43 protein-coding genes are annotated in these 52,002 nt (G+C 44.3%); 25 read left to right on the top strand and 18 right to left on the bottom strand.

The features are described from left to right. Window positions 1-138 precede the first annotated feature (138 nt). Window positions 139-720, bottom strand: a complete 582-nt coding sequence (locus tag AB4512_RS15650) for a nucleoside triphosphate pyrophosphatase (RefSeq protein WP_017067204.1) — start codon at window positions 718-720, stop codon at window positions 139-141. A gap of 149 nt (window positions 721-869) precedes the next feature. Here AB4512_RS15650 and yceD point away from each other — a divergent pair, with 149 nt between their 5' ends. The 15 genes from yceD to AB4512_RS15575 all read left to right on the top strand — a co-directional run bounded on the left by yceD (window position 870) and on the right by AB4512_RS15575 (window position 13,975). Beyond that, window positions 870-1,397 carry a 23S rRNA accumulation protein YceD gene (gene yceD / locus AB4512_RS15645; RefSeq protein WP_017062153.1) on the top strand — a complete coding sequence of 176 codons (528 nt, stop codon included), beginning with the start codon at window positions 870-872 and terminating at the stop codon, window positions 1,395-1,397. A gap of 35 nt (window positions 1,398-1,432) precedes the next feature. Then, a complete protein-coding gene (rpmF, locus tag AB4512_RS15640) occupies window positions 1,433-1,603 on the top strand; it encodes a 50S ribosomal protein L32 (RefSeq protein ID WP_004737376.1) in 171 nt (56 codons plus the stop codon). Between the two features lie 9 nt (window positions 1,604-1,612). Continuing rightward, window positions 1,613-2,638: a phosphate acyltransferase PlsX gene (gene plsX / locus AB4512_RS15635; RefSeq protein WP_372175157.1), complete on the top strand. Its 1,026-nt coding sequence runs from the start codon at window positions 1,613-1,615 to the stop codon at window positions 2,636-2,638. Window positions 2,639-2,643: 5 nt separating this feature from the next. Then, entirely contained in the window at window positions 2,644-3,594 is a 951-nt protein-coding gene (locus AB4512_RS15630; protein WP_017054985.1) for a beta-ketoacyl-ACP synthase III, read from the top strand. A gap of 80 nt (window positions 3,595-3,674) precedes the next feature. Continuing rightward, window positions 3,675-4,598 (top strand): ACP S-malonyltransferase, encoded by a 924-nt coding sequence (gene fabD / locus AB4512_RS15625; RefSeq protein ID WP_017063479.1) that lies wholly within the window; start codon window positions 3,675-3,677, stop codon window positions 4,596-4,598. Window positions 4,599-4,623: 25 nt separating this feature from the next. Beyond that, on the top strand, window positions 4,624-5,358 hold the full coding sequence (gene fabG, locus AB4512_RS15620; protein ID WP_029235138.1) for a 3-oxoacyl-ACP reductase FabG: 735 nt from the start codon (window positions 4,624-4,626) through the stop codon (window positions 5,356-5,358). 166 nt (window positions 5,359-5,524) lie between these two features. Then, window positions 5,525-5,758 carry an acyl carrier protein gene (gene acpP, locus AB4512_RS15615; RefSeq protein ID WP_004737381.1) on the top strand — a complete coding sequence of 78 codons (234 nt, stop codon included), beginning with the start codon at window positions 5,525-5,527 and terminating at the stop codon, window positions 5,756-5,758. Window positions 5,759-5,851: 93 nt separating this feature from the next. Then, window positions 5,852-7,096 carry a beta-ketoacyl-ACP synthase II gene (gene fabF / locus AB4512_RS15610; protein WP_010437291.1) on the top strand — a complete coding sequence of 415 codons (1,245 nt, stop codon included), beginning with the start codon at window positions 5,852-5,854 and terminating at the stop codon, window positions 7,094-7,096. A gap of 104 nt (window positions 7,097-7,200) precedes the next feature. Further along, complete coding sequence (pabC, locus tag AB4512_RS15605; protein WP_372175156.1) at window positions 7,201-8,079, top strand: aminodeoxychorismate lyase; 879 nt, start codon at window positions 7,201-7,203, stop codon at window positions 8,077-8,079. Next, window positions 8,076-9,092, top strand: a complete 1,017-nt coding sequence (gene mltG, locus AB4512_RS15600) for an endolytic transglycosylase MltG (protein ID WP_017062149.1) — start codon at window positions 8,076-8,078, stop codon at window positions 9,090-9,092. The genes pabC and mltG overlap by 4 nt, the downstream gene beginning before the upstream one ends. 10 nt (window positions 9,093-9,102) lie before the next feature. Continuing rightward, entirely contained in the window at window positions 9,103-9,735 is a 633-nt protein-coding gene (tmk, locus tag AB4512_RS15595) for a dTMP kinase (RefSeq protein ID WP_017062148.1), read from the top strand. A gap of 6 nt (window positions 9,736-9,741) precedes the next feature. Beyond that, window positions 9,742-10,707 carry a DNA polymerase III subunit delta' gene (locus AB4512_RS15590; protein WP_017062147.1) on the top strand — a complete coding sequence of 322 codons (966 nt, stop codon included), beginning with the start codon at window positions 9,742-9,744 and terminating at the stop codon, window positions 10,705-10,707. Beyond that, window positions 10,698-11,465, top strand: coding sequence for a TatD family hydrolase (locus AB4512_RS15585; RefSeq protein WP_136978354.1), 768 nt, complete (start codon window positions 10,698-10,700; stop codon window positions 11,463-11,465). Before AB4512_RS15590 ends, AB4512_RS15585 begins: the two co-directional genes overlap by 10 nt. Window positions 11,466-11,910: 445 nt before the next feature. Continuing rightward, entirely contained in the window at window positions 11,911-13,341 is a 1,431-nt protein-coding gene (gene ptsG, locus AB4512_RS15580) for a PTS glucose transporter subunit IIBC (RefSeq protein WP_017062145.1), read from the top strand. 229 nt (window positions 13,342-13,570) lie between these two features. Then, window positions 13,571-13,975 (top strand): hypothetical protein, encoded by a 405-nt coding sequence (locus AB4512_RS15575; RefSeq protein ID WP_017062144.1) that lies wholly within the window; start codon window positions 13,571-13,573, stop codon window positions 13,973-13,975. Between the two features lie 92 nt (window positions 13,976-14,067). Here the strand turns inward: AB4512_RS15575 and AB4512_RS15570 are convergent, their stop codons facing one another. Next, window positions 14,068-14,661, bottom strand: coding sequence for an outer membrane beta-barrel protein (locus AB4512_RS15570; protein WP_017067207.1), 594 nt, complete (start codon window positions 14,659-14,661; stop codon window positions 14,068-14,070). A gap of 145 nt (window positions 14,662-14,806) precedes the next feature. Between AB4512_RS15570 and AB4512_RS15565 the strand changes: the two genes are divergently transcribed. Both AB4512_RS15565 and AB4512_RS15560 read left to right on the top strand, forming a co-directional pair. After that, window positions 14,807-14,896: a YnhF family membrane protein gene (locus tag AB4512_RS15565; protein WP_100214626.1), complete on the top strand. Its 90-nt coding sequence runs from the start codon at window positions 14,807-14,809 to the stop codon at window positions 14,894-14,896. A gap of 41 nt (window positions 14,897-14,937) precedes the next feature. Next, entirely contained in the window at window positions 14,938-16,152 is a 1,215-nt protein-coding gene (locus AB4512_RS15560; protein ID WP_017063485.1) for a patatin family protein, read from the top strand. A gap of 159 nt (window positions 16,153-16,311) precedes the next feature. Here AB4512_RS15560 and pyk read toward each other — a convergent pair whose 3' ends face one another. Continuing rightward, window positions 16,312-17,760, bottom strand: coding sequence for a pyruvate kinase (gene pyk / locus AB4512_RS15555; protein ID WP_017062141.1), 1,449 nt, complete (start codon window positions 17,758-17,760; stop codon window positions 16,312-16,314). 319 nt (window positions 17,761-18,079) lie between these two features. Between pyk and AB4512_RS15550 the strand changes: the two genes are divergently transcribed. Beyond that, on the top strand, window positions 18,080-19,297 hold the full coding sequence (locus AB4512_RS15550) for an ROK family protein (RefSeq protein WP_017062140.1): 1,218 nt from the start codon (window positions 18,080-18,082) through the stop codon (window positions 19,295-19,297). 168 nt (window positions 19,298-19,465) lie between these two features. Then, complete coding sequence (locus AB4512_RS15545; protein WP_372175155.1) at window positions 19,466-20,407, top strand: chemotaxis protein CheV; 942 nt, start codon at window positions 19,466-19,468, stop codon at window positions 20,405-20,407. 333 nt (window positions 20,408-20,740) lie between these two features. On the opposite strand, the gene AB4512_RS15540 is transcribed toward AB4512_RS15545, so the two are convergent. The 4 genes from AB4512_RS15540 to AB4512_RS15525 form a co-directional block, all read right to left on the bottom strand. Further along, window positions 20,741-23,833, bottom strand: coding sequence for an error-prone DNA polymerase (locus AB4512_RS15540; RefSeq protein ID WP_372175154.1), 3,093 nt, complete (start codon window positions 23,831-23,833; stop codon window positions 20,741-20,743). A 113-nt stretch (window positions 23,834-23,946) separates the two neighbouring features. Continuing rightward, window positions 23,947-25,416 (bottom strand): DNA polymerase Y family protein, encoded by a 1,470-nt coding sequence (locus AB4512_RS15535; RefSeq protein ID WP_372175153.1) that lies wholly within the window; start codon window positions 25,414-25,416, stop codon window positions 23,947-23,949. 3 nt (window positions 25,417-25,419) lie between these two features. Continuing rightward, window positions 25,420-26,127, bottom strand: a complete 708-nt coding sequence (imuA, locus tag AB4512_RS15530; RefSeq protein WP_017063488.1) for a translesion DNA synthesis-associated protein ImuA — start codon at window positions 26,125-26,127, stop codon at window positions 25,420-25,422. 151 nt (window positions 26,128-26,278) lie between these two features. After that, a complete protein-coding gene (locus AB4512_RS15525; protein WP_017062135.1) occupies window positions 26,279-27,019 on the bottom strand; it encodes a YciK family oxidoreductase in 741 nt (246 codons plus the stop codon). 143 nt (window positions 27,020-27,162) lie between these two features. On the opposite strand from AB4512_RS15525, the gene sohB reads away from it, so the two are divergent. Continuing rightward, window positions 27,163-28,224, top strand: coding sequence for a protease SohB (sohB, locus tag AB4512_RS15520; RefSeq protein ID WP_004737399.1), 1,062 nt, complete (start codon window positions 27,163-27,165; stop codon window positions 28,222-28,224). A gap of 143 nt (window positions 28,225-28,367) precedes the next feature. On the opposite strand, the gene AB4512_RS15515 is transcribed toward sohB, so the two are convergent. The 8 genes from AB4512_RS15515 to AB4512_RS15480 form a co-directional block, all read right to left on the bottom strand. Next, window positions 28,368-29,930, bottom strand: coding sequence for a SpoVR family protein (locus tag AB4512_RS15515; protein ID WP_017062134.1), 1,563 nt, complete (start codon window positions 29,928-29,930; stop codon window positions 28,368-28,370). Window positions 29,931-29,941: 11 nt separating this feature from the next. Continuing rightward, window positions 29,942-31,213 (bottom strand): YeaH/YhbH family protein, encoded by a 1,272-nt coding sequence (locus AB4512_RS15510; protein ID WP_017062133.1) that lies wholly within the window; start codon window positions 31,211-31,213, stop codon window positions 29,942-29,944. Between the two features lie 127 nt (window positions 31,214-31,340). Beyond that, window positions 31,341-33,275: a PrkA family serine protein kinase gene (locus AB4512_RS15505; protein ID WP_016788844.1), complete on the bottom strand. Its 1,935-nt coding sequence runs from the start codon at window positions 33,273-33,275 to the stop codon at window positions 31,341-31,343. Between the two features lie 543 nt (window positions 33,276-33,818). Continuing rightward, complete coding sequence (locus AB4512_RS15500) at window positions 33,819-34,319, bottom strand: YfbU family protein (RefSeq protein WP_017066932.1); 501 nt, start codon at window positions 34,317-34,319, stop codon at window positions 33,819-33,821. Between the two features lie 397 nt (window positions 34,320-34,716). Beyond that, complete coding sequence (gene pflA, locus AB4512_RS15495; RefSeq protein WP_010437353.1) at window positions 34,717-35,457, bottom strand: pyruvate formate lyase 1-activating protein; 741 nt, start codon at window positions 35,455-35,457, stop codon at window positions 34,717-34,719. A gap of 164 nt (window positions 35,458-35,621) precedes the next feature. Next, window positions 35,622-36,623, bottom strand: a complete 1,002-nt coding sequence (locus tag AB4512_RS15490; protein WP_017062129.1) for a lipid A deacylase LpxR family protein — start codon at window positions 36,621-36,623, stop codon at window positions 35,622-35,624. 200 nt (window positions 36,624-36,823) lie between these two features. Beyond that, entirely contained in the window at window positions 36,824-39,100 is a 2,277-nt protein-coding gene (pflB, locus tag AB4512_RS15485) for a formate C-acetyltransferase (RefSeq protein WP_017062127.1), read from the bottom strand. Between the two features lie 307 nt (window positions 39,101-39,407). Beyond that, complete coding sequence (locus tag AB4512_RS15480) at window positions 39,408-40,949, bottom strand: DUF3360 family protein (protein WP_017062126.1); 1,542 nt, start codon at window positions 40,947-40,949, stop codon at window positions 39,408-39,410. Window positions 40,950-41,740: 791 nt separating this feature from the next. On the opposite strand from AB4512_RS15480, the gene AB4512_RS15475 reads away from it, so the two are divergent. The 4 genes from AB4512_RS15475 to AB4512_RS15460 all read left to right on the top strand — a co-directional run bounded on the left by AB4512_RS15475 (window position 41,741) and on the right by AB4512_RS15460 (window position 44,919). Beyond that, on the top strand, window positions 41,741-42,511 hold the full coding sequence (locus tag AB4512_RS15475; RefSeq protein ID WP_004736532.1) for an ABC transporter ATP-binding protein: 771 nt from the start codon (window positions 41,741-41,743) through the stop codon (window positions 42,509-42,511). Between the two features lie 137 nt (window positions 42,512-42,648). Continuing rightward, window positions 42,649-43,419 carry an ABC transporter substrate-binding protein gene (locus AB4512_RS15470; RefSeq protein WP_010437364.1) on the top strand — a complete coding sequence of 257 codons (771 nt, stop codon included), beginning with the start codon at window positions 42,649-42,651 and terminating at the stop codon, window positions 43,417-43,419. A 79-nt stretch (window positions 43,420-43,498) separates the two neighbouring features. Further along, window positions 43,499-44,239: an ABC transporter permease gene (locus AB4512_RS15465; protein ID WP_017063493.1), complete on the top strand. Its 741-nt coding sequence runs from the start codon at window positions 43,499-43,501 to the stop codon at window positions 44,237-44,239. 2 nt (window positions 44,240-44,241) lie between these two features. Next, window positions 44,242-44,919 (top strand): ABC transporter permease, encoded by a 678-nt coding sequence (locus tag AB4512_RS15460; RefSeq protein WP_017062123.1) that lies wholly within the window; start codon window positions 44,242-44,244, stop codon window positions 44,917-44,919. 71 nt (window positions 44,920-44,990) lie between these two features. Here the strand turns inward: AB4512_RS15460 and xthA are convergent, their stop codons facing one another. The 3 genes from xthA to emrD form a co-directional block, all read right to left on the bottom strand. Further along, a complete protein-coding gene (xthA, locus tag AB4512_RS15455) occupies window positions 44,991-45,797 on the bottom strand; it encodes an exodeoxyribonuclease III (RefSeq protein WP_010437369.1) in 807 nt (268 codons plus the stop codon). Window positions 45,798-45,966: 169 nt separating this feature from the next. Continuing rightward, window positions 45,967-48,057: a S9 family peptidase gene (locus AB4512_RS15450; RefSeq protein ID WP_017065926.1), complete on the bottom strand. Its 2,091-nt coding sequence runs from the start codon at window positions 48,055-48,057 to the stop codon at window positions 45,967-45,969. A 348-nt stretch (window positions 48,058-48,405) separates the two neighbouring features. Next, complete coding sequence (gene emrD / locus AB4512_RS15445; RefSeq protein ID WP_372175152.1) at window positions 48,406-49,611, bottom strand: multidrug efflux MFS transporter EmrD; 1,206 nt, start codon at window positions 49,609-49,611, stop codon at window positions 48,406-48,408. Window positions 49,612-50,110: 499 nt separating this feature from the next. Between emrD and AB4512_RS15440 the strand changes: the two genes are divergently transcribed. Further along, a partial coding sequence (locus AB4512_RS15440; RefSeq protein WP_372175151.1) for a methyl-accepting chemotaxis protein occupies window positions 50,111-52,002 on the top strand: 1,892 nt, incomplete at its 3' end.

Genomic DNA, 52,002 nt, shown 5'->3' with positions numbered 1-52,002 from the left:
GTTCCTCGCTCTTGAGGATGACGACTTTTTAAAATCACGCTCTATATCATTAGTTGGTTAGATAAAATTGCGTGTTCCGCCATTCCCTAGACTGACGAAGGAAGGAGTAGGGAATCTCTAACAAAGAGAGCGTATCCGTTATAGTACACCCATTCCTTGCGCTTCTAACATATCGACTAGATCGATCAGCGGTAAGCCGATCAAAGTATTTGGGTCTTTCCCTTCCATCTGTTTAAACAACGCGATGCCTAACCCTTCACACATAAAGCTACCTGCGCAGTAATAAGGCTGCTCTTTTTCAACATAACTAATGATCTGTTGCTTAGTTAAATCGCGGAAATGCACTACAAAGGTGTCGAGACGTGTGTCAGCTTCATTGGTTTCGTTGTTCCAAACCGAAAGCCCAGTATAAAAAGTAATGCTCTTGCCGCTTTGACGAGATAACTGCTCGATCGCTTTTTCTCGAGTGTGAGGCTTACCAATGATCTCTCCATCAATTACGCAAACCTGATCAGAACCAATGACTAAGCTAGGTTGCTCCACAACACAAGACTTAGCTTTGGTCTCAGCAAGGCGCATCACCAACTGTTGTGGTGTCTCTTCTGGAAGCGGCGTTTCATCGCAGTCTGGCTTGGCTGTAATGAAGCTTAACTGTAGTTTTTTGAGGATCTCTTGCCTAAATGGTGATGTAGAGGCTAAAACTAGTTGGTAATTTCTCATTTTAATTTACAATTCAAGGAAGCATTTATCTCAGGATAACGTAACTTGTCCTGCTATTCATAATGCTCTGAATAGGAAAGGCAGGAAAGTACATTTTTTTTGCCATTTCCTTTGACTAAACACGATTTGGAAGATAAGATTCGCGCCCTATGCAAAAGGAAAAAATACCGCGTACAGTTGATCCGGCAAGAACGGCTCAAAAACGACTCGATATGGATGGTATCATCCAGGTCAGTCTTTTGAAGCGTTTAACTGAAGCAACTGAAGGCGTAAAACGTGACGCGCAAGTCTCAATGTCATTTGGGCTTGATGAACAACGATTAGTCGTTATCTCTGGTAAAGCTAACGTCGAAGTCGATTTAGAGTGTCAACGTTGTAATGAGGTTTTCGCACATGAGTGCGATGTCCAATTTACTTATACTCCTGTTTACAGTGAGAAAAGTGAAGAGGAAGCACCGGAAGAGTACGATTTGGTAGATCTGAACGAGTACGGTGAGTTAGACCTGATTCAATTAGTTGAAGACGAGTTCATCCTTGGATTGCCACAAATAGCAATGCACGACGATGCGAAATGTAGCGTTAACTCAAATAACTTGGTGTTTGGTGAACTTCCTGAAGAAATTGAGGAAGACAAAAAGCCGAATCCATTTGATGTTTTAAAAAGCTTAAAGAAGTAATTGCTTCTTTAAGAATTTACATAGGAGTAGGGTCAATGGCCGTACAAAAGAGCAAGAAATCACGTTCAATGCGTGGCATGCGTCGTTCACACGATGCGCTAACTACAGCTGCACTTTCTGTAGACGCAACTTCAGGTGAAACTCACCTACGTCACAACGTGACTGCCGAAGGTTTCTACCGCGGCAAAAAGGTTATCAACAAGTAAGGTTGACCTTTGCAAAATCTAACCGTTGCGCTTGATGCAATGGGCGGGGACTTCGGTCCTCGTGTAACAGTGCCTGCCGCCGTGCAGGCACTGTCGTATTTCCCAGAGCTAAAAGTCATTCTAATAGGTGATCGAAACGCGATCACATCTCAATTATCTTCATTAGGTCGAATGCCTGATTCTCGTTTGAGTATCCAGCATTGTGATCGAGTCATTTCCAATTCTGAAAAACCTTCACTAGCCTTACGTAATAGTCAGGGTAGCTCTATGCGTGCCGCTATCGATCTGGTTGCCGAATCACAGGCTGATGCTTGTGTGAGTGGTGGTAACACTGGCGCACTGATGGCTTTATCCCGTTTCAGACTCAAGCTTCTTCCCGGTATTGATAGGCCTGCATTGGTTTCAGCTTTGCCTACTGCATCCGGAAATCGCACATGGATGCTTGATTTAGGGGCGAACGTTTCTAGTGACGCAGATTCACTGTTTCAGTTTGCTGTCATGGGCAGTGCATTAGCAGGACAACATTTAGGTCGCGCACCACGTGTCGCTATCTTGAATATCGGTGCAGAAGAAATTAAAGGCAATGACCTTGTAAAACGATGCGCTGAAATGTTGTCTAATACCCAGTCTGTGAACTTCATAGGCTATATTGAAGGTAATCAATTACTTCAAGATGCTGCTGATGTCGTCGTATGTGATGGTTTTGTGGGCAATGTCTGCTTAAAAACGTGCGAAGGTACGGCTCAGCTCTTTATTGATAAGCTAAAAACGCGCATGATGGCTTCAACAATAAAGGGTTGGATAGCCAGAATGCTGTTTTCTGAGCTATTTACTGAATTAAAAACCTTGAACCCCGACCAGTATAACGGCGCAAGTTTGTTAGGATTGCGCGGCATTGTCATTAAAAGTCATGGAAGTGCTGATGTGTCTGCAGTCGTCAACGCGATTGGTGAAGCAGTACACGAGGTCAAACGACAAGTCCCCAGCCGCATTAGCGATCGTTTGGAAGCGGTTTTACTCGAGAGGCATTATTAGTCTTCATGTATAGCAAAATTTTAGGTACTGGCAGCTACTTGCCATCTCAGGTGCGTACTAACGCAGACTTAGAGAAAATGGTAGAGACTAGCGATGAGTGGATCGTTGCTAGAACGGGTATTAAAGAGCGTCGTATTTCAGCGGAAAACGAAACCGTTGCTGATATGGCGTTTTACGCTGCTGAAAATGCCATTGAAATGGCAGGTATCGACAAAGAAGAGATTGATTTAATCATCGTTGCGACAACCAGCAGTAGCCACACATTCCCGTCTTCGGCATGTCAGGTACAAGGCAAGCTTGGTATCAAAGGCTGCCCTGCGTTTGATTTGGCTGCAGCGTGTTCTGGTTTTGTCTACGCACTGTCTGTTGCTGATCAACACATCAAGACTGGCATGTGTAAGAACGTTTTGGTAATTGGTGCTGATGCACTGTCAAAAACCTGTGATCCGACTGACCGCTCTACTATCATCCTATTTGGTGATGCAGCAGGCGCGGTGGTTGTAGGCGCAAGCGAAGAGCCAGGTATTTTGTCTACTCATATTTACTCTGATGGTAAATACGGTGAGCTTCTAAGCCTAGAAGTACCAGAGCGCGGCGGTGATGCAGACAAATGGCTGCACATGGCGGGCAACGAAGTATTTAAAGTGGCGGTAACTCAGCTTTCTAAGCTAGTTAAAGACACCTTAGCGGCGAACAATATGGATAAGTCAGAGCTTGATTGGTTAGTTCCACACCAAGCGAACTACCGTATTATCTCGGCAACCGCTAAAAAGCTGACGATGTCGCTTGATCAAGTAGTGATTACTCTTGATAAGCACGGCAACACGTCAGCAGCTACCGTACCAACGGCCCTAGATGAGGCTGTTCGCGACGGGCGAATTAAACGTGGTCAAACGCTTCTACTTGAAGCATTTGGCGGCGGCTTCACTTGGGGTTCTGCGTTAGTTAAATTCTAACCCTAAGCGATAATCAACAAACAAGGCACATAACTTATGTGCCTTATTCAATTTTTTGCTTTGCTTAAAGGAAAATTACAATGAGCAAATTTGCTATCGTATTCCCAGGCCAAGGCTCTCAAGCTATCGGTATGCTTGCTGACCTAGGCGAACAGTATGATGTTGTTAAAAAGACATTTGCTGAAGCTTCAGAAGCACTTGGTTACGATCTATGGGCATTGGTTCAAGATGGTCCTGTAGAAAATCTAAATGAAACTTTTCGCACTCAACCGGCTCTATTAACAGCGTCTGTTGCAATTTGGCGTGTATGGCAAGAGCTTGGCCTAGAGCAACCTGTAAATCTAGCAGGTCACAGCCTAGGTGAATATTCTGCTCTTGTATGTGCTGGCGTTATCGACTTTAAAGAAGCGATCAAGCTGGTTGAACTACGTGGTCAACTGATGCAAGAAGCGGTTCCTGCAGGTGTTGGTGCAATGTACGCAATCATCGGTCTAGACGATGAAGCGATTGCTAAAGCGTGTGAAGAAGCTGCGCAAGACGAAGTTGTGTCTCCAGTTAACTTTAACTCTCCTGGCCAAGTTGTTATCGCGGGTAACAAAGCTGCAGTAGAGCGTGCTGGTGCACTTTGTAAAGAAGCGGGCGCTAAGCGTGCACTTCCGTTACCTGTTTCTGTGCCGTCTCACTGTGCACTGATGAAGCCAGCAGCAGATAAGCTAGCAGTGGCTCTAGAAGCTCTAGAGTTCAACACGCCAGCATTGCCTGTCATCAATAACGTTGATGTTATTGCTGAAACAGACCCTGCAAAAATTAAAGACGCACTTGTTCGTCAGCTATACAGCCCAGTTCGTTGGACTGAAGGTGTACAAGCGATGAATGAGCAAGGCGTTGAGAAGCTACTTGAATTAGGCCCTGGTAAAGTTCTTACTGGTCTAACAAAACGAATCGTAAAAACTATGACAGCTGCTGCAGTTAATGACACTGCATCACTAGAAGCTGCTAAGTAAATAACCACTTAATAGAGAAGTTATGATGAATTTAGAAGGCAAAGTTGCACTAGTTACAGGCGCAAGCCGTGGCATCGGTCGTGCAATCGCTGAACTTTTAGTTGAGCGTGGTGCTAAAGTTATCGGTACTGCGACATCTGAAGGCGGCGCAGCTGCAATCAGCGAGTACCTTGGTGAGAACGGTAAAGGTCTTGCTCTTAATGTAACGGATACAGACTCAATTGCTGCTACACTGAAAACCATCAACGATGAATTCGGTGCGATTGACATTCTAGTTAACAACGCAGGTATCACTCGTGATAACCTACTGATGCGTATGAAAGACGACGAATGGAATGACATCATCGATACTAACCTAACTCCTATCTTCCGCATGTCTAAAGCTGTATTGCGTGGCATGATGAAGAAGCGTCAAGGTCGTATAGTAAACGTTGGTTCTGTAGTAGGTACAATGGGTAACGCTGGTCAAGCTAACTACGCAGCTGCAAAAGCAGGCGTAATTGGTTTTACTAAATCAATGGCTCGTGAAGTTGCGTCTCGTGGCGTTACAGTGAACACTGTAGCTCCTGGTTTCATCGAAACTGACATGACTAAAGCGCTAAATGATGACCAACGTGCAGCAACTTTGGCGAATGTACCAGCAGGTCGACTAGGTGATCCTCGCGAAATCGCTGAAGCTGTGGTATTTTTGGCGTCACCTGCGGCAGCTTATATCACAGGTGAAACACTTCACGTCAATGGCGGTATGTACATGGTGTAAATTATGTGCAACATTTGTGCATGATTTAAGTCAAGATCATACGTAATTTCGGTTAAAATCGTGAAAATTGTGGTTTGACCAGAAAAGTTGACCTTGCAACTTTCAATAGATTGAATAAACTACGGAAAACATCGCATAAAGCGAACTCTGTAAAGGAAAAGAAAAAATGAGCAACCTCGAAGAACGCGTAAAGAAAATCATTGTTGAACAGCTAGGTGTAGACGAAGCTGAAGTTAAAAACGAAGCTTCTTTCGTTGATGACCTAGGTGCAGATTCTCTAGACACAGTAGAGCTAGTAATGGCTCTAGAAGAAGAATTTGACACTGAAATCCCAGATGAAGAAGCTGAGAAAATTACTACTGTTCAAGCAGCTATCGATTACGTAACTAGCGCTCAGTAATAATCTCTCCCAGGCGGTCACCTCGACCGCCTGTGTTTTATCTAACTCATCTATCCTCATCTTAAATCACCTCAATCCCCGGAGTGTAAAATCGTGTCCAAGCGTCGTGTAGTTGTCACTGGCATGGGTATGTTGTCACCGGTAGGCAACACTGTAGAATCTTCTTGGAAAGCCCTGCTAGCTGGTCAAAGTGGTATCGTTAATATCGATCATTTTGATGCAACCAATTTCTCAACTCGTTTTGCAGGTCTAGTTAAAGACTTTAACTGCGAAGAGTATATGACTAAAAAAGATGCTCGTAAGATGGACTTGTTCATCCAGTACGGCGTCGCAGCAGGTATTCAAGCTTTAGATGATTCAGCCCTAACTATTACTGAAGAAAACGCTCCACGTGTGGGTGTTGCTATCGGTTCTGGTATTGGTGGTCTTGGTTTGATCGAAGCCGGTCACCAAGCTCTAACTGAAAAAGGCCCTCGTAAGATCAGCCCGTTCTTCGTACCGTCGACGATCGTGAATATGATTGCTGGTCACATGTCTATCATGCGTGGCCTACGCGGTCCAAACATCGCGATTTCTACTGCATGTACGACTGGCCTACATAACATTGGTCACGCGGCTCGTATGATTGCATACGGCGATGCAGACGCAATGCTAGCGGGTGGTGCTGAAAAAGCATCAACTCCACTAGGTATGGGCGGTTTTGGTGCGGCTAAAGCACTTTCTACTCGTAACGATGAGCCTCAAAAAGCTTCTCGTCCATGGGACAAAGGCCGTGATGGCTTCGTTCTTGGCGACGGTGCAGGCATGATGGTTCTTGAAGAGTACGAACATGCGAAAGCTCGTGGCGCTAAGATTTACTGTGAGCTAGTTGGCTTCGGTATGTCGGGTGACGCTTACCACATGACATCTCCAAGTGAAGATGGCTCAGGTGGCGCACTAGCAATGGAAGCGGCTATGCGTGATGCTGGCATTACTGGTGAACAAATCGGTTATGTAAACGCACACGGTACTTCGACTCCTGCAGGTGACGTAGCGGAAGTTAAGGGCATCAAGCGTGCTCTTGGCGAAGCAGGCAGCAAGCAAGTATTGGTTTCTTCTACGAAATCAATGACAGGCCACCTTCTAGGTGCTGCTGGTTCTGCTGAAGCTATCATCACGGCTATGTCTCTGGTTGACCAAATTGTTCCACCAACAATCAACCTAGATGATCCTGAAGAAGGCTTAGATATTGACTTAGTACCTCACACTGCGCGTGAAGTTAGCAACATGGAATATGCTGCATGTAACTCATTCGGTTTCGGTGGTACAAACGGCTGTTTGATCTTCAAAAAGATTTAATCATCTTATTAAAGACGTAAACACTCGTAGATAGTCACAATTAGACTTGTTTTTAAACGGCTTGATGCTTTAGCATTGAGCCGTTTCTTTTTATGGGGAAAAACATGTTTTGGGTTGATGGAGAAAGCCAGCAAACTATCGATATTTTGGATCGCTCGTTTCAGTACGGAGACGGCTGTTTTACGACAATGCTCGTGAGTGATGGTGAGATACAACATCTTCACGATCATCAGCACCGTGTCGACGAGTGCCTTAAAGCACTACGCATTTCTGCTCTTGATTGGGATGTTGTTAGTCTTTGGCTCGATACTGCGCTTCAACACATCCAACATAACGCTCTTCATGGCACAAAGAGCCTTGATGGTTCAAAGAAGCTCCATAACGCCAACAAGCCTCATAATCAAAAAGCAGGGATCAAGCTGCACGTTAGTCGTGGAGCGGGTGGGCGTGGCTACAGTACCAAGAATATCGCCAAGCCGACAATCACCATCAGTACCTTTGATTACCCAAGCCATTATTCAGCGTGGCAAGACTCCGGTGTTGAACTCGGTATCTGCCATCAAGCGCTAGGTTTGAGCCCACTACTGGCTGGCCATAAGCACAATAATCGCCTTGAGCAGATTTTGATGAAAGATGAAATGGATCAAGCTAATGAATTGGATGGTGTGGTTCTTGATATATCGGGCAATGTGATTGAAACCACCATGGCCAATCTGTTCTGGCGCAAAGGTCAGTCGATATACACACCTCAACTCACTCAAAGTGGTGTCGCGGGGGTTATGCGTAAGCAAGTGTTAACCGCGCTGAATCAGGCTGAACTTTCCGTTACAATTAGTGACTACTGCTTATCTCAACTCATGCAAGCTGATGAGGTTTTCATGACAAACTCCATTTTAGGGGTTGCCCCAGTTACCCGTATTAGTGATACCCAATTTAACATTGGAACCGTTACTCGTAGCCTTCAAGGACAACTAAACTCGTGATCAAAAAGTTATTTATTTTTATTATCTTGTGCTTAATTGCAGCCGGTGCTGCTGGTTTTTATGTTTACAACCAAGCGCAAGATAACCTGAAACAAGTTATTCAATTAGAAAAACCACAAGTCGTGACTGTTGCTTCAGGTAGCAGCTTTAACCGCGTTCTAGCCCAGTTGATTAACGAGGGGCTGTTTGAGGCTTCTCCTTACGAGAAATTAATCCGTAAGTTACATCCTGAGCTTGTAGACGTAAAAGCGGGTACTTTCCTGCTTGAACCGGGTTTAACCTTAGAGCAAGCGCTACAGGTGCTTGTAGAAGGGAAAGAACACCAGTTTACTATTACCTTTGTTGAAGGCAGTCGTTTTGACGAATGGCTTGTTCAGCTAAAAGACAACGAATTCATTCAACAGACATTGGATGGCGTTTCTGAAAAAGAGATCGCTGAAAAGTTGGGTATTGAAAACGAAAAGCTAGAAGGTCTCTTCTTAGCAGAAACGTATCACTACACCTACGGCACCACTGATTTAGATTTGTTGAAGCGCGCGCATCGAGACCTAATGAGCGTGGTGAATGAAGAGTGGGAAAATCGAGCGGATAAGCTGCCTCTTAAATCGCCATACGAAGCGTTAATTCTTGCATCTATCATTGAGAAAGAGACCGCTGTTGCGTCAGAACGTGAGCGTGTTTCTTCTGTGTTTGTTAACCGTCTAAACAAGCGTATGCGTTTGCAAACTGACCCAACGGTTATCTATGGCATGGGTGACAGCTACGATGGCAACATCCGTAAGAAAGACTTACGCACGCCAACGCCTTACAACACCTATACAATGAGTGGCTTGCCACCGACACCTATCGCTATGGCAGGCAAAGCGTCTATCAACGCGGCGTTGAATCCAGAGAAGAGCAACTACTTGTATTTCGTTGCGAGTGGAACAGGTGGTCACGTATTTTCAAAGAGTTTGACTGAGCATAACCGTGCAGTGCGAGCTTACTTAAAGCAATTAAGAAAAAACAGATAAAGAAATAATTATGAATCAGTCGAAATTTATCGTGGTTGAAGGCCTTGAAGGCGCTGGCAAAAGCACAGCAATCAATGCCATCGTTGAGACATTAAAAGCATCGGGTGTTGAAGATATTGTTAATACTCGCGAGCCGGGTGGTACTGTCTTAGCTGAAAAGATGCGTTCATTGGTTAAAGAAGAGCACGAAGGCGAGAAGCTTCAAGACATGACTGAATTGCTGTTGATGTATGCAGCACGTGTTCAATTAGTCGAGAACGTCATCAAGCCGGCACTCGCCAATGGTCAATGGGTATTGGGTGATCGTCATGATATGTCTTCACAGGCATACCAAGGTGGTGGTCGCCAGATCGCGCGCACGACTATGGAATCACTGAAAGCAACCACGCTAGGCGGCTTTAAACCCGATCTAACGCTATATTTGGACCTAGACCCTAGAGTAGGGCTAGAGCGTGCTAGAGGCCGTGGTGAGCTTGATAGAATTGAAAAGATGGACATCTCATTTTTCGACCGCACGCGTGAGCGCTATCTAGAAATTGCAGAACAAGATGATTCTGTACTTGTGATTAACGCGCAGCAAGAAATTGAGCAAGTAGCCGCTGATATTAAAGTCGCGCTAACTGCTTGGCTCGACAAACAGTAGGTAGTCATGGCTGAAGTGTATTCTTGGCTCACACCGGTATGGAGTGAGTGGAAAAAAAGTCTCGATGCGGAGCGTTTTCCTAACTCTGTGATTGTTAATGCACCGGAAGGGCTCGGCGTTGATGCTTTGATTAGCCAACTTACCGACGCATTGATGTGCACGAACTATGAAAGCGAGTCGTGCGGGTTTTGCCACAGCTGTGAGTTAATGAAGTCGGGCAGTCATCCTGATTTTCATGTGATCTCACCCGAGAAAGAAGGTAAGTCGATCACGGTTGATCAAGTGCGTGCCAGTAACCGCTGGGCTCAAGAGTCTTCTCAGTTAGGTGGTTTGCGCGTTATTTTGCTTAACCCTGCTGAAGCAATGAACGAATCGGCTTCCAACGCACTATTGAAAACTCTGGAAGAGCCATCAAGCAAGTGCATCTTCATTCTGTCTACTCGTAACAGTAATCGCTTAATGCCGACTATTATTAGCCGTTGTCAGCAATTTAATGTGGTTAGTCCGCAGTTAGAGACAGCATCAGCGTGGTTAGATGGTGAAGTGGGCAAAGCGGTACCGCAGTATATTTTAGCACTCAATGACAACGCGCCTTTAAAAGCAAAAGCGATGTTTGAGCAAGGTGGCGTTGAAGCTTCAACAAAAGCGCTCGATGGCTTTGTGAATGTGATAAAAGGCACTCAACCTGACATGCTAAAGTTCTCTACAGAGCTTAGCAAAGACCCTTTGATTCAACTTGGCTGGCTTTGGCATCTATTGTCAGATGTACAGAAGCTGCATTTTGGTTTGGCGAATCAGGCTTTCACTCCGAGTGCGAAAGCACTGTGTGAGGCGATGTCTTATCAAAGTGCTTATGCAGCATCGAATAAACTGCTGACATTGATTGAGCAGTTAAAGCAACACCCTGGGCTCAATACGGAGCTACTCATAATGAATTGGCTGATAGCCACTTGCGAGGAAACATGTTCGTAGATTCCCACTGTCATTTAGACAAACTGGATTACCAAGATTTACACACCAGCGTAGAAGATGTGGTTAACAAGGCGAAGGCTGCTAATGTAGACCAATTGCTTTCTGTCGGTGTGACACTCGATTCGTTTGAAAATATGCTCGAGATGATCTCGCCGTTTGATAACGTTAAAGCCTCTTGTGGCGTTCACCCTCTCGATGTTGAAAGTGATTTCAGCCTAGAGACAATGCGTGAATACGCGAGCAACCCTAAGGTTGTGGCGATTGGAGAGACAGGTTTAGATTATCACTACCAACCAGAGACGGCAGAACTACAACAGATCAGGTTCAAGCAGCACGTTGAGTTGGCTGTTGAGCTTAATAAACCTTTGATCATCCACACGCGTAACGCGCGTGAAGATACGTTAGCTATTTTACGCGATGGTGGAGCAGAGAAGTGCGGTGGTGTGATTCATTGCTTTACTGAAGATCAAGCGTTCGCCGAAGCGGCAATGGAGTTAGGTTTTTATATCTCGATCTCAGGTATTGTGACCTTTAAACAAGCCACAGAACTTAAAGATGTTGTGAAAAACCTACCCCTAGATAGGTTGCTGATCGAGACGGATTCGCCATACTTGGCTCCGATTCCATATCGAGGTAAACAGAATCAGCCTGCATATGTCGTCGAAGTGGCGGCTTATATCGCGCAGCTGAAAGGGCTGTCAATGAAAGAGGTTGCTGAACAAACAACCAAAAATTACCGAAAACTTTTTTTGCGATAAAAAACTAACTAAACAAATAAAAGGGAGCAAAAGCTCCCTTTTTGTGTTTTTGATCACCAAAAATACGTTTTTTTTTAATGTTTACGAATTATGTTGAACTTGAGAGCGCTAATTATAACATTTGTAATTTTGTTACTAAAAATAACATTCGCTCCTATTTTATTTACCCAGTAAAATAATAGGGCTCTTGAAAAATACTTATATATTTCAATGCATTAAACACTTGTAAAGCATTGCATTTCTAGATTTGACATGTGATCCAAGACGTGTTTTGGAACTAAATTTCGTAAGTGACTAGAAAGTTAGTTCCCCATCAATATATATTTAGCGGCAGAAAATATAATGCAATACATGGTTACATTTTCGCAGGGTGCTAACATATAGGCTACGGGGGTGTGCCGTTAGAACCCAATATAATTATTTTATCTTTATCAGGAGCATAAACATGTTTAAGAACCTTTTTGCTAGCCTGCAGAAAGTTGGTAAGTCTCTGATGCTTCCAGTATCAGTTTTACCAGTTGCGGGTATTTTGCTAGGTGTCGGTGCAGCAGATCTTCCTTTCATTCCAGAAATCGTTTCAAACTTAATGGAACAAGCTGGTGGTTCAGTATTCGGTCAAATGGCACTACTGTTCGCAGTAGGTGTTGCACTTGGCTTTACTAACAACGATGGTGTAGCGGGTCTAGCTGCTATCGTTGGTTATGGCATCATGACTGCTACACTTGGCGTAATGGCTGGTGTAATGGGCGTTGATAAAATCGATACTGGTGTACTAGGTGGTATCCTAGTCGGTGGTGTTGCTGCTTGGGCATTCAACCGTTTCTTCCGTATTCAACTACCAGAGTACCTTGGCTTCTTCGCTGGTAAGCGTGCTGTGCCAATCATCACAGGTTTCTCTGCGATTGGTCTAGCAATCCTACTATCTGTAGTATGGCCACCAGTTGGCGGCGCTATCTCTGCGTTCTCTGATTGGGCTGCTCACCAAAACCCACAAGTGGCGTTTGGTATCTACGGTATCGTTGAGCGTTCTCTAATTCCATTTGGTCTTCACCACGTTTGGAACGTACCTTTTTTCTTTGAAGCTGGTACTTGTGTAAACGCTGCTGGTGAAACTCAAAACGGTGTTCTTACTTGTTACTTAGTTGCTGATGACGCATCTCGTGCAGCGGGCAATGGCTTCGGTCAGCTAGCTGGTGGTTACATGTTCAAGATGTTCGGTCTACCTGCTGCTGCAATCGCGATTGCACACTCAGCTAAGCCTGAAAACCGCGCTAAAGTAATGGGCATCATGGCTTCTGCTGCGTTGACTTCATTCCTAACGGGTATCACTGAACCAATCGAATTCTCTTTCCTATTCGTTGCTCCAGTACTGTACGCAATCCACGCTCTACTAGCTGGTTCTGCATACGTTCTTGCGAACACTCTAGGTTTTGTACACGGTACATCTTTCTCACACGGTCTAATCGACTTCCTAGTTCTATCTGGCAACGCGTCTAAGATGGGCCTAATGGTTGTATGTGGTATTGCTTACGCTGCAATTTACTACATCGTATTCCGCACTGTGATTAAAGCTCTAGACCTTAAAACTCCAGGCCGTGAAGACGAGACTGAAGAAGAGTCAGTTGCGACTGGTTCTGAACTTGCTGGTGAGCTAGTTGCTGCATTCGGTGGCAAAGCGAACATCACTGGTCTTGACGCTTGTATTACTCGTCTACGTGTTGCAGTAGCTGATACAGCTCTTGTTGACCAAGACAAGCTGAAGAAACTAGGCGCTGCAGGTGTTGTAGTAGTAGCGGGTGGCGTACAAGCTATCTTCGGTACTAAGTCTGACAACCTTAAGACAGACATGGATGAGTGGATCCGTAACAACGGTTAATTCTCTGATTCAATAAATTGAAAGGAGGCCGAAAGGCCTCCTTTTTTGTTTTCTGCTCTATGAAAGATCTATTGTGCTTAATCTCCATTAACTCAGGTACTTATCATTCAACTCGATCATTTGATGGTCGTTCCCAAATTTTTCGTGTCTTTTATCTTTTACCCAGCGATGACACCTTTTGCTGAGATTCCAGTAGACTTCCGTTTTTTAAGTACAGTCTGAGAATATTATGAAACATCGTTACTTGATCGGCCTTATGTGCTGCAGCGGAGCCTCGTTTGCTCAAGCTTCTGAAGCTCCAGCTTTGGAAGTTGGACTCGCCATTGACCAAGACCTGAGTGTCGTTGTGGAATTTGATCAGAAATACCGTGCTACGATTGGCAATGACGGCGCTGCCTTTGATTACATTTTGAAGCGTGGTCAGTTCGAGACTGAAGCTCCGTTGAGCTGGTACGTCGGTGCTGGTGCTTGGGCTGAATGGAATGACGACTTTGGCTTACGCTTGCCGTTAGGCGTGAAAGTGAATTTCTACGAAGGTTGGAATGCTTACGCTCAAGTTCACCCTGAACTCGATATGTATAAAGGTGTTGAGTTGCAAGTGGGCGGCGCTTTAGGTGTTACCTATAAGTTCTAACCTGAACTAAAACCGTTTTAATAATGAAAAAACCAGCATTTAGCTGGTTTTTTAGTTTGGGCCGATCTTATATTTTTGCTTCATTGAGCCGCTTAGAAAGTAAAACTCAGTCCGACATTGGCTTGGAATTGGTTCATCCAGTCGGTATCAAAGCGAATGATGCACTCTTGCCCGTTATTTGGGATATTACAAACACCGGAGGTATCGTTGTCGACAACCGTGCCTAACCAACGTACTTGTGTGTTCAACGCTAGTCGGTCACTAAATTTGTACTCTAAGCCACCAAAGATAGAAGTTGAGAATCCATACTTATCTTTTGCCCAGTCTACATCGACGTAAGAAGCACCCAGGCCTAGCCCTAGATAACCCGACAACACAGGCGAAGCAGGGTAGTAGATGCTGCTTTGAAGGTGCAGGTATTGGATGGAGGAGCTTAGGTTAAGCGTTTCTAATTCCGAGCTCTGATTGGAGTAGAAGAAGCCGATGCGTCCTTTTTCAAGTGGCGTTTCAATGGCAAAGGTGTAATTTTCAGAGCCTTTCATGTCATAGGTTTTACCGTCCTGGTCTTCGACACTGCCACCGCCGGTATAACCTACCATAGGTGTAATGATGATCTCCGGCGAAGCATACGCGCTTGAAACGGAGAGAAGCGTAATCAGTGCCATCATATTTGCTTTGTTATTCATGAGTATATCCTTATCCATACACTTACTAATTGTGATGGTTACATCAATATTGTGCGACTAATTTCGACGATTCTTGAAGATACTTCACACACCTGATAGTACTTAAATAGAGACTCGACAAATTAATAATAAACCAGAGGTGTCTATGGACCATAATCTGAAAAATGCCCTACAAATTACCGTGTTTATCTACATGATCATTCTTTCATTTGGCTTTATTGCGATTGGTAGTTAATACCATCTATTGCGAGGCTGAGTTTTGATACTCAGGGAATAATGAATAGTGGGATTATAACCAATATTGATACAGCAATAGACTTGGATTATTACGCTAAGTTTATTGCTGGAAAAACAGCACTGGTCGCTCAAGGTGGCGGACAGAGAAGTATTTTTACTTCTGGAGTGCTGGATGCCTTTCTTCTCTCAAATTTTGACCCCTTCGACGAATTTTTTGGTACCTCAGCAGGTGCTCTCAACTTATGTGCTTATCTGTGCCGTGATAAAGGCCTTGGACGTTCTTTTGTTCTCGACCTCACAACCTCACCAGAGTTCTTCAATCTCTTTTCCTATATACGACACAGAAAGAACCTAGGATTAGAATGGGCGCTAGAACAAATCATGGCTTACCCATATAAGCTCGATCTGGATTTAGGGCGACAAACGCTAGGCGATCGCCACTTCTATGCGGCTGTAACGGATTCCAAAGACTTACGAGACCACTACTTCCCATTATTGGGCGAAGATTGGTACAAGGTGATGATTGCGACCTGTGCTATTCCTCGCTTGTACAATGACGAAGTCTTTATTGGTGACAGTGCTTATGTGGACGGTGGTGTATCGGCGTGTATCCCAGTTCAGGAAGCGTGGCGAAGACAAGCTCGTTCTATTGTGGTGATTCGTACTGAGCCAGTGGTGGAGGAAGGTAATACCCATTTGGTTGAAGCACCAGTTAAGGGATCTTCAGTCAAAGCGCCTAAACCTATATCTGCAGAAGAACTGGAGTGGTTCCGCGAATCTTTCGACAGTGTTCAAGGCCATTGGCAACAGAAAGTGGAACAGTGGAAAACCGACTGGACCTCTTTCTTCCAACAACAAATTATGCGCTCAAAAGAGCAGAAGCGTGACCGTGGGCATTTAGACCTGCTGAACGGTGGTCGCTGGCTATTTGGTGCAGATGATATTTATCGCTTAAGTCATTTAATCGGAGATAAGTTTGATTCAGGGTTGGCTGACATGCTGATGGTGCATTATCAGACCTACTCATTGACTCAGGATTTTTTGAATTCGCCACCAGACGACGCGTTTGTGGTTCAGATAGCACCTAGTCAAACGCTTAAATCGAGCTCATTAATGAGTCATAAAGATGATTTACTGCATGATTACGAATTGGGTTTAGAAGCCGGTTACCGATTTGTGGAGACCTATACCTCAACGGAAAACGCTCGCAACTCGCATATGCCACAGTTAGCCACCATTGCTGCGGGTAACTAATTCCCGAAGTTGATGAGCTAGCATGCTGTGAGCTCGTTATGCTGTTTAAGCAGATTTTAGTGAGTCGTGTTCTGAAATGAAAAAGGGTTATTGAACTTGGTTCGATAACCCTTTTAAGTTTTTGAGATTAGGCGAATCGTTTCGCCTTAAGGTCAAATATTAGGTGACAGGCAAGATTCTCATACAGTTGGTTGACCCTGCTACATCCATAATGTCGCCTTGAGTGACGATCACTAGGTCACCAAACTTAAGGTGTCCTTTCTCTTTCAAGCAAGTGAGTGTAGATAGTGCAATGTCAAAGCTGTCTTCGGCTTCTGTCTCGAAGTAGATTGGTGTCACACCTCGGTATAAGGTACAGCGATTAAGCGTTCCTTCGTTACGAGACAGCGCGTAGATCGGCATGTCGGCACTCAGGCGAGACATCATCAGTGCGGTGCGGCCTGACTCGGTGAGAGTGACAACGCCTTTAATGCCTTCCATATGGTTTGCAGAGTAGATGGTCGCCATCGAAACGGTTTCTTCGGCAGTAACAAAGGTGCGGTCAATACGGTAATTGGATTGGTTATTAATGCCTGCCATTTTTTCCGCACCAATACAGACTTCAGCCATCGATTTTACGGTCTCGACTGGGTAGTCACCAGCTGCAGTTTCACCAGACAGCATCACAGCATCGGTGCCATCGAGTACGGCGTTGGCAACATCCATAACTTCGGCACGGGTTGGCATTGGCGCAGAAATCATTGATTCCATCATCTGAGTTGCGGTGATGACAGTTCGGTTAAGCGCTCTGGCACGGCGTATAAGCTGTTTTTGTACTCCGACTAACTCAGGGTCGCCAATTTCCACTCCGAGGTCACCACGAGCCACCATGACCACATCTGAGGCCATTATGATGTCATCCATGTTCTCAACTGTAGCTACTGTCTCTGCTCGCTCCACTTTTGCGACGAGGTGAGCTTCTAAGCCGGCTTCTCGTGCAAGCTGACGAGCATAGTGCATGTCTTCACCATTACGAGGGAAAGACACCGCTAGGTAATCCACTTTGATTTGTGCGGCGGTGACGATGTCGCGCTTGTCTTTTTCTGTTAGCGCTTCTGCGGAAAGGCCACCCCCTTTTTTGTTGATGCCTTTGTTATTTGAGAGTGGGCCGCCAATGATGACTTCGGTATGAACGCGACAGCCTTCCACTTTGGTTACTTTGAGTTGAACACGACCATCGTCAAGCAACAGTATATCGCCGGCGGATACGTCGTTAGGCAGTTCTTTGTAATCAAGGCCAACGGCTTCTTGATTGCCTTCACCTAAACCTAGGCTGCTATCGAGAGTGAACAGGTCGCCTACGGCAAGTTGGATTTTGCCATCTTTGAATGTCGACACACGAATCTTGGGACCTTGTAAGTCTCCGAGAATGGCGATTTGAGTACCGTGTCTTTTTGCTATTGCTCTGACTTTTTCTGCGCGTTGTATATGGTCGTCGCTGGTGCCGTGAGAGAAGTTCATACGAACAATATTGGCACCGGCTTTGATGATCTCTTCAAGCACGTTACCTTTATCAGTAGAAGGGCCTAGCGTTGTGACGATTTTCGTTTTTCTTAATTCGGCTGTCATGAATACTCCTAGAGTGAGGCCAAGTAATCTTTTAAAAGACTGAATTAAGTATATGCATTAATTGATAATTTATTGGGAGCTAGGAGGATATTTCTTGATTTGCCTTTAATTATTGAATTCAGGGCTCAAATACGATGTTTTATTCTGAAAATTAAGTCGCAAATTATCGATGTGGGTGTTAATTTTCCTCGAACTATTTGACTCGATACACAAAGATTCATGTATATACGTGATACTGGTCACGGCGATATACCAAGTGACTTCACAATTACTTCGCAAAGTAAAAAAATTACCTCGTTGATGATTTCTGGAGCGTAAAATGTACATGGCTCAACCGGGCCATATTGATCATATCAAACAGGTCAATGCTGGTCGTGTATATAAACTAATTGACCTTAAAGGTCCTATTTCTCGTATCGATCTGTCCAAGCAAAGTGAGTTGGCTCCGGCGAGTATTACTAAAATTACCCGTGAACTCATTGAAGCTCACCTTATTCACGAAACGACGGTTCAAGAAGCCACGACTCGTGGGCGTCCTGCTGTCGGTCTGCAAACCAATAACGAAGGTTGGCAATTTTTGTCGATGCGTCTTGGTCGCGGATACTTGACGATCGCGCTCCATGAATTGGGCGGCGACGTGCTTATCGATACCAAGATTGATATCCATGAACGTGATCAAGACGATGTGCTTGCGCGTCTTCTCCATGAAATCGATGAGTTCTTCCAAACCTATGCCGAGCAACTCGACAGGGTGACGAGTATCGCTATCACACTGCCAGGTCTGGTGAATTCAGAGCAAGGTATTGTGTTGCAGATGCCGCACTATAACGTTGAAAACTTAGCGTTGGGGCCGGAGATCTACAAAGAAACCGGTTTGCCAGTTTTTATTGCCAATGATACCCGAGCGTGGGCATTAGCAGAAAAGCTGTTTGGTAACTCACAAGACAACGACAACTCTGTTCTTATCTCGATTCACCACGGTTTAGGTGCCGGGATCATTCTTGATGGTCGCGTTCTGCAAGGACGTCACGGTAACATCGGTGAGTTGGGGCATATCCAGATCGATAAAGAAGGCAAGCTTTGCCACTGTGGTAATCGAGGCTGTTTAGAAACGGTGGCGAGTTCTCAGGCAATCCGTGAGCAAGTCAAAGAGCGATTGGTAAATGGTGAAGAATCAACGCTAACGGTGTTTGAAGACGTCACTATTGAACAGATCTGTGCTGCCGCTGCTAATGGGGATCCGCTGGCTGTCGAAGTGATTGAACAGTTAGGCCGTTATCTAGGTTCTGCGATTGCGATTGTGATTAACCTGTTCAACCCAGAGAAAATCTTGGTGGGTGGTGTTATCAATCAGGCGAAGAGCGTGTTATACCCGGCGATTCAAAAGTGTATCGAAGAGCAGAGTCTATCGGTTTACCATAAAGACTTAGAGCTGGTGGAATCTCGTTTTTATAAGCAGGCAACCATGCCAGGTGCTGCGCTCATCAAGCAGGCCTTATACGATGGCCAACTGTTAATGAAAGTTATTGAAGGTTAACCCCTTTTTCTCGTCTTGTAGCCTTACCTTGAACCTTTCCATGTACTTAAGCTTTGTATAACATCATTTGTTGTACTTAGTTTAAGCATTCTGTGCATTGGCGCTTTGCTTTAACCTATTGAAGTAGGCTATTGTAGCCACAGTTATTATTTGTCACTAAGGTGTTGTATGTCTGGCGTTTTACATTCGGTTGATCAGAGAACCAAACTGGTCGGTGAAAACCGTCTGGAACTCTTGTTATTCAGCTTAAATAGTCGTCAACTATTTGCGATTAACGTATTTAAAGTGAAAGAAGTCCTCAAAGTGCCAGTACTCACTCGCTTACCGGGCTCTCATCATCATATTACGGGTGTTGCGTCTTTACGTGGTGAATCGGTGCCTGTTATTGATTTGCGTAGTGCCATTGGCTTTCCGCCATCTCGTGCGGAATCTCAAGAGAGCAACTTGATCATTACGGAATACAACCGAACCGTACAAGGTTTCTTGGTTGGGCAAGTTCGTAATATCGTGAACACGACATGGACAGAAATCCAGCCGCCGCCAAAGACAACAGGCCGTGCAAACTACCTAACCGCTATTACGCATATTCAAGAAGAAGAGCAGCACAAGATCGTCGAGATCATCGATGTTGAGAAAGTGTTGGCTGAGATCATTGATTACGATGTCTCGATCTCTGAAGGCGTTTTAGATGAACAATTAGCTCAGGAGATGATAGGACGTAACGTGCTTATCGTTGATGACTCTTCAACAGCGCGTAACCAAATTAAAGGCACCTTGTCGCAGTTGGGTTTGAACATTATTGAGTGTTGTGATGGCTTAGAAGCACTGACCTTACTTAAGGGCTGGTGTGATGAAGGCAAAGACATCAATCAAGAAATATTGTTGATGATCACCGATGCTGAAATGCCTGAAATGGACGGTTATAAACTGACACATGAAGTACGTACTGACCTAAGAATGCATGACCTATTCATAACGCTAAACACTTCATTAAGTGGAAGTTTTAATGAAGCTATGGTTGAGAAAGTAGGGTGTAACCGCTTTATTTCTAAGTTCCAGCCAGACCTCTTGGTTGAAGTGACTCAAGAGCGAATGCGTCAGATTTTATAATTAACGCTGCTGTACGGTTTGTTTTGAGTGACCTGATAGAAAACGTTTGCTAATATTCACGCAGCATATTTTTCTTAACGAAATATGCTCAACTGCTAGCGTAACTTTTCACACACAATTTAAGGTAGTTCCTCTTAATGATATGGTTAACGTCTAAAGTCGTTATGACTTTGAGCTTATTACTGTATAGGGAATTTAAGAAAAGACGTACGGAAGCTGAAGTTGAGTCATAACTCAACAACTGGAATTGAAGGGAAGCGGATGCTTCCCTTTTTCGTTGCTCTTTCTTTCGTTTCTTTAGCCAAGGACCGATTGAGGACAATTGCTACTTCGCTAATGAAAATCCCGAGATTTGGTTTTCAAGCCAACAATTTCATCGGTAATATCGATAAGTTTCCCCGCGATAACATGCACAACTTCTCCTTCTTTTTCTAATATCCCTTGTACTTTTAACGCCTTGGCTGTGAGATAAGCTTGTTGTTGAGCGCGCGCGGTTGCTCCCCATACCACGACATTAATATTGCCAGTGCTATCTTCTAGCGTGACAAAGGTGACACCTGCCGCGGTGCCGGGAGATTGTTTACCTGTGACTAATCCGACAACGGTGACCATAGATTTGTGTCTTTGCTGTATTAAATCTTTCATGTGTGTGAATCGACCTAATCGTCCTGCTTCTTCGAGCAAAGTGATGGGGTGCTTGTTCAATGAAATTCCGACACTGGTGAAGTCTTCGAGTAGATCTTGCATCTCATTGGGCTTGTGCAGTACATGTTCGTCATGTCCTGCCTCAGCATCGTCATAGGCTTGGCTAAACAGAGGTAAATCCGACGCCGAGTCCATGATCGCCCAGCGAGTCTGGAAGCGGTCTCCAGAAACGTTATGTAGCGCATTGGCCGATGCCAGTAGCTCGATATCTTTCTTATTCATCGATAACTGTTTCACCTGACTAGGGTGGCGATAACCGGATGGTGGACGATTGGCGAGCACGCTTTGAATTCCATGCTCGCTGAATCCTTTGATTTGTCGCAGCCCTAAGCGAATCGCTAGACCATTCTGATGAGGGGCAACCGTGTGGTCGTTTTGAGAAGCGTTCACACATACCGGAAGTATCACCACATTGTGTCGTTGTGCGTCTTGTACCAACTGTGAAGGGCTATAAAACCCCATCGGTTGGCTATTCAACAGAGAAGCGTAGAAGCACTCTGGGTAGTAGCATTTCAACCAAGCGGAGCAATACGCTAACACCGCAAACGAAGCGGAGTGGCTTTCAGGAAAACCGTACTCGCCAAAGCCGCATATCTGTTTAAAGATCTGCTCAGCAAACTCTGTCTCATAGCCGCGCTTTTGCATTCCTTCGATGAGTTTGTTTTTAAACTTAAAGACGTTGCCATTTTTCTTCCAAGCGGCCATTGCCCGTCTGAGTTGATCTGCTTCTCCGCCTGTGAACCCTGCAGCGACCATCGCGAGTTTGATCACTTGCTCTTGGAATATCGGTACACCTAAGGTGCGCGACAGTACTGATTCCACGTCTTTAGATGGATAACTGATTGGCTCAATGCCATCTCGACGCTTGAGAAACGGATGCACCATATCACCCTGAATAGGGCCTGGGCGTACGATAGCGATTTGAATCACCAAGTCGTAATAAGTCTTCGGTTTAAGCCTTGGCAGCATGCTCATTTGTGCGCGTGACTCAATTTGGAATATCCCGACTGTGTCTGCTCGCTGAATCATGCCGTAAACCTGAGGATCGTCCTTAAGGCGAGTGATCTCAGCAATGGTCAGTGATCGCCCGTGAATACGTTTGATCAGGTCGAAACATTTACGAATCGCAGAGAGCATACCCAACGCGAGCACATCAACTTTCAGCAAGCCTAAGGTTTCTAGATCATCCTTATCCCATTGGATAATGGTTCGATCGTGCATCGCTGCATTTTCGACGGGAACCAGCTCATACAAAGGCCCTGAGGATATGACAAAGCCACCGACATGTTGAGATAAGTGACGTGGGAAGCCGATAATCTCATTAACCAAGTGGATAAACTGCTGCCCCTTCAAAGAATCAGGTTGTAGCCCTAATTGAGTGAGCTGAGCCTGCCAACCTAAGCTTTTGTCCCTGCGATTGGTGTTCTTGATGAAGTAGTCGAGCTGAGTTTCTTGTAGCCCTAATGCTTTCCCCACATCTCTCACCGCACTTTTGAAGCGATAAGAGATGACTGTTGCAGCAAGTGCAGCCCGTTCTCTACCGTATTTTTTATAGATGTATTGGATGACTTCTTCACGACGTTCGTGTTCAAAATCGACATCAATATCAGGCGGCTCATCGCGCTCTTTACTGATGAAACGCTCAAACAGCACCGAGATATGTCTTGGGTCGACAGAGGTGATTTCTAAGCAGTAACAGACCACGGAATTGGCCGCTGAACCTCGACCTTGGTAAAGAATGCCTTGGCTTTTGGCAAACATCACGATGTCGTGAATGGTGAGAAAAAAGAAAGGGTAGTCAAGCTCGTCAATTAATCCCAATTCTTTCTCTATGATCTGTTGGATGTCGTCAGGTACACCTTGTGGGAAGCGAGCTCGTTTTCCTTTTTCGACCAACATGCGCAGATAACTCATGGGTGTCTCCCCTTGAGGAATCAGCTCACTGGGATATTCGTATCGCAAGCTATTTAAATCAAATTCACACAGCTCAGCGATACGGTTGCTCTCTTCTAGCCACTCCGCTTTGAAGATATGAGAGAGCTTATTGATACTCCGTAAACAGCGCTCGGCATTAGCGAGTAAGTGACTGCCCACTTCGGTAATGGGCTTTTGGTACTTTATCGCAGTGAGTGAGTGCTGTAAGGGTAAGCGGTTAGCATTGTGCATTAGCACGCCACCACAAGCTGTTATCGGCAGTTGATGATGTTGTGACAGCTCAACGCAGTAATCTGTGTACTGCTGGTCGGTTTGCTTTAGGTGTCTTTGTAAGCCGATCCAAAGCCGACCTGAATGGTGCTGGGAGAGCCATTTCCCCCAATGCGCGTCTTCATTTTTCTGTTGAGGAAGCCAAAGAATAAAGCAGTGCTTAGCCGACATGATATCCCACTCAGAGAGCTGATAATGTCCCTTACTGCTACGACGTCTCGCGTTGGTAATTATACGGCACAGCTCGGCGTAGGCTTGTCTGTTTGGGCATATCAAGATCACTTGGCACTCTTCATTTAACCAAAACATGCTCCCGACAATTTGCTTGAGTGACAGTTTATGTTGCTTGATTGCAGAGTGAACCTTAACGATGCCCGCGACTGAGCACTCATCAGTAACCGCGAGTGCTTTGTAACGTAAGAAGTCGGCCTGTAAAACAAGCTCTTCCGCATGCGAAGCTCCCTCTAGAAAGGAGTAATTACTTTGACAGAAAAGCTCTGAGTATTGCTGAGACATAACGTAATCTCACTTAACCATTGCGAGTGAACATGATTGAAAAGGGACGCTGAAATTGAATAAGTAGAACGGAGGAGCTAACAAAGTTTCTTGCTGACTTACGTTCTTACCGACTAGCTAAATAAGCCGTGCAAAAACCACTGTTTATCTGGCGTTTTAAATATCCAGAGCCACCGACCGTTTTCGCTGTGAGCAATAAAGTAGTCACGAATGACCTTCTCTCCGTCCCACCAGCCAGACACAATGCGCTCTGGGCCTTGAGATAAGGTGACGCTTTCGGTTAAGGCTTCGGGCTCTGGCAGTAAAATACTGGGCCTGAGCCGCTGTTGAACGACGCTGAGAGCTATGGTTTGTTGCTCGCTCTCTGGGGGTGTTTGCCTTTTTGTCACAGACTTACTCAGTGTTGGGAGCGAATACTGATTGGCCTTTTCTGGCCTTGGGTCGTGCTGTATTTTTGGTGTTTGAATACAGGCTTGTCCAAGCTTTGCTTGCAGTAGTGAGAGCAAATCTAACGCGGCAAGTGTTCCGGTATTACCATCAAAAAGATCATGGTAGGCCATTTGGGGTTCTCCATGACGAACCAAGCTGAGGGTCAGTCCTTGAACCGGTGCGGTGAGCTTGAGTGACTCTAAGGTGAGATGAGTAAGGTTCGCCCATTTTTCAGCAAGGTAATCACCTTGTGCCGAATAAAAAGAGACAGGGTGATCGTCTTTATCTCTTAGGTGTAAAGTCAGAGTTAACTCGAAAGCCACTCGATCGCGTAGCTTCAAAAAACATTCGAGTTGATTCAGTAATTTCAGCAACGGCTTTTCGATAAATAGGATGTTTTCAATATCAAACAATAGCTCCAAATATTGCTGGAAATTCTCTGGTGGATGATAGAAATCAATCGGGTGCTTGAACTGGCCGTTAAGGCGACCGACATAATTCACCAAGTCGATATCAAAGCGGCGTGCGACCTCTTGCAAAGGCAGCTTTAATAAGTCTTCAACGGTATTGATACCGACACGGTTCAGGCGTTCCACTTGCTTGGTCGGTAGCTCACTGGAAATTAATGCTTGTTGATTGACCCAAGTTTTCATCTGCTCAATATTGTTTGTTGCTTGGTTGATCGCTTGCTTACCCAAAAGGATCGCAGAAAGCGGCGAATAACCCGTAGCGAAGCTGAACTGGATATTGAGCGTTTCTAAGTGGCTTTTGAGCTCATGCCAGTAGTTATCTAGCCCGTCGTAAAGTGACAGCATGTTAGAGGCTTTAATCAACAAACCATTAGGTGGCAATAACGCCATGTCGGAAGTGACCAGATACGCCCATTGAGCGATCTCTTTAAGCTTACTTTTCTCCAGTTCAATACTGTAAGGGTGGACGTGTAAGTTGTGGCACAAAGCTGCTGCAGACCCTAAGCCCATACCAAGCGAAATTCCCGATTGCAGCGCAGCTGGGTTTGCTTGCAGTACATGGTGATCTTTTTCATCCACGATGATAATAGGTTGTTCGCGTGAGTCTTCGCTCGAACCCAATTCATTAGAGTTAAACAAGGTATCCAACTGCAGAGATGGAAAGTGCAGATAAAGCCACAACATACGTTAGCCTTGCTTCGCAATAGGAAAAGCCAGCACAGTGTTACCAGACAAAGCGCGGTCTGAATTGTCTTCATAAACGACTTTCTCTGTGAGTAACGGCCAGTAGTGTGTCATGTCTAGAATAAAGCTGCCATACGACCAGCTGCCTTTTCTCTTAGTCACTTCAACCTTTAATCCCTGCGCGTGAGAAGAGAGTTTCATGCTTAAGGAAACGGGCAGGGATAATTGATTATGGCTGGTGGCTTTAAAGTGAAACTGCAGGCACTTACCGGTTTCACTGGCTGCTTGTAGGCGCTTTGTTTGGTGTATTTCTAGATCGGCTCCCCATAGCAATACAGAGTGACAAGCGCCGCTTTTGAGGCACTGCTCAGCTGCCCACAACGCATCGAGATCGCGTTGAGGCTGGATAACGAGAATGTTTTCTAATTCAATGCCTTGGCTGTTAAAAAACTCAGCACAGATCTTCCCTGGCGGGTTAATGAATATGGCCAGTTTTTGCGAGTTTTGTTGAGATAAATAGGGCGTCAGTAGGCGAAGCTCGCCGATCCCTTGTTGTGATTCAACTTCAATAACGCCGTGCGTCGGGAAGCCGCCATCAAGCTGTTTATCCAGTTGAGGATAGCCTGTTGAAGTGGTGCTTCCTTGCGTTGTTGATTGTAACCCTTTCCAGATTAGCTGGCGGTCTTGTAAGTTTTTTATTAGTTCATGCATAATTAAATACCTGTATATTTATACAGTATATTTAACAATGAAAAAGATGCAAAGAGAAATGATGAAAATTAGCGGCAGTAATAGTTGATTGATTTAGATACAAAAAAAGCCGCTATGGAAGCGACTTTTTACTATTGGTCAATGATATCAGTTACTTAGGTTGAGCATCGATACATTGGCCATTAATGTCTGTCACACTTGGGTTCATTAAGTGTAGGTACAGTGGGATGATGTCGAGTGGCGTTTTTAGCTTATTCGCATCTTCTCCTGGGTACGCTTTTGCACGCATACGTGTTTGAGTACCACCTGGGTTGATCGCATTAACACGGATGTTTGTGTCTTCAAGCTCATCCGCTAAGATCTGCATCATCCCTTCGGTAGCAAACTTAGAAATCGCGTAAGTGCCCCAGAATGCACGGCCAGAGTGACCAACGGTAGAAGAGGTGAATACGATACGACCTGCTTCTGCTTTTTTAAGTGCAGGTAGCAGAGCTTGAGTCATCAAGAACTCAGACTTCACATTGATCTGCATAACATCATCAAAGGTTTCTTCATCAATCTGCTCAAACGGGCTCAGAGTGCCAAGAACGCCAGCATTATGAAGTAGGCCGTCTAAACGACCGAACTGTGATTGAATGGTTTCAGCCATATCAACGTAGTTCTGCTTTGTCGCACCTTTTAAATCCAATGGGATAATTGCAGGCTGCGGGTAACCAGCGCTTTCGATTTCATCGTAAATGAATTCTAGGTTTTTAACATTGCGGCCTAACAGAATGACAGTTGCGCCATGTTGAGCGAAGCTTAGTGCAGCTTGGCGACCAATGCCAGCACCGGCACCTGTAACCAAAATTACTTTATCTTTGAGGGCATCTGTAGAGATTGGGTAATCCACTGTGCTTATCCTTCTTTCTTTTATTATGTTCGTCATTCCATTGATGTTTAATCACACAGATAACCGCAGGAATGATGAGAAATTCTTGGTAATCGTGACAAGATGGTTACAATACACTAATTCATACAATAGGGGATATGACATTGGAATTTTTGTTGGACTACGGCTTGTTTTTAGCCAAGATTGCGACCGTTGTAATCGCCATCATTGCAATTTTAGTGATTGCTAAATCTGTGGGTGGAAAATCAAGCGCGATTAAAGGTGAGCTGGAAATCACGAACCTATCTGAACACCATAAACAGACGATTGAACAATTAGAGCACCATCTACACGATGATGCTTTCATCAAAGCCCGTGATAAAGCAGAAAAGAAAGCGGAAAAAGAGAAAGTAAAATCACGCGGTAAAGAAGTGAAGAAAGCAGCGAAAGAGGGTGAGCTTGATAGCAAGCGTGAACCACATCTATTCGTTCTTGATTTTAACGGCAGCATTGATGCGAAAGAAGTGGCTTCATTACGTGAAGAGGTAACGGCGGTTCTGGCTGTGGCTCGTGAAGGTGATGAAGTATTGCTGAAACTTGAGTCTGGCGGTGGCATGGTTCACGGCTATGGTCTGGCGTCTTCTCAACTTGATCGTATCAAAGCGGCAGGTTTGCCTCTGACTATCTCGGTAGACAAAGTGGCGGCAAGCGGCGGTTACATGATGGCATGTATCGCAGACAAAATTGTATCTGCACCGTTTGCTATTGTTGGCTCTATTGGTGTTATCGCTCAACTGCCAAACTTCAATAAACTGCTTAAAAAGCACGACATTGAGTTTGAACAGCTAACTGCGGGTGAGTACAAGCGCACACTGACTATGTTTGGTGAGAACAGCGATAAAGCACGTGAGAAGTTCAAAGAAGAGCTAGAAGAGACACACGGCTTATTCAAAGACTTCATTCGTGACCATCGTCCAGCGCTAGACCTTGATAAGGTTGCAACGGGTGAGCACTGGTTTGGTACACAAGCACATGAACTTGGGCTGGTGGATGAGATCCGTACTTCTGATGACTTAGTTGTTGAAGCATGCAAAGACAAGACGGTTCTAGCGATTCACTATGTACAGAAGAAAAAGCTGTCAGACAAGCTAGCTGGCGTGGCAGGTAAATCTGCAGACAGCGTGCTGATGAAGCTGATTGAACGCGGTCAAAAGCCTATTGTTTAAGCTTATTTAGTTCGAGCCTTAAAAAGAAAGCGCATAAGTCATCAGACTTATGCGCTTTTTATTGCTCCACTTCCGAGCGGGTGACCACTATGTTGTAGGGGGAGCGGAGTTTTATACCCATAATCTACTTACTATGATGGGTATTAAATCTTGGCTCCATAATCATTACGTTTTGGACAAGTAGTCAGAATCTCTCTATGACCCGTATCTTTGAGCTCTTCCAAAATCACATCAAAGCCCCACAAGCGATAGAGATGCTTCATCACTTCGTCGTAGCCTTTATCAAGCGGGATGCGGTCGTGAGGCACATATTGCAGTGTCATTGAGCGGTCACCACGAACATCGACATTAAACACCTGAATGTTTGGTTCAAGGTTACTTAGGTTGTATTGCGCCGCAAGCTTCTCACGAATCAGGCGATAGCCCGGATCATCATGAATAGCACTCACCTCAATGGTATTTTTACGGTCGTCGTCGAGTACAGAGAACAGCTTAAAGTCTCGAATGATTTTTGGAGAAAGGTATTGGCTGATGAAACTTTCATCTTTGAAGTTGTGCATCGCAAAGTGCACCGCTTCTAACCAATCACTTCCGGCTAACTCAGGGAACCACTCTCTATCTTCATCGGTTGGCTCTTCACAGATGCGTCGGATGTCTCTAAACATCGCAAAGCCAAGCGCATAAGGGTTTATCCCGCTGAAATAAGGACTGTTGTAGGCAGGTTGTGCGACGACACTGGTATGGCTGTGTAGGAATTCTAAGATGAACTTATCACTCACCAAGCCTTCGTCGTAAAGGTGGTTAAGAATGGTGTAATGCCAGAAGGTTGCCCAGCCTTCGTTCATCACTTGAGTTTGTTTTTGAGGGTAGAAGTATTGGCTCACTTTGCGAACGATGCGAACACACTCTCGTTGCCAAGGTTCAAGCAGTGGTGCGTTCTTCTCGATAAAGTAGAGAATGTTTTCTTGAGGCTCGCTAGGAAAGCGGATCTTGGTCTCTTCTTCCTTACTTTTATTTTGAGGAACGGTTCGCCATAGCTCATTCACTTGAGATTGCAGATAAGCTTCGCGTTCTTCTTGTCTTGCTGTCTCTTCTGCAATGGAAATCTTCTCAGGGCGTTTGTATCGGTCTACGCCGTAATTCATCAGTGCGTGACAAGAATCAAGGAGCTGCTCGACTTCAGCAACACCATATTTCTCTTCACAACCACTGATGTACTTCTTAGCAAACAACAAGTAATCGATGATGGAACTGGCATCGGTCCATGTTTGGAACAGGTAGTTGCCTTTAAAGAAAGAGTTGTGGCCATAACAAGCGTGAGCCATTACCAGCGCCTGCATTGTGACCGTGTTCTCTTCCATCAGGTAAGCGATACACGGATCGGAGTTGATTACGATTTCGTATGCCAAGCCCATTTGGCCATGCTTGTAGTTTTGCTCGGTTTGAATGAATTTCTTACCAAAAGACCAGTGGTTGTAATTGATAGGCATACCAATGCTCGAGTAGGCATCCATCATCTGTTCTGAAGTAATCACTTCAATCTGGTTTGGGTAAGTATCTAAACGGTAATGCTGCGCAACACGTTTGATTTCTACGTGGTATTTCTCCAAGAGGTTGAACGTCCAATCTGGACCATCAGGCAGCATCTTGTCGTTTTTCTTTTTTGCAGCTTTGTTTTTCTCTGCAACGTTTGATTTCGCTGTCATGGCAAACTCCCTTACGCTGTCTCTTTCTGGAACAGTTCTCTAAACACAGGAAAAATATCATCCACCGTTTTAATGTTTTTCATGGCGAAGTTGTCAAAGCTACTCTCGAGTTTTTCGTATTCGTGCCAAAGTGTTTGATGAGAGCGGCGTGTTATTTCGATGTAAGAGTAATATTGGCAAGTTGGCAGAAGCGTATTGACCAGTAACTCTTTACAGCGAGGAGAGTCATCAGCCCAGTTATCGCCATCAGAGGCTTGTGCTGCATAGATGTTCCACTCATTAGCAGGGTAGCGGTCTGCGACAATTTCCTTCATCAGTTTCAGTGCGCTTGAAACAATGGTGCCACCCGTTTCTTGTGAGTAGAAAAACTCATGTTCGTCGACCTCTTTAGCCTGAGTATGGTGACGAATAAACACAACATCGACGTTTTCGTAGGTGCGATTTAAGAACAGATACAGAAGAACATAAAAGCGCTTCGCAATATCTTTTGTGGCCTGATCCATAGAGCCCGATACATCCATTAGACAGAACATCACGGCTTGGCTAGATGGAATAGGGCGCTTCTCGTAGTTTTTAAAACGTAAGTCGAAGGTGTCAATGAACGGCACGCTTTCAATCTTTTTACGTAACTCGGCAATCTCTTCTTTGAGGCGACCTTCCTCAAAAGGTTGTGCCGGCTCCGTCATTTTAACTTGGTCAAGCTGTTCCATCAGTAGGTTAAGCTCGCGCTTTTTACCTGCTGTCATCGCGGTTCTACGAGCCAGAGATTGCTGTAGTGAACGAACGATAGCGATGTTGGATGGAATCCCCGCGCTTTGGTAACCAGAGCGGTGAGTTTTCCATTCGGTGATTTTGTTGACCTGATTTTTCTCTAGATTAGGTAGAGCTAAATCTTCAAAGAGAATATCAAGATACTCATCTTTTGAAATTTGGAAGGTAAATTCATCTTGGCCTTCGCCATCAGGGCTTGCGTCGCCTTGGCCTGAGCCACCACCTTGACCACCACCTTTAGGGCGTTCGATTTTATCGCCAGTGATGAACTGATCATTACCTGGGTGAACGCGCTCTCTTACGCCGCCTTGACCTTGGTGAAAGTTCGGCTCTTTGATGTCTTTATGGGGAATAGTGACGTCTTCACCTGTTTCTGTATTGGTGATTGAGCGTCGGTTAACTGCATCGGCCACAGATTCTTTGATTTGCTCTTTATGGCGTCGTAAGAAACGCTGTCTATTCACAGCACTCTTATTTTTGCCATTGAGCCTCCGATCGATAAATTGTGCCATAAGAACTCCCTCTCAGCTGATGTCGCGATCCTACTTTTTATTCGGGTATAAGAGTTATTGATTTACTAAGGTATAAAAGTTATTGGTTTATACGAGCTGCTCAGTTGAGCAGCTCAATACCGTTTAGTTATGAGGATTTACGAACTCTTAGGTACCACTCAGATAGCAGTCTCACTTGCTTCTCGGTGTAGCCTTTTTCCATCATACGAGCAACGAAGTCGTCATGTTTTTTCTGATCATCCGTTGAGGTCTTAGCATTGAACGAAATAACAGGAAGTAGCTCTTCTGTGTTAGAGAACATTTTCTTCTCAATCACAGTGCGCAGTTTCTCGTAGCTCGTCCACACTGGGTTTTGACCGTTATTGTTGGCTTTGGCACGAAGCACAAAGTTCACAATCTCATTTCGGAAGTCTTTAGGGTTACTGATACCGGCTGTCTTCTCGATTTTCTCTAGTTCGCCATTCAGAGAAGCACGGTCAAATAGTTGGCCTGTTTCTGGGTCGCGGTACTCTTGGTCTTGAATCCAGAAATCTGCGTAGGTGACATAGCGGTCGAAGATATTCTGACCGTACTCAGAGTAAGACTCTAGATAAGCGGTTTGAATTTCTTTACCGATGAACTCTACGTAGCGTGGCACTAGGTATCCTTTCAAGAACTCTAGGTACTTCTCGGCGGTCTCTTGAGGGAACTGCTCCCGTTCGATTTGCTGCTCAATAACGTAGAACAGGTGCACTGGGTTCGCGGCCACTTCGGCTTGGTCGAAGTTAAACACACGAGACAGGATCTTAAAGGCGAAACGCGTTGATAGCCCAGACATGCCTTCGTCAACGCCAGCATAATCTCGGTACTCTTGGTAGCTCTTCGCTTTTGGATCGGTGTCTTTTAGAGTTTCGCCATCGTAAACGCGCATTTTTGAGAACAGAGAAGAGTTTTCAGGCTCTTTCAGTCTCGATAGGATGCTGAATTGCGATAGCAGGTCGAGTGTGCTCGGTGAACAAGGGGCTTTGGACAGCTCACTGTGTTCAAGCAGTTTCTTGTAGATCTTAACTTCTTCAGACACACGCAGACAGTAAGGGACTTTTACAATGTACACACGGTCGAGGAATGCTTCGTTGTTTTTGTTGTTACGGAAGGTCTGCCACTCAGATTCGTTCGAGTGAGCGAGAATCATACCGTCAAATGGCAGTGCAGAAAGCCCTTCGGTACCGTTGAAGTTACCTTCTTGTGTTGCCGTAAGTAGAGGGTGTAATACTTTGATTGGCGCTTTGAACATCTCCACGAATTCCATCACACCTTGGTTGGCTTTACAAAGCGCACCAGAGTAGCTGTAGGCATCAGGATCATCTTGAGAGAAGTGTTCAAGTTTACGAATATCAACTTTACCAACCAGAGACGAGATATCTTGGTTGTTTTCATCACCTGGCTCCGTTTTCGCGATCGCAACTTGATCGAGAATAGAAGGGCGCAGTTTGATGACTTTGAATTTGGAAATATCACCGCCAAAATCGTGCAGACGTTTCGCTGCCCACGGAGACATAATTGAGCGAAGATAGCGTTTCTCAATGCCATATTCGTTCTTCAATAAGTCGCCGTCTTCGTTAACGTCGAATAGACAGAATGGGTGATCGTTTACTGGGCTTCGTTCACCGTCAGCAGACAATACATAGATTGGTAGTTTCTGCATCAGGGCTTTGAGTTTTTCAGCGAGAGAAGATTTACCACCGCCCACAGGGCCAAGTAGGTAAAGGATTTGTTTACGTTCTTCTAAACCTTGCGCAGCATGTTTTAAGTAAGAAACAATCTGTTCAATCGCATCTTCCATACCGTAGAAATCTTTAAATTCGCTGTAGCGTGAGATGACACGGTTCGAGAAAATACGACTCAGTTGAGGGTCTTGAGCAGTGTCAATAACCTCTGGTTCGCCAATGGCTAGTAATAAGCGCTCGGCAGCATTAGCGTAAGCACTTTTATCGTCTTTACACAGCCCTAAGAACTCCTGCAATGTCAGCTCTTCTTCCTTGGCTGCTTCATAACGTGATTGATAGTGGTCAAAGATACTCATAGTCACATTCCCCTTGTTAACCAGTCAAAACTGACGAGCGATTGAAAAATAGGCTCTCCCTACATTTTAAGGTTAGACCCGCTTCCACAATTTTGCTTAACAATTATGTATTTATTTACAATTTTGCGTGTGAAAAACGTGGCGAGCGCAATAGGCAACTTGAGGCGCGTAGAATCAAATTATTTTACATTCGAGGGGATCTGGTCGTTTGTTTTGAGATTTTAGGTTGCTTAATAATACCCGTGCTGGATTTATGTATGTTAGATACATAGCCGAGCCTTATTGATAATCTTGCATGATGAACGGTCTAATGCGCTTGGCTATCAGAAAATAACAAGAGAATGTGAGAATGGTTTATCAAAAAAGTCGTTATTGATTCTCATTATGTTTGAAATGGTAAATTGATACTCTAGAAGGTTACTGCGTTATTTGACGCTGCTTGCGTTTTCTAGTTCAAGTGATTCGAATAAAAAAAGGGTTACTCATGATGAGTAACCCTTTTTCTTGAAACTTTTTAAAAGTTATCGCTGATCTATTAACGAATTAAGCGCTAAAGATTTGAGATAGCTCTGTCGCACATAGGTGGTACTGACGAGGGCAGTTGCGCCATGTTGTTAGCATGCGACGGTACTTCTCTAGCATTGGCATCTGGCTATTGAAGTGGTGATCGGCTTTGTCGAATTGAGGGTAAAGACCTTCAGAATCAACAAGGAAACGCACGTAGTGTACGATCTGCGCTTCAGAAGCGATATCAAAACCTAAGAACTGCAGGCGACGTTGGTCTACTTCAGCACGCTCTTGCTCTGCAAGCATTTTGTTCGACTCTTGCATTGCATGGTACATCTCCATGATGTCGATAATTTCGCGACATTCTGCTTCAGTCAAACAACCAAACTCTTTGTTAAGCTCACGCATTTGGAGTTCGTAACCGCGCTCTACGATCGTTTGTAGGCGTTGATATTTAGCGGAGTTCTCAGGATCCATTTGAGACATTAGGTAGTATTGATTTGATAGAATTAGACGTTGAGCATTGGTCATTTCCATGGGAGGAGCCTCACTAAAAAACTAAATGTTGTATTTTTTTGTTGCAGTAAGAGTAACAGCATTCCTACGAGTGGAAACATGATCTCAACACGGATTTAATATGATTTTTTGAATTGATAAACAAAAGTTGTAAAGAAAAGTGAAAGGATTGTTTTAATACCAATCACAGTAAATAAGTGATCATAAATAGCGCAGGAAAAAGGCTTGAGAACAAGGCAGCTCTATTCGACAAAGAGTTTCGATAAGTAGTTATTCTACAATCAAAATTTCTAACGCAGTTATTGAGCGTTTTAACCAGCTAGGATGACCAGTTATTTACTACGGTTGGTATAATCATAAAAGAAAACGCCCCAATCGAAATTGAGGCGTTTGAAATCACTATGAACGTAAGTCTAGATTAGTATTTTACGTTTGAATGGTACTGGCTAAGAACCGCAACAATCTCGTCCATTTTCTCTTTGCTTGGCGGGTTTGTACCTTCAAGAGGGTAGTCAAAACCAAGTGCTTCCCACTTATGTGCACCAAGCTTATGGTATGGAAGCAGTTCTACTTTCTCGATGTTATCCATGTCTTTGATGAATTCACCTAGCAGATGAGCATCTTCAGGCGTGTCCGTGTAGCCAGGGACAATCACATAACGAATCCACGTCTTCTTACCGATTTTGTGTAAGTAGCGTGCGAAATCCAGAGTACGTCTGTTTGATACACCAATGAAATCGTGGTGAATCTCATCTCGCATGTGCTTAAGATCCAACATAACTAGATCAGAGGCTTCTAGGACTTCATCAACCACTTCAGTGTGCTTACGAATGTAGCCATTAGTATCAAGACAAGTGTGGATGCCTTCAGCTTGAGCTGCGCGGAAAAAGTCACGAACAAACTCAGGTTGTAGCATCGCTTCACCACCAGAACAGGTGATACCACCGCCCGATGCTTTCATGAAATGACGGTATGATTTTGCTTCGTTGATGATCTCTTCGACCGTTACTTCCTTTCCGTCATGAAGATCCCATGTATCACGGTTATGACAGTACATACAACGCATTAAGCAGCCTTGAAGAAACACAATAAAGCGGATACCAGGGCCATCGACAGTACCACAAGATTCGAATGAGTGAATGCGACCAGTTGTAGACATGAGCTATTCTCGTAGAGGAATTTATACCGTTTATTTTATTACAAAAACGGTACATAAAATAGGGTCAAATGGTAACGAGACCTTTAAAAATAAAGGCAACCACCTGTGAAGATGATTGCCTTTATTAAACTTGAAAAGTAAAGGACGAAAGCCCTTACTGGTGGCTAGAAGAAAGCAAACATTGTGATACCGCCAGTGGTGTACACTGACTCTTTCGCTTCTTCGTAATCCGGTGTTTTTGCGGTTAGCGCGAAAGAGGCACCAACGTATCGGTTATACCAAGCGACACCCAATACAGCAGTTGCTTGAATGTTCTCTAAAGTCACATCGTAGATCGCTGGATCTTCGTTGTTTTTATTAGCGTACTCATCAACACCTGAGCGATCGCCTTCGATAGTCAGGTCGTTGAATCGGTAGCGACCTTCGAGGCCTGCATAGGTAAACCAACCAGCGTTTGATGCGCCGATCATGCCCGGTTTGAATGGGTTTTCTGTGGTGATGTTAGCTGCACCAAAGTTACCGCCTAAGTCTGTACCCCAACGAAACATGAAGCCCGTTGAAATGTCACTTCTAAAGTTACCGACGTTGATTTCAGAAACGTTAGAGATTTCGTAGTCAGTATTCGCAAGAGCTTGATTACGCATTAGGTTGAAATGGCTTAGGTAACCAACGCTTCCCGCCCATTCATCATCGACTTGGTATTCCCAACCCATCGGCTCATCCGACTTAGTGATTGAGTGAACCAGCTTTTGAGCATCTTCAGACAGTGCACGTTCGCCCGTAGTACCAAACGTGATATTAAAACGCTGGGCTTGCTGTGGGTTTAAGCTGATGTAATTGAATTCAGTGTGAAGGTAACCTGCGTATGGGCGATCATTAGGCGATGGCGTTTCTAACTCAATGTCAGAAGGCGTATACATCTTGTGGCCAATGGTGATTTCCCACTTGTCTAGAGAGCTTGCGCCCCAGTAGGAAAGACTCAATGGTTTTACCCAGTTATATGGCGTAATACTTGATGATGTGTAACCCAGAAATAAGCCGTTGGTATAGTCTTGGTCGACACCAAAAATACCATCATTATCTAAAGCAAAAGTTAACGTAGAACGCTCAGAGGCTAAAGATGAGAAAGAGAGAAGAATCAGGGGTAAACAACGCAGGTATTTCATGGAGCAGTTACTCTTAAATTATGAACCGCGATATTACCGTAATTTGACAGAATTTGTGGAAAAAAAGTGAATGGCAGGGTGCTTTTTTGCTCAACCTAACATTTCGCGGGATAGGTGAGTGTAGTGCGATTTATTTCAGATATAAAAAAGCCCCGCACATTGGCGAGGCTAATATTATTTACTGTCTATTGAGCGTGAGCTTATAGAGACTCAGTAAATGTACGTGCGATTACGTCAGCTTGTTGCTCTGCAGTTAGAGAGTTAAAGCGAACAGCGTAACCAGATACACGGATTGTTAGCTGAGGGTATTTCTCAGGGTGCTTAACTGCGTCTTCAAGAGTTTCGCGGTTAAGAACGTTAACGTTAAGGTGTTGACCACCTTCAATGCCAGCTTCGTGGTGGAAGTAACCATCCATTAGGCCTGCAAGGTTAGCACGTTGGCTGTCTTGTTCTTTACCTAGTGCGTTTGGCACGATAGAGAACGTGTAAGAGATACCATCTTGTGCGTCAGCAAACGGTAGTTTACCTACAGACGTTAGTGAAGCTACAGCGCCTTTCTCATCACGACCGTGCATTGGGTTTGCACCAGGAGCGAAAGGAGCGCCAGCACGACGACCGTCTGGAGTGTTACCTGTTTTCTTACCGTAAACCACGTTAGACGTGATAGTAAGAACTGACTGTGTAGGGATAGAGTTACGGTAAGTCTTAAGCTTACGGATCTTGTTCATGAACGTAGAAACTAGTTCACAAGCAATATCATCTACACGAGAGTCGTTATTACCGTATTTAGGGTAATCGCCTTCAATTTCGAAGTCAGTTGCAATGCCATCTTCGTCGCGGATTGGTTTAACAGTCGCGAACTTGATTGCAGACAGTGAGTCAGCTGCAACAGATAGACCAGCAATACCACAAGCCATTGTACGACGAACGTCACGGTCATGAAGAGCCATTAGAGACGCTTCGTAGCTGTACTTGTCGTGCATGTAGTGAATGCTGTTTAGTGCAGTCACGTATTGCTTAGCTAGCCAGTCCATGAAGTGATCTAGACGGTCCATTACTTTATCGTAATCAAGAACAGCGTCAGTCATTGGAGCTTCTTTAGGACCAACTTGCATCTTAAGTTTTTCGTCCACACCGCCGTTGATTGCGTAAAGCATTGTTTTCGCAAGGTTAGCACGAGCACCGAAGAACTGCATTTGCTTACCAACGATCATTGGAGATACACAACAAGCGATAGCGTAATCATCAGACTCAAGGTCAGGACGCATTAGGTCATCATTTTCGTACTGGATAGAAGAAGTATCGATAGATACCTTCGCACAGAAACGTTTGAAGCCGTCAGGTAGTTGCTCAGACCAAAGAACAGTGATGTTTGGCTCTGGAGAAGGACCCATAGTGTATAGAGAGTTTAGGAAACGGAAGTTCGAACGCGTTACTAGCGTACGACCGTCGATACCCATACCACCCATAGACTCTGTTGCCCAGATTGGGTCGCCAGAGAATAGCTCATCGTACTCAGGAGTACGTAGGAAACGAACCATACGCAGCTTCATTACGAAGTGGTCGATCATTTCTTGTGCTTGGTCTTCTGTGATTTTGCCAGCAGCGATATCACGCTCGATGTAGATGTCTAGGAAAGTCGAAGTACGACCTAGAGACATTGCAGCACCGTTTTGAGATTTAACAGCAGCTAGGTAGCCGAAGTAAGTCCACTGGATAGCTTCTTGAGCAGTTTGAGCTGGCTCAGAGATATCGAAACCGTATTTCTCAGCCATTTGCTTGATTTGACCTAGAGCACGATGTTGCTCAGAGATCTCTTCACGCAGTTGCATTGTTTCTGCTAGGTTTTCACCGTTTTCGAATTGCTCTTGAAGAGAAGCAAATTGAGCTTGCTTGTCTTTCATTAGGAAATCAATACCGTAAAGTGCAACACGACGGTAGTCACCAATGATACGACCACGGCCGTAAGCATCAGGAAGACCAGTCAGAACACCAGACTTACGACATTTTAGGATATCAGGAGTGTAGATATCGAAAACGCCAGCATTGTGTGTTTTGCGGTATTCTGAGTAGATTTTTGAAACCATTGGGTCAAGAGTTTCACCGTATGCTTTACAAGAACCTTCAACCATACGCACACCACCGTTAGGGATGATTGCACGTTTTAGTGGCTTCTCAGTTTGTAGACCAACGATAGTCTCAAGATCTTTCTCAATGTAACCTGCATCGTGAGCAGTAATGGTAGAGATAACAGAAGTATCGAAATCTACAGGTGCTTTAGTTGCGTTTTCCTGTTTGATACCTTCCATTACCGAAGACCAAAGCTTGTTAGTTGCTTCAGTACCCTCAGAAACTAGGAAAGACTCGTCGCCTTCATACGGCGTGTAGTTCTTTTGAATGAAATCACGAACGTTTACTTCGCTTTGCCACTCACCTGCAGCAAAATCTTCCCAAGCTTTAGCAAATTGCTCTGCCATGACATACCTACCTTTTTAGTAGAAAAAATACGTACATTAACACTGTTGAGCCAGCGCCCCTCGTAAGGGTAGTACACTCTTATTAATAACAATATATATGAGCATATAAGCATCATATGGTTATATATATTGTCACTACCTTTTATATGTTGTCTTTACTCTATGTATTCAAGACTACGCTAAAAAATTTCTGCAAACCTTAAACTAAATCAATAAATGCCAAAAAAAGTTGAAAAAATTTGAGTGGCAGGGGTTGCCACCCAAACTTTTTTTTAATCCTAATACTACTTTTGTGTAGTAAGGACTATTATAGCCAAGCTTTTAGACCATACTGACCTTCTAGCATACCAACTGCAAGCATTGCCACTAGACAGATAACTAAAACGCCAACAGGGATAACAATCTTATCTACAAATGATAGACGCTTTGCACGCTCTTTATCACCAATTAGACCATTATTATCAAGAAGCATAGTTAGTGCCCATGCTAATACTGGGTTAACAACCGCTGAACCAAAGATACAGATACCAGCCGCTTGAGAATCTTTTGAATCCTTAACCATTTGCATACCTGCTTCAAGTAGAGGTAGAGATACACCTACAAGTAGCGCAACACGCATCACTGGTGGCCATACTGCTACGTCCATCGGGAAACCAAGAATCGCAACAATAATACATAGAGAACCAAGCAAGATTGCGCCGCCAGGGATTGGACGTTTCGCGATTGCTGCTGGGATCATGTAAGTACCCCAAGAAGATGTGATGTTACCACCACCTACTGCAGTACCGACCATTTGACGAACAGAACACATCGTCATTGTGTCGTCTACGTCCATCAGAACTTTTTCAGAACGTTTAGGGTAGTTCAGCTCTTGGAAGATACGGTGACCTAGGAAGTCTGGTGACCACATTGCTACTGCAAGAATAGCGAACGGTAGCGAAGCGATGAAGTGCTCAACATTTGGCAAGCCAAGCATCCAACCTTCAGAAGTCGAACCCCACCAGTAAACTGGGTTTAGGTTTGGAATGCCCATTTCAGTTTCGAACACGATATCGAAACCAGCGCCTAATGCTAATGCAATAGCAAGGCCTGTAAACGCACAAACTGGAATAGCTAACCAACGCTTGTTCACTTTTGCTAAGAAAGCGTAGATAGCAATAGTAATAGCAAGAACGATAAGACCCACGTAACCCATGCTACCCGCTTCAACAGTAGAAGATTGAAGACCAACCGCCCATGCTTGAATTGAGTTGATTTGGCTCATGGTACCGGTTAAGCCTAAGAATATGAGCAAGCCACCTGCTGTACCTTCAGAAGTTAGGTTAACAAGTTTAGATCCGCCTTTTAGGAAACTTAGGATGAGACCGAACACACCGATCAGGATGGCCAATGCAAGAGGGTGAGCACCAGCGAGAGCGATGGTACCGATAAGAGGGATCATTGGGCCGTGGTTGCCGGCAAGGTTTGCTTTAGGGTTAAAGAAACCAGAAGCAAGGATACAAAACAGTAGTGCAGGAATAAGCATTTCTACACGAGCGACTTCAATTGCGAAGTCTTTACCTAGGTTTACGTGATCCCAAGCTTGAGTTAGGCCATCAGCCCACGACATCATTACTGCAGAGTACATCGCAATGATACCAATAGTACCAGCAAGTGCAGGAACAAGATCTTCAAGTTCAAAGCGGAAGTCACGACCTGGAAGGTTTAAACCGAAGCGGCGAGGCTTCATGATTTGAAGTTCGTGATCTAGATAATCTGAGCGGCTCTCAAATTCAGAAGCAGGACGGTGTAGCTCTTTATAGCTTTTCTCTTCTACTTCAGAGTTCGCATTATTGACAACGTCTGACATAGATTCCTCATATTTTTTGTTAGTAATTCTAAAATTGAATTCTATAAGTTCGCGTAATTGCGTTATTTCTTAGTTATAACTCATTAACATTATGTTGCACGGTTTTGCTGTGCTTTATGCAGCTAAGTTAAAAGAAATGTTTGGCATTTTTAATGCCTTATTCTTTGCTGAGGAGTCTAACAAGCTTACCCTTTAGGGTGATTGATCTTGATCACTTTATGAGTATATGTGAAAGAAAGCTACAAAACGCAGCGATTCATTAACTTCCCATTGATGAATCGTGTAATTAGTTTTCACAAATTGACGTTTACCTATCTTCTTCGAGCCTTTGTCGTCATGGCTCGAGTTCAATACTCAATTCTTACTGAGTTATTTCACTATTACTTGCTTCCCAACTGTTCCGAGTGAAATGCTTACAATGTAATAACCTTAAAATAATTGTGCCTTACGGTGTGTATGTAGTGTTGAGCGTGCAGATTATATTTTGCAGATCTCGGCGTATCTAAGTTCACAAAACTTGTTTTTCTTGTGAGACATCAAGCTACGTGAATCTCATTTTGATTAACTTTATTTAAACAATGTAAGGGGTGTAATTGCAGCTTATTGATAGAACTCATTCATTAAATTGAGGCGAAAACGCTACCTTTTGCATAATAAGTCAGAGTGAATCGCTATTTATTCCAATTTATCAGGTTAATAATTTGTTGCATGTTGTTTCGTGTGGTGCTAGTTTGTATCGCATGAAAAGGTCGGAGTACCTTGCATTTTCACAAACTTGGGAGAGAAAGCGCATGAAAGATGTACCAGCGCTGGACATAAAGGATCTACACAAAACGTTTGGTCAAAATGAAGTTTTAAAGGGAATTTCACTTTCTGCGCATAAAGGCGATGTTGTATCGATTATCGGATCTTCAGGGTCGGGTAAAAGTACTTTCCTTAGATGTATCAACCTTTTAGAGACACCAACTGCAGGCGAGATTTGGGTTAATGGCGAATTAATTCAAATGAAAAACAACCGCCAAGGCGTATCTGTTCCTGCTAATGAAAAACAAGTACAGCGAATCCGTTCTCGCTTAGCGATGGTTTTTCAAGGCTTCAATCTTTGGTCTCACCTGACCGTTCTCGAAAACGTTATCGAAGCGCCTGTTCACGTCTTAGGTGTACCTAAAGCACAAGCGATTGAAAATGCAGAGCTACTACTTAAAAAAGTAGGCTTGTATGAGCGCAAAGATTACTACCCAGGTCATTTATCCGGTGGACAACAACAACGAGCGGCAATTGCTCGAGCGTTAGCGGTTGATCCGGAAGTGATGCTGTTTGATGAGCCAACATCAGCACTTGACCCTGAGTTAGTAGGGGAAGTACTCGGTGTAATGCGAGATCTAGCAGAAGAAGGAAGAACCATGCTTGTGGTAACACATGAAATGGCTTTTGCTCGTGACGTATCAAACCATGTGATGTTCCTGCACCAAGGTCTAGTGGAAGAACAGGGCGATCCAGCTAAACTGTTTACGGAACCTGAATCTGAACGTTTACAACAATTTATCTCATCGATTTACTAATCAGAATTGAAACGCCGTTGCCAACGGTAAACAGCGACGGTGTGAACAATAAAACACAACAAGTAAGTTAATAAGCAACAACAAACACAATATTAAAACTAGCAAAACATAAAAACCTAAATCACAGGAGTAGGGATATGAAAAAGTGGTTATTAGTCGCGGCACTTGCTGCAACTGCTGCAACGGGCGTAGCTCAAGCAAAAGAATGGAAAACAGTACGCTTTGGTATTGAAGGTGCTTACCCTCCATTTAGCTGGACAGAAGCTGACGGGTCACTGAAAGGCTTCGATGTCGATATGGCTAACGCACTTTGTACTGAAATGCAGGTGCAGTGTAAGATCGTTGCACAAGACTGGGATGGTATCATTCCTTCTCTACTTGCTCGTAAATATGATGCGATCATCGCGGCAATGTCTATCACGGAAGAGCGTAAGAAAAAAATCGACTTCACTGGTAAATACGCACTTATCCCAAACAAGTTCATCGCTAAGAAAGGTGCAGGCCTTAACTTTGATGATCTAAGCGGTCAAAAGATTGCCGTTCAACGTGCAACAACTCACGATAAATACCTAACAGACAACTACGGCGATACAGTAGAGATCGTTCGTTACGGTTCATTCGACGAAGCTTACCTTGATCTAGCAAACGGTCGTGTTGCTGCTGTACTAGGTGATGCATCTGCTCTAGAAGAAGGCGTGCTGAACAAAGCTGGTGGTGAAGACTACGAGTTTGTTGGCCCATCACTAACTGATCCTAAGTGGTTCGGCGAAGGTTTTGGTATTGCTCTACGTAAGCAAGACAAAGATCTGACTAAGCAATTAGATGCGGCAATCCTTTCACTACGTGAAAAAGGCATCTACCAAGATATCGCGGCTAAATACTTCAACTACGACGTATACGGTCAGTAATCTTTAGCGTCAATTCTTAAGGGAGAGGTTCTCCTCTCCCTGTCTTACCAACTTTTTCGCAGTTCTGTTGGAATCCATTATGTTTGATTTACAAGGATATGAAGCGTCGATCCTGAAAGGGGCGGTGCTCACAATCGAAGTTGCCTTGCTGTCGCTAATTTTAGCTATGGTTCTTGGTATGCTAGGTGCCTTAGCAAAACTCGCGCCTTATCGCTGGGCTCGTGCTATTGCAACCCTCTACACAACCGTCATTCGAGGCATTCCCGATCTCGTATTGATGATGCTGATTTTCTTTGGTGGACAAATCCTTTTAAACAACAGTTTGTATTCCATCAACGAGTGGCTCAACGAGTGGTTTGCATCCAGTGATCCTAACCACGAATGGACCTCTTACCTACCTGATTATATTGATGTCAGCCCATTTGTTGCTGGTGTCTTAACCATAGGCTTTATTTTCGGTGCCTATATGGCAGAAACGTTCCGTGGTGCCATCATGGCTGTCGACAGCGGTGAAATGGAAGCGGCAAAAGCTTATGGTATGAGCCCTGTAAAGGCGTTTCACCGCATACTGCTACCGCAGATGATTCGTCACGCATTACCGGGTTTTGGGAACAACTGGCTGGTATTACTTAAAACCACTGCGTTGGTTTCCATTATTGGCCTAGAAGATATGGTGCGTGTTAGCGCACTGGCAGCGGGTTCAACCAAAATGCCATTTACCTTCTATATGACAGTGGCGATTATCTTCTTATTCTTCACCAGTGTTTCAACGGGCCTGCTTAAGCTGGTTGAACGTAAATTCAGTATCCACGCGAGGTAGTTATGGACTTTTCATTGATAATTGAAAGCCTACCGATTTACCTTGGTGGTTTATGGACAACGGCTTGGATGGTTTGCGTTGCTTTGATCATTGGCTTATTCGTCGCCATACCATTAGCTATCGCTCGTAACAGCCCAAATATGCTGATTAACGCTCCTGCTTGGTCGTTCATCTATTTCTTCCGTGGTACGCCATTATTGGTGCAGTTGTACCTGATTTACTACGGAATGGATCAGTTCTTCCCTGTAAAAGATACACTATGGGAAAATGCATGGTTTTGTGCTTTGGTGGCATTCATCCTTAACACATCGGCATACACAGCTGAAATCATTCGCGGTGCGATTAACGGCTTACCAAAAGGTGAAGTTGAAGCAGCAAAAGCGTATGGCATGAGCACACCTAAGACATACCGACGTATCATTCTGCCAAGTGCATTACGTCGTGCATTACCGGCTTACAGTAACGAAGTTATCTTTATGCTTCACGGCTCAGCCGTTGCAGGTATTGTGACGATTATGGATCTAACGGGTGCAGCTCGTTTGGTTAACTCTCGCTACTATGCTCCGTTTGAATCTTTCCTAACAGCAGGTCTGTTCTACATGGCACTAACGTTCATCATCATTGCGATTTTCAAATTCGCAGAGAAACGTTTCTTAGCTTACTTAAGACCACTTAGCTAATTACACATCATAATTAACAAAACGGCGCTTCTATAGCGCCGTTTTTTATGAGCAGATTCTGTTGCTGTTGATTACTTAAACGTTGACCAAATTGGCGCGTGGTCAGACGGCTTTTCGATGCCACGCAGTTCGTAATCGATGCCAGCTTCAGTACACTTATCAGCAAGCTTCTGAGTCGCAAGTACTACATCAATTCGTAGGCCGCGGTTGTCCACGAAACCTTTCGAGCGGTAGTCAAACCACGAGTATTGGTCGTTTACTTCAGGGTGCAGTAAGCGGAAGCTATCCACAAAACCCCAATCCATCAGTGTTTTCAACCATTCTCGCTCTTCTGGTTGGAAAGAGCACTTACCTGTTTTCAACCAACGTTTCGCATTAGGTTCACCGATGCCGATGTCTGCGTCGATAGGGCTGATATTAATGTCGCCCATCACAATGACTTGTTCGTCTTTGTTGTGGTAGTCATTTAGGTAAGTCATCAAGTCTTTGTAGAACTGGCGTTTGTACGGGTATTTTGTTTCATGCTTGATGTTATCCCCTTGAGGGAAGTAGCCATTTAGCACGGTAACCTTTTCACCATTTTCATCTTCAAACGTCGCCATGATCATGCGTTTTTGATGGTCTTCATTATCTGTTGGGAAACCCTTCTGCACAGAAATAGGCTCTTGCTTACACAACATTGCCACACCGTAGTGGGCTTTTTGACCGTGGAAGTAAACCTTATAGCCCATTGCTTCAACATCAGCAATTGGGAAGGCTTCATCGTGCACTTTTATCTCTTGCAGACCAATCACGTCGGGTTGGTGTTTGTCGATAATAGCTTGCAGTTGGTGAAGGCGGGCTCTAAGACCGTTGATGTTGAAGCTAATTACTTTCATTTGTTTTTATACCTCTCGTAAACCTTTGTCACTGCTTGTTTTTAAAGGTTTTTGATTTGGTGGATTTCATGGTTCATCGTATTTAACCATGCTTAATAATTTCTGTCGCCACTTTGTAGAGACAAAATGGCGACATTAAATGATGTGAATACTTACAGTTACGTAGAATCTATTGAGTCTTAAGTAAATCCAAAAAGAACGCGTATTCAAGTGCGTCTTCTTTTAATCGTTTAAATCGGCCAGAAGCGCCACCGTGACCGGCTTCCATATCGGTTTTGAACAGCAATACGTTGTTGTCTGTTTTCATTTCACGCAGTTTCGCAACCCATTTCATTGGCTCAAAGTACTGCACCTGTGAGTCATGCAGGCCTGTCGTTACCAACATGTTCGGGTAGTTTTGTACCTTAATGTTGTCGTACGGTGAGTACCCCAGCATGTAATCGTAGTAGGCTTTATCGTTCGGGTTACCCCATTCGTCATACTCATTGGTGGTTAGAGGGATCGATTCATCGAGCATGGTTGTCACAATGTCTACAAACGGAACATGTGCACCAATACCACGGTACAGTTCTGGTGCTTGGTTGATGATTGCTCCCATCAATAGACCGCCAGCAGACCCCCCAACGGCGAACACTTTATCTTTCGCGCCGTAGCCTTCTTCAACAAGCTCTTTGGTTACATCAATAAAGTCGTTGAACGTGTTTTGTTTGGTCAGTTTTTTGCCATCTTCATACCAAGGGCGACCAAGCATTTCTGAACCGCGGACATGTGCGATGGCATAAACAAAACCTCTATCCAGTAGGCTTAGGCGAGTTGAGCTGAAGGTAGGTTCAATCGTAGAGCCGTAAGACCCATAGCCGTATTGGTAGATTGGGTTAGTGCCGTCTTTCTTAAATAAGTCTTTACGATAAACCAAAGAGACAGGAACTTGCTTACCATCGCGAGCCGTAATCATGATTCGCTCTGATTGGTAGTTATCCGCTTCGAAATCACCTAATACGGGTGTTTGCTTCATGAGTTCGGATTCACCTGTACTTAGGTCGAAATCATAGTAAGTACCTGGCGTGGTTAAGCTGCTGTAATAGATACGAACTTTTGCGTTATCTAATTCATAGTTACTCGTTAGGTAAGCGGCAAATGCGGTGTCGTTAAATTCAAGTGGAAACTCGTGGCCTGTTGAGAGTTGGCGAACTTTCACTGTAGACAAGCCATCCGCGCGTTGCTCGTAGACAAGATGATCATCAAACAACTCGAAATCTACAAGCTGAGTATTATCGTCTGCTGGGATGACATCGACCCATTTTGAGCGATCATGCATCTCTTCGGTTGTGACTTTCATTAAACGGAAGTTGACCGCTTGGTAGTTGGTGTAGATGTAATACCAATCACCTAGCTTAGCGATGCTGTACTCTATGCCGGTCTCTTTTGGGTAGAAAGCCTCAGCTGTAGCCTTTGGGTTGTTGGCATCGATGACTGAGACACCGCTGGTTTCTGTGCTCGAATGCCAAATGTAGACCTGTTCTCCATCTTTGCTTTTACTCAAAGAGGTGTAGTAAGCGCTATCGGCTTCTTCGTAGATTAACTGATCGCTTGCCTGAGCTGTGCCTAACACGTGGCGGTAAACTTGATAACCCAGCAATGTTTGTGGATTTTTTTTGATGTAGTAGAAGGCTTGGTTGTCGTTTTGCCACGCGATAGCACTTGAAGCGCCTTCAATTTCATCTTTTAGGTATTCACCTGTTGTGAGGTCTTTGATCTTGATGGTGTAAATGCGGCGGCTTAGCGTATCTTCGCCATAGGCCAACAAGTTTTCGTCTGGGCTGATCGTTAAGCCACCAATACTGAAGAATTCATGCTCTTTTGCTAGCTCGTTTACATCTAAGATGACTTGCTTGTCTGTGCCTAAAAAGTTTTTTTCACGCAGGTGAACTGGGTATTCGTTGTCGCCTGTGACCTTATTCGAGTAGTAGTAACTGCCTTTGCGAACCGGTACCGAATTGTCGTCTTTCGCGATTCGGCCTTTAATCTCTTCAAATAATTGTTTTTGTGCTGCTTCTGTATGTTTCAACACCGTATCTGCGTACTGATTCTCTTGCTCAAGTTGTTGCAATATCTCTGGATCTTGGCGTGCATCATCGCGCATCCAATAGTAATCATCGATTCGGGTTTCACCATGAATCGTCATTGCGTGAGGGACTTTCTTAGCAACGGGTGCTTGGGTTTGCTGAGCGACGAGCTGTGATTGAGAGTAGTGGTTCATGGTTGAGATTCCTTGATTGCTGCATCCGGCGACAAGCGCTATTGATACGGCTAATGTGGTTAAAGCGATACGCATCTGTATATCCTTAGTGTGTACCTTACTCGTTTTAATGCCAGCATCCTTTGTTGTGAGAGTTCAGGTACGTTGGTGTTCTTCCAGTGATATTATTTATAATTGGATTCTGGATATGCACCTTCATCGTAAGTGTCTGTTATTGTTTTCAAAAAATCAAAGCAATGTTAAATGAAATTACTGATACGTGAGAGTGGAAGGAATAAATGTGCAACAAAAAGGGACACACTTTTCAGTATGTCCCTTTCCTTTGTTTGGCAAGATTCGAGTTTTACGTTAAATAGCCAATGGCATTTCGTTTGAGTGGTCAGGTTTACGATTAACCCAACGTAAACCAAGCATAGCGATGAATGACATAGCAATCATCAGGCAACCGAGTGGCAGTTGGTCTTGAGCTGGGAAGAACGATGCCAATAGTGTTGCGATGCCAGCACCTAGGTTTTGCATACCACCTAAAATCGCACCTCCAGTACCAGCGTGGTACGGGAATGGCGAAAGTGCCCCTGTTGTTGCTGCTGGGAATAATATGCCAGCGCCCAAGAAGTAAATTGTGGCACCGCCAATCAAAGTTAATGCTGTTGTTTGACCAAACAGACCCGGTATCAATACCACTGTTGAGCCTACCAATATCGCAACCAGACCAACATTCAATGCACGGCGCTCAGAGCGACGTTGTGCGATGTAACTAGATAAGCCTGCACCGACTAAGTAACCTGGAATAGGCAAGACAAACAGCAAGCTTACTGTGGTTGCCGGTAAGCCAAGTACGCCACCAAGCAACACACCTGCCGCTGCTTCAAATACGGCTACACCAGCAAAGGTTGCGACTAATACCAATAAGAAACCTTGGAAACGTTTATCAGACAGAACGAACTTGTAGCTGTTGGCAACCGATTCATGCTTGCGTCGTTCTTTCGGCAGTGTTTCCATCATGCTCGTCATCATAGTGATCACAACAGCAATACCAAACAGCGCAAGGAATAAGTAGCTAGAACGCCAGCCGAAAACTTCTGTTAGGTAACCACCCAGTACAGGAGCTATCAATGGTGAGAAAATCACACACATGCTAATCAAGCTGTTTGCACGGTGCAGCTCTGCGCCTTCAAAACAGTCGCGAGTCAATGTACGAGACATCGCACCACCACAACCGATGCCCAAACCTTGGATAAAGCTGCCCGCTAAGAACCATTCATATTCGTGAGCGAACAATGCTACCAAAGTACCGATGATGTAGATGATCAAACCAATCACGATGATCGGTTTACGACCTAGGCGATCTGAAAGTGGGCCGTAAACAAATTGCGACAGACCATAAGGGATCAAGTAACACGCCATCACTGCCTGCAGTGAAGATGCCGAAACTAAGAACTCACCTGCCATATGACCGATAGAAGGCACGTACATCGTTTGAGTCATTTGACCTACGGCAGTCAGAATAGCGATTAAAAAGGTAAGTTTCGCTAATGGAAATGAGGCGGACATGTGCGTATCTCTCCAAAAATTAAGACGTAAAAAGCCTTAGCGCTCCATTAAAGGAGAGCCAAATAAATAAAGTGTTCAGGGAATCTAGGCGCGAGATATTAGAGCTTGATTGCGGGCTTAGCAATCAAAAAGTGTGAAGTTGAGCAAGATAAAAATCTATAACTTGGATTATAAAAACTAATCCGAAATTACTGCATTTTAAAGAGGGAGAGGGTGGAGTGGGCTTCCTTTAAATATCGATGTTCTGGCTATGTCCAAAGCGCTAAAACCTAAGCAACACAGCTAATGATTATATGAGTACATCATTTTAAATCACAGAAAAAAGGAAGAAAACACGCTCTATTAACATTTGTATAAACTTTCGTTTTATATGTAAGCAATTTGTGCTGTAATTATCCGCTAAGCTATTCGTCTAACTTGTTTGCATTTTGTACAGCAATTCGTTGTCGATGTGATAGTTATGGTTATGGAAGTCTTTTGGCTTAAATAAGGATATTAAATGCGCTCTCTATCGGTACAGTGGAAAATAACCCTCTTAGCAGGTTGTTGTTTAATCATTACGTCACTGTCTCTTATTGGTTTCTCGATCTACAACGCAACGAGCAATCAACAAGTCATCAAATCTCAAAGTTCAGAATCAGTTATCAATAAAACTCAGCAGTTGCTGGCGTCTGTTTCTCAGCTAAACGCTCAAGAAACTCAACGTTATGTAGACGAAGCTATTTACCGCGCAGAGATGCTTGCGGCCAGTGCTCAGTTTCTAAAAAACAATGCAGACGAAAACTTTACACCAAGTGAAGAGCTTCGTACCGCCTTGGATGAAATGGTTCGTCGCTCGGTTTTAAACTTCGACTCTATTCAAGGAGCGTATCTAGTTTTCAAGCCTGACTTGCTCGATAGTGAAGATGCGAATTATGTCGATGCTGATTATGTTGGTTCTAACGAAAAAGGTCGTTTTGCTCCTTACTGGAAGGTGGCAGATAACGGTGAAAATGTTCTAGCGAACGTTCTTTCAGAATCTATCTTGAATGATGACAGCAATAGCGAACGTTTTTACTGTCCTTTGTCTTCAGGGCAAACGTGTATTAGTACGCCGAGAGTCGTGAACAGCGGTGGTGTAGCACTACTTACGTCCTCTATTTCAGTCCCTATTTTGGTTGACGACGTTGCTATTGGTTTTCTTGGTATTGATCTAAGACTTGATGGTTTAACCAGTGTGATTACTCAATCTGACCAGAGCTTGTTTAACGGTGCGGGTAAAGCTTACGTGGTTAGTCTAGATGGTTCGGTCATCGCTTCTGATGATTCAAGCATTGCAGTCGGTTCAACTTTCCAAAGTGGCAATACAAACAGTGATTTAATGACCGACTTTATCTTTGGTGGTGAAGTGACAACGCAATGGAGCGAGAACGGTGAGTGGTTACTTGCCTTTGCACCTGTTGTTGCAGCTAACCAAACTTGGGGGGTGTTGTTTGAGATCCCAAGAGACAGTGTCGTCGCTGACGCAAATAAATTGGATTCCATCATTAGCACTAAGCTAAGTGAAGGCATCAAAACAGAAGTGATCGCCGGTACAGTGTTTATTATCTTTGGCTTAGCCATTATCGCATTTGCTTCCCTTTCAATTGTGAAGCCTATTCGACAAGTGGTTGAGCGACTTAATGATATTGCTTCTGGTGAAGGTGATTTGACCCAACGTTTGGAAGTGAAATCTCAAGACGAAATTGGTCAGCTATCCAAAGGGTTCAACTTATTCTTAGACAAGCTACAACACACGATCAAAGAAGTCATTCACACCACAGAACAAGTGGCAAATACTACCAGCCAAGCGAAAGCATCAGCATCAAGTACTCGTGAAAGCAGCGAGTCTCAATTTAAAGAAGTGGATCTAGTCGCGACAGCGGCCGAAGAGATGACTCAAACTGCGGGCTTAGTGGTACAAAATGCAGAAGTGGCCGTTGATGCAGCGTGCGAAGCGAATCGTTCTGCTCAACAAGGGCAACAAGTCATCGAACTTTCAGCAGGTGAAATGAGAAAGCTGGTGGAGCGTATGTCGAGTGCTGTTCCTATTGTTGAAGAATTGGCAAAAAATAACGGAAACATCACCGAGATCTTAAGTGTGATTGAAGGGATCTCTGAGCAAACTAACTTACTGGCATTGAACGCGGCGATTGAAGCGGCTCGTGCTGGCGAACAAGGTCGAGGTTTTGCTGTTGTTGCGGATGAGGTACGTGTGCTTTCACAGCGTACCCACTCTTCAACAGAAGAGATCAAATCAACAATTGATATCCTGCAGCGCACAACGGCGCAAGCGGTTGAGCTTATGGAGAGCAGTTCTAAACTGGCGATACATTCAGTAGAAGATGCAGACAGAGCTTCGCATGCGCTTGA

The sequence above is a fragment of the Vibrio sp. 10N.222.52.B7 genome, assembly GCF_041474275.1.
Classification (GTDB): domain Bacteria; phylum Pseudomonadota; class Gammaproteobacteria; order Enterobacterales; family Vibrionaceae; genus Vibrio; species Vibrio crassostreae_C.
The sequence above is the reverse complement of the archived record's forward strand: the minus strand, read 5'-3'. Positions and strand labels throughout refer to the sequence as shown.

Bases quoted from the DNA above. Each gene is read 5' to 3' on its own strand.
- AB4512_RS15515 (WP_017062134.1), bottom strand. From the start codon at position 29,930: ATGACAGCGAAATCAAACGTTGCAGAGAAAAACAAAGCTGCAAAAAAG.
- AB4512_RS15590 (WP_017062147.1), top strand. From the start codon at position 9,742: ATGGCTGAAGTGTATTCTTGGCTCACACCGGTATGGAGTGAGTGGAAA.
- AB4512_RS15630 (WP_017054985.1), top strand. From the start codon at position 2,644: ATGTATAGCAAAATTTTAGGTACTGGCAGCTACTTGCCATCTCAGGTG.
- xthA (WP_010437369.1), bottom strand. From the start codon at position 45,797: ATGAAAGTAATTAGCTTCAACATCAACGGTCTTAGAGCCCGCCTTCAC.
- AB4512_RS15565 (WP_100214626.1), top strand. From the start codon at position 14,807: ATGGACCATAATCTGAAAAATGCCCTACAAATTACCGTGTTTATCTAC.
- AB4512_RS15575 (WP_017062144.1), top strand. From the start codon at position 13,571: ATGAAACATCGTTACTTGATCGGCCTTATGTGCTGCAGCGGAGCCTCG.
- AB4512_RS15480 (WP_017062126.1), bottom strand. From the start codon at position 40,949: ATGTCAGACGTTGTCAATAATGCGAACTCTGAAGTAGAAGAGAAAAGC.
- AB4512_RS15535 (WP_372175153.1), bottom strand. From the start codon at position 25,416: ATGTTGTGGCTTTATCTGCACTTTCCATCTCTGCAGTTGGATACCTTG.
- AB4512_RS15490 (WP_017062129.1), bottom strand. From the start codon at position 36,623: ATGAAATACCTGCGTTGTTTACCCCTGATTCTTCTCTCTTTCTCATCT.
- fabD (WP_017063479.1), top strand. From the start codon at position 3,675: ATGAGCAAATTTGCTATCGTATTCCCAGGCCAAGGCTCTCAAGCTATC.
- AB4512_RS15505 (WP_016788844.1), bottom strand. From the start codon at position 33,275: ATGAGTATCTTTGACCACTATCAATCACGTTATGAAGCAGCCAAGGAA.
- AB4512_RS15560 (WP_017063485.1), top strand. From the start codon at position 14,938: ATGAATAGTGGGATTATAACCAATATTGATACAGCAATAGACTTGGAT.
- AB4512_RS15500 (WP_017066932.1), bottom strand. From the start codon at position 34,319: ATGGAAATGACCAATGCTCAACGTCTAATTCTATCAAATCAATACTAC.
- AB4512_RS15545 (WP_372175155.1), top strand. From the start codon at position 19,466: ATGTCTGGCGTTTTACATTCGGTTGATCAGAGAACCAAACTGGTCGGT.
- AB4512_RS15585 (WP_136978354.1), top strand. From the start codon at position 10,698: ATGTTCGTAGATTCCCACTGTCATTTAGACAAACTGGATTACCAAGAT.
- pflB (WP_017062127.1), bottom strand. From the start codon at position 39,100: ATGGCAGAGCAATTTGCTAAAGCTTGGGAAGATTTTGCTGCAGGTGAG.
- AB4512_RS15465 (WP_017063493.1), top strand. From the start codon at position 43,499: ATGTTTGATTTACAAGGATATGAAGCGTCGATCCTGAAAGGGGCGGTG.
- ptsG (WP_017062145.1), top strand. From the start codon at position 11,911: ATGTTTAAGAACCTTTTTGCTAGCCTGCAGAAAGTTGGTAAGTCTCTG.
- AB4512_RS15460 (WP_017062123.1), top strand. From the start codon at position 44,242: ATGGACTTTTCATTGATAATTGAAAGCCTACCGATTTACCTTGGTGGT.
- acpP (WP_004737381.1), top strand. From the start codon at position 5,525: ATGAGCAACCTCGAAGAACGCGTAAAGAAAATCATTGTTGAACAGCTA.
- tmk (WP_017062148.1), top strand. From the start codon at position 9,103: ATGAATCAGTCGAAATTTATCGTGGTTGAAGGCCTTGAAGGCGCTGGC.
- AB4512_RS15570 (WP_017067207.1), bottom strand. From the start codon at position 14,661: ATGAATAACAAAGCAAATATGATGGCACTGATTACGCTTCTCTCCGTT.
- AB4512_RS15450 (WP_017065926.1), bottom strand. From the start codon at position 48,057: ATGAACCACTACTCTCAATCACAGCTCGTCGCTCAGCAAACCCAAGCA.
- AB4512_RS15510 (WP_017062133.1), bottom strand. From the start codon at position 31,213: ATGGCACAATTTATCGATCGGAGGCTCAATGGCAAAAATAAGAGTGCT.
- fabG (WP_029235138.1), top strand. From the start codon at position 4,624: ATGAATTTAGAAGGCAAAGTTGCACTAGTTACAGGCGCAAGCCGTGGC.
- AB4512_RS15540 (WP_372175154.1), bottom strand. From the start codon at position 23,833: ATGTCTCAGCAATACTCAGAGCTTTTCTGTCAAAGTAATTACTCCTTT.
- AB4512_RS15650 (WP_017067204.1), bottom strand. From the start codon at position 720: ATGAGAAATTACCAACTAGTTTTAGCCTCTACATCACCATTTAGGCAA.
- imuA (WP_017063488.1), bottom strand. From the start codon at position 26,127: ATGCATGAACTAATAAAAAACTTACAAGACCGCCAGCTAATCTGGAAA.
- pyk (WP_017062141.1), bottom strand. From the start codon at position 17,760: ATGACAGCCGAATTAAGAAAAACGAAAATCGTCACAACGCTAGGCCCT.
- rpmF (WP_004737376.1), top strand. From the start codon at position 1,433: ATGGCCGTACAAAAGAGCAAGAAATCACGTTCAATGCGTGGCATGCGT.
- AB4512_RS15470 (WP_010437364.1), top strand. From the start codon at position 42,649: ATGAAAAAGTGGTTATTAGTCGCGGCACTTGCTGCAACTGCTGCAACG.
- pflA (WP_010437353.1), bottom strand. From the start codon at position 35,457: ATGTCTACAACTGGTCGCATTCACTCATTCGAATCTTGTGGTACTGTC.
- emrD (WP_372175152.1), bottom strand. From the start codon at position 49,611: ATGTCCGCCTCATTTCCATTAGCGAAACTTACCTTTTTAATCGCTATT.
- pabC (WP_372175156.1), top strand. From the start codon at position 7,201: ATGTTTTGGGTTGATGGAGAAAGCCAGCAAACTATCGATATTTTGGAT.
- yceD (WP_017062153.1), top strand. From the start codon at position 870: ATGCAAAAGGAAAAAATACCGCGTACAGTTGATCCGGCAAGAACGGCT.
- AB4512_RS15475 (WP_004736532.1), top strand. From the start codon at position 41,741: ATGAAAGATGTACCAGCGCTGGACATAAAGGATCTACACAAAACGTTT.
- AB4512_RS15550 (WP_017062140.1), top strand. From the start codon at position 18,080: ATGTACATGGCTCAACCGGGCCATATTGATCATATCAAACAGGTCAAT.